The organism is Acidimangrovimonas pyrenivorans (genome assembly GCF_042643245.1).
Classification (GTDB): Bacteria; Pseudomonadota; Alphaproteobacteria; order Rhodobacterales; family Rhodobacteraceae; genus Acidimangrovimonas; species Acidimangrovimonas pyrenivorans.
Map to the genome: position 1 here is coordinate 113057 of NZ_JBHRSK010000014.1, position 54428 is coordinate 167484.

Consider the following 54428-nt stretch of genomic DNA (forward strand, 5'->3'; position numbering starts at 1 on the left):
ATCTACTCGCTCGAGAACCGGCAGAAGCTGGTCTACCTGGTCGAGGCCCGGCCGGATGCCGACGCGTCGCGGCTCAAGCCCGGCCAGATCGTCGATGTCGCCCTGCCGGGGGGCGGCAAATGAAGGTGCCCGCGCCCTCTGCCGACGCGGCCCCGGCGATCGACGTGCGCGGCCTGGTCAAGCGCTACGGCCGCAACACCGTGGTCGACAATGTCTCGATGCGGGTGCGCAAGGGCGAGATCTCGGGCTTTCTCGGCCCCAACGGTTCGGGCAAGACGACGACGATCCGGGTGATGTGCGGGCTGCTGACGCCGAATGCGGGCTCGGGCCAGGTGCTGGGCCACGACCTGCTGACCGACGCCCGCGCGATCCGCAACGAAGTGGGCTACATGACCCAGCGGTTCTCGTTCTACGAGGACCTGTCGATTGCCGAGAACCTCGCTTTCGTCGCCGGGCTCTACCACCTCAAGCCGGTCAGCAAATACGTCAACGACACGCTCGAAGACCTGGGCCTGTCGAGCCGCCGCCACCAGCTGGCCGGCAGCCTGTCGGGCGGCTGGAAGCAACGGCTGGCGCTGGCCGCCTGCACCATGCACCAGCCCAGGCTCCTGCTGCTGGACGAGCCGACCGCCGGCGTCGACCCCAAGGCGCGACGCGAGTTCTGGGACGAGATCCACCGCCTTGCCGCCACCGGCATCACCGTGCTGGTCTCGACCCATTACATGGACGAGGCCGAACGCTGCCACCGCATCAACTACATCGCCTATGGCAAGCTGGTGGCCTCGGGCTCGGTCGCGGACGTGATCAAGGATGCCGGGCTGACCACCTATGTCGTCGAGGGCGTCGACAGCACCCGGATGATGGAACTGGACGACCGGCTGAAATCGGCGCCCGGCGTCGATCAGGTGGCGCCCTTCGGCACCCAGCTCCACGTCGTCGGCCAGGATGCCGAGGCGCTGAAGGCCTCGGTGACGCGGATTGCCGAGGCGGCGGGAGCCCGCGCCACGCCGGCCCAGACCAGCCTCGAGGACGCCTTCATCCATTTCATGGGCGATGTGAAGGACAACATGGAATGACCGGGTATTTCTCGTTCCGCCGCCTGTGGGCGATGCTGGTCAAGGAAGTCATCCAGATGCGGCGCGACCGGGTGACCTTCGCCATGCTGCTGTTCATCCCGCTGATGCTGCTGGTGCTGTTCGGCTATGCGATCAACAACGATCCCAAGCACCTGCCCGCCGCGCTCGTCGCCCCGACCCAGGACCGCTATACCCGCGCCATCGTCTCGGCGCTCGAGCTGACCGGCTACTACAAGTTCGATTACCCCTATGTCTCCGCCGCCGAGGCCGAGACGCTGATCTCGCGCGGCGACGTTTCCTTTGTGGTTACAATCCCCTCCGATTTCGGCCGCCGGGTCGAACGCGGCGACAATCCGCAGATCCTGATCGAGGCCGACGCCACCGATCCGGCAGTGGCCTCGGGCGCGGTCTCGACCCTGGGCACCGTCGCCTCGAAGGCGCTGCTGCGCGAGCAGGGGGCCGAGGCGCAGGCGGCCGACGGCCTGCGCTCGCAGCTGCAGGTGGTGGTCCACAAGCGTTACAATCCCGAGGGCATCACCCAATACAACATCGTGCCCGGCCTGCTGGGCGTGATCCTGCAGATGACGATGGTGATGATGACCTCGATGGCGCTGACGCGCGAGACCGAGCGGGGGACGATGGAGAACCTGCTCGCCCTGCCGGTGACGCCGCTCGAGATCATGCTGGGCAAGGTGCTGCCGTTCTTCTTCGTCGGCGCGGTGCAGATGGTGGTGATCCTGTTCGCCGCCAAGGTGCTGTTCGACGTGCCCTTCGTCGGCGGGCTGGGGCTGCTGTTGCTGGGGGTGCTGATCTTCGTGCTGGCGCTGGTGCTGCTGGGCTACACGATCTCGACGCTGGCCCGGACCCAGATGCAGGCGATGCAGCTGACTTTCTTCTTCTTCCTGCCCTCGATCCTGCTGTCGGGCTTCATGTTCCCGTTCCGCGGCATGCCGGGCTGGGCGCAGGATCTGGGCGAGGCGCTGCCGCTGACCCATTTCCTGCGGCTGGTGCGGGCGGTGATGCTGAAAGGGGCGGATTTCTACGTCGTCCAGTCGCAGATCGCCGCGCTGGTCGCCTTCGTGCTGGTCTTCGCCCTGCTGGCGCTCAGCCGCTTCCGCCGGACGCTGGACTGAGCCGGGCCCTACATCGTGCACTGCTCCGCCCGGTGCGCGCGGGAACCGCGCAGGGCGAGCGCCGTTATGACGTCGACAATCCCCCCAGCGCCGAGAGCAGCGCGGCGACGTTGCTGGCGTTGTACTTGCGCAGGAGGCTGGCCCGGTGCAGCTCGACCGTGCGGTGCGAGATCTCCAGCTTGCGGGCGATCTCCTTCGAGGTGTCGCCCTCGCCCAGCATCATCACCACCTGGCGCTCGCGCGGGGTGAGCTCCTGGCAGGGGCGGATCTCGGACAGGTCGGCAAAGCTCCAGACCGCGCGCTGCAGCGGCGCGTCGGGGGTGAAGGTGCGGCCGCGCACCCGGCACCAGAACGGCTGGCCGTCCTTGCGCGCCATGATCCGCTCGTCCCAGTAGCGGTTCTTCTCGCGCAGGTCCTTGACGCCCTTGTCGCGGATCTGGACGAATTCCAGCTCGGACGGGTAGAGGATCGCGAAGGATTGATCGCGCAGCTCGTCGATCTCGTAGCCGAACATGGCGGCGAAGGCGCGGTTGCAGTCGCGGATCACCCGGTTTTCGGTGAACACCAGGCCGATCGGCGCTTCCATGAAACCAAGGGCCGCGAACTCGCCCGTGGCATAGGCCTCGGCGATAGGTATTTCCACGATCTTGTCCGACATGCGCTTCCGTGTGAGCCTTTTTGCGCGAAAGTTAGTCGATCGTCGGGGAGGGCACAATTGCCTTGCGGCGGTCGCCGAAGGGAGGACATCCGATGAAACTTGCAGCTCGCCTGATTGGCGGCGCGCTGGCCGCTGCCGTCATGGCCGCGCCGGCCTTCGCTGCCGATCCGATCAAGATCGCCCTGGTGCACGGCACCTCGGGCGCCAGTTTCGACGTCTACTCGAAGCAGTCCGAGACCGGCTTCGAGATGGGGCTCGAATATGCCACCAAGGGCACGATGGAGGTCAATGGCCACAAGATCGAACTGATCCACAAGGACACCCAGTTCAAGCCCGACGTCGCCCGCGCCGTGCTGGCCGAGGCCTATGGCGACGACGACGCGCTGATCGCGGTCGGCGGCACCTCGTCCGGGGTGACCAAGGGCATGTTGCCCATCGCCAAGGAATACAAGCGCATCCTGCTGGTCGAGCCGGCGGTGGCGGATTCGCTGACCGGGCCGGACAGCAACCGCTACGTCTTCAAGACCTCGCGCAACTCGTCGATGGACATGCAGGCCCAGGCGCTGGCGCTGAAGCCGGGCAAGGACCTGCACGTCGCGACCCTGGCGCAGGATTACGCCTTCGGCCGTGACGGCATCAAGGCGTTCAAGGCGGCGCTCAAGGGCACCGGCGCGACCGTGGTCGACGAGGAATACGCGCCGATCAAGACCACCGACTTCACCGCCGCGGCCGAGCGCATGTTCAACGCGCTCAAGGACAAGCCGGGCCGCAAGGTGATCCTGATCTACTGGGCCGGCGGCGGCGACCCGCTGGGCAAGATCGCGGCGATGGACCCGGGCCGCTACGGCATCAAGCTGTCGACCGGCGGCAACATCCTGCCGGCGCTGGCCGCCTACAAGGCGGTGCCGGGGATGGAGGGCGCGACCTACTACTACTACGAGGACGCCAAGAACCCGATCAACGACTGGCTGGTGAAAGAGCACGAGAAGCGTTTCGGCACCCCGCCGGACTTCTTCACCGCCGGCGGCATGGCGGCGGCGCTGGCCGTGGTCAAGGCGATCGAGACCGCCAAGACGCTCGACACCGAGGGCCTGATAAAGGCGATGGAAGGCATGAGCTGGGAGACGCCGAAGGGCAAGATGACGTTCCGCAAGGAAGATCACCAGGCGCTGCAGAGCATGTATGCCTTCAAGATCAAGGTCGACCCGAACGTCAAATGGGCGATCCCGGAACTGACCCGGGTGATCACGCCGGACGAGATGAACATCCCCATCGGCCGGCACGACCAATAACGCCGAGAAACCTCCGACGGGCCGCCCCGCAGCCTCGGGGCGGCCCCGACATGCCCGCAGACAATGGAAGTGAGCCTGCCCGTGACGCACGCAGCGCCGCAGACCCCTTCGCTCGAGACCCGCGACCTGACGATCCGCTTCGGTGGCCACGTCGCCGTCAACGCCGTCAGCTGCGCTTTCCGGCCGGGTGAACTGACCGTGATCGTCGGCCCCAACGGGGCCGGCAAGACGACCTATTTCAACCTGATCTCCGGCCAGCTGAAGCCGAGTGCCGGCCAGGTGCTCAAGGACGGCCGCGACATCACCCGGCTGGCGCCCTCGGGCCGGGCCCGCGCCGGCATCGGCCGCGCCTTCCAGCTCACCAACCTGTTTCCCCAGCTCTCGGTGCTCGAGAACATCCGCCTCGCCGTGCAGGCCCGCGCCGGCGTCGGCCGCCAGTTCCTGCGCCGCGCCGCCGCGCATACCGAGCTGACCCGCAAGGCCGAGGGCTACCTGGAAGCGACCCGCCTGACCGGCATCGCCCACCAGACCGCCGCCGCCCTGCCGCATGGCGACCAGCGCAAGCTCGAGGTGGCGCTGCTCTTGGCGATGGAGCCGGACGTCTTCATGTTCGACGAGCCCACGGCCGGCATGTCGCTCGACCACGCGCCCGACGTGCTCGAGCTGATCGCCGAGATCAAGAAGGACACGCGGCGGACGGTGCTGCTGGTCGAGCACAAGATGGACGTGGTCCGGGCGCTGGCCGACCGCATCATCGTGCTGCACAACGGCACCTTGCTGGCCGACGGCAAGCCCGACGAAATCATGAATTCCGACCTCGTGCGCGAGGTCTATCTCGGCAAGCGGGGGGCGGCATGAGCGCCTTGGTTCTAGACGGCGTCCAGACCAGGATCGGCCGCTATTCCGTCCTTCACGACGTCAGCTTCACCGTGCCCGAGGGCGGCGTCTTCGTCCTGCTGGGCCGAAACGGCGCCGGCAAGACCACGACCCTGCGCAGCATCATGGGGCTGTGGCAGCCCGAGGCCGGTTCGGTGAAGTTCGGCGCGACCGAGCTGCGCGGCATGCACACCTCGGCCATCGCCCGGCTGGGCATCGCCTTCGTGCCCGAGGACATGGGCATCTTCCGCGGCTTGACCGTGGCCGAGAACATGGTGCTGGCGACCGAGAGCGGCCGCTTCGACCAGAAACGGCTGGACTGGATTTACGATCTGTTCCCGGCGCTGAAGAAGTTCTGGCATTCGGCGGCCGGCGGGCTGTCGGGCGGGCAGAAGCAGATGCTGGCCGTCGCCCGGGCGATCATCGAGCCGCGCAAGCTGATCCTGATCGACGAGCCGACCAAGGGCCTCGCCCCGGCGATCGTCGATGCCATGGCCGAGGCGTTCCGCGAGATCTCGGAGCGCACGACGATCCTGCTGGTCGAGCAGAATTTCGAATTCGCCCGCTCGCTGGGGCGGGACATGGCGGTGATCGAGGACGGCCGCATCGTCCATCGCGGTTCCATGGACGCCTTCGCCGAGGATCGGGAATTGCAGACCCGGCTTCTGAGCCTGTCGGTCTGAGGGGGAGAAGACAATGTATGCTGAAACGACGCATTTCGTCCCGTTCTGCCCGGAGCGCGCAGCGGTCCGGGCCGCGCCCGGCCGCCGCCCCGGGTGGGCGCGATTTGCGCCCACCCGCGGCCGGTCTCGTCCCTCCGTCACCAAGAAGCCATTTGGAGAGGCCCCGGCATGAATACCCTTTCCAGGACCCTCGAACGTTTCGGCGGGGTCAACCTGCTGCCTGTCATCGTGGCGCTCGTTGCCCTGCTCCTCACCGGCTCGGCCTCGACCTGGGTCACGCTGACGGTCGCCGGGCTGGCGATGGGGATGATGATCTTCCTCATGGCCTCGGGCCTCAGCCTCGTCTTCGGGCTGATGGACGTGCTCAATTTCGGCCATTCCGCCTTCGCCTCGCTCGGTGCCTTCATCGCCGCCTCGGTGCTGGCCCATATGGGCGGCTGGCTCGGCGCCGACAGCTGGGTGCTCAACATCGCCGCCTTCCTCGTCGCCATCGGCGCGGCGGTGATCTTCGGCCTGATCGGCGGCTTCCTGTTCGAGACCATCATCATCCGCCCGGTCTATCGCGACCACCTGCGCCAGATCCTGATCACCATGGGCGCGCTGATCGTCGCCGAGCAGATCATCTTCGTCATCTGGGGCGGCTCGCCGATCAGCGTCGCCCGGCCCAAGGTGCTGGAAGGCTCGCTGATCTGGGGCGACATCTCGATCGGCAACTACCGGCTGTTCGCGGTCTTCCTCGGCGTGCTGGTCTACGGCGCGCTGCACCTGCTGCTCAACCGCAGCCGAGTCGGCCTCTTGATCCGCGCCGGGGTCGAGAACCGCGAGATGGTCGAGGCGCTGGGCTATCGCATCGGTCGGCTGTTCATCGGCGTCTTCATGCTGGGCTCGGCACTGGCGGCGATGGGCGGGGCGATGTGGGGCGGCTACCAGACCCTGATCTCGCCGACGCTGGGGGCGCAGATGATGATCGTGGTCTTCATCGTCGTCATCATCGGCGGGCTCGGCTCGATCCAGGGCACGCTGCTGGGGGCGCTGCTGGTCGGGCTGATCGACAACTATGTCGGCTTCCTGATGCCGAAGATGGCGCTGGCCTCGAACATGATCCTGATGATGGCAATCCTGCTGTGGCGCCCCAACGGGCTGCGCCCGGCGGTGAAGTGAGGGCGTGACCATGACCGATACCACGAGCACAGCCCGCACCTCCGCCGGCCGCACTTCCACCGGCCGCCACGTCGTCCGCCTGCTCGCCCTCGTCATCGGGCTGGCGCTGCTGTTCGCCCCGTTCCTGTTCCCCGGCGTCCGGGCGCTGGAGGTGGCGGCGCGGATCTGCGTCTTCGTCGTGCTGGTGGCCAGCTACGACCTGCTGATCGGCTATACCGGCATCGTCAGCTTCGCCCATACGATGTTCTTCGGCCTCGGCGCCTATGGCACCGCCATCGGCCTGCGCCGGATCGGCGAGGGCTGGGATGGGCTGATCCTGGGCGGCGCCGCCGGGGTGGCCGTGGCGCTGGTGCTGGCGATCCTGGTCGGGCTGTTGTCGCTGCGGGTGCGGGCGATCTTCTTCGCCATGGTGACACTCGCCGTCGCCTCGGTGATGCTGGTCCTGGCCTCGCAGCTCTCCGGCCTGACCGGCGGCGAGGATGGCATCACCTATTCCGTGCCGGACATCTTCAGCCCGGCCACGGCGCTGCTGCACGACGCCCATGGCAAGACGCTGCGGCTGATGGGCGTGCGGATGACCGGCAAGATCACCGCCTATTACTTCGTCTTCGCCGGCTCTCTGGCGCTGTTCCTGGTGTTGTTGCGCGTCACCGTCTCGCCGCTGGGCACCGTGCTCAAGGCGATCCGCGAGAACGAGGGGAGGGCCGAGGCGCTGGGCTACCGCGTCGTCACCTACCGCACCTTCGTCTTCGGCTTCTCGGCGGTGATCGCGGCGCTGGCCGGGGTGCTCTATGCCACCTGGCTCAAATATACCGGGCCGGACACGACCTTGGGATTCGACATCATGGTCGATATCCTTTTGATGGTGGTGATCGGCGGCATGGGCACGATGTGGGGCGCGGTGATCGGCGCGGCGCTGATGGTGCTGGCGCAATACTACCTGCGCGACCTGATGGAGGCCGGGGCTGCCGCCGTCGCCAACGTCCCGCTGCTGCCGGACATGCTCAATCCGGACCGCTGGTTGCTCTGGCTCGGCGTCGTGTTCATCCTGCTGGTCTATTTCTTCCCCGCCGGTATCGCCGGCACCCTGATGTCCCGTGAGGTGAGTAAATGACCGAGACCCCGCATTCGCGCTACCTGCGCCTTGGCGCACACGAGATGCATGTCACCGAATGGGGCCATCCCGAGCAGCCGCCGCTGGTGCTGTGGCACGGGCTGGCGCGGACCGGGCGCGATTTCGACGAACTGGCGCGCGGGCTGAGCCACCGCTGGCACGTGCTCTGCCCCGACACGATCGGGCGCGGCATGTCGTCCTGGTCGCGCGATCCCGACACCGACTACACCATTGCCACCTATGCCGCGCATGCGCTGGCGATGCTCGACGCCTACGGCATCGGCCGCTGCGCCTGGCTGGGCACCTCGATGGGCGGGCTGATCGGCATGGATATCGCCTCGGGCCCGGCCGCCGAGCGGCTGAGCGCGCTGATCGTCAACGACATAGGGCCCGAGCTGCCGCAGGCAGCGGTGGACCGCATCGTCGCCTATGCCGGCACGCTGCCCGATTTCGCCGGCATGGCCGAGGCCGAGGCCTGGCTGCGCCAGGTCTACGCCCCCTTCGGCCCGGCCGAGGACAGCTTCTGGCAGCGGATGGCGGAATGCTCGGTGCGGCGGCGCGACAACGGCGTGCTGACCCTGCATTACGACCCGGCCATCGTGCGCCAGTTCGAAGTCCATCCCGAGGATTTCTCGACTTGGGAGCGTTACGAGACCATCGCCACTCCGACCCAGCTGATCTGGGGCCGGCAGTCGGACCTGCTGACCGAGGAGATCATTAGCCGGATGCAGGCGAGCGGGCCCAGGCCCAAGGTGACGGTCTATGACAGCTGCGGCCACGCCCCCAGCCTGGTCAGCGCCGCCGCCATTGCCGATGTCTCGGAAACGCTCGACCGGCTGAGCGGCCGGACCGACTGACCGCGCTTGCGGCCGGCCCGTGGATCAACCGGGCCGGCCACCCTGGCCCCGCTTGGGGAAGCACCAGGTCCGGGCAGCCGGCCCGAAAGTCCCCTTCGGCGGACCTGTCGTGGGTGAGACGACGGGGGAGGTCCGCCCCGGTGGGGCTCCGGAACTCAGTCCTCTTCGAAATAGCCCTTGTCGCCCGAGAAGTGGCAGGCGGTGCAATTGGCAGAGGATTTCACCCGCTTCGACTGGAAATAGGTCGGGCTGATCTCGCTATGGACCCATTTCCACCACGGCATGTCGGTGATCTTCAAAGGCGTGTCCTGTGCCGTCAGCCCGCGCATGATGCCGCCATAGCCCTTGGCGTCGGCTGCATTGGCGACGAGGTAATCCTCGATCTTCTTCGTCGTCTCGGGGTCGAGGCTGGCATCCTCGCCGAAATGGTTCTCCAGGTTCGACATGATCGCCTTCCACGACCGGGCCGGCATCAGCCCGGGCGGATAGGCCATGTGGCAGGCCGAGCATTCGGTCTTGGCCGGTTCCTGGTTTACCGGCGGCACGGTGGCGCCCAGCACGGGCAGAGTGAGGGCGGGGAGGGTGAGGCCGGCCAGAACGGCGGCGGTGAGGGCGAGGCGGGTCATGGGCTCTCCTGGCTCAAAGGCTGGCGAAATAGGCGATGATGTCGGCCTTCTCGCCCGGGGTGCAGGCGCGGCCGAGCACGGTGTTACAGTTGCGGCGGAACCATTTCGCCACCTTCTTGGGATCGGTGAAGCGGTCAGGCGATTGCGATACCGCCATCGGCGCGATGGTCTTGCCGGCGCGGGTCTGGCCCTGGTTGCGCGGGTCCTTGGTGTGGCAGGTCGAGCAGGACGGCGTATCCGGGTGGCCGCCGGCGTGGCTCGCGAGGAAGAAGGCATGGCCGCGCTCGGCCGAGGCGGGCTGCCCGGCCAGCTCGGCGAACTGCTGGATCATCTGGGCCTGGCTCTCGGCCTTCGCCGCGCCCGCCATCCCCGCGGTCAGGGGCGGGCTCAGCGCCAGGGCCGCAGCGGCGGCGATCAGGATCGCTCGGGTCGTCAATTCTCTGCCTCCTCGGGAACGGATATGGATGCCGGCCGGAACAGCCCGGCGGCCGCATCGGCATGGCAGGCCGAGCAATGCCCGCGCGCGCCGACGGCGGCGGATTTGAAGGTCTCCTCGGGGATGCCGCCGTGCATCCATTTCCAGAACCGGGTCGCGGTGATCTGGTCGGGATGCTCGGCCGAGACCCGGCGCAGGACATGGGCGGCCAGGGTGTCGGCGCTCTCGGCGGCATGGGCCTGCAGCCAGGTGCTGATCTGCTGCGTCGTCGCCGGGTCGAGGCTGGCATCCTCGCCGAAATGATCGCCCAGCGTCGCCATTAGCTGCTTCCACGAGGCCGCCGGCAGCAGCGTCGGGTTGTAGGCCTCGTGGCAGTCGCTGCATTCGCTGGCATAGGCCGGGTCGAAATGCGCCGGGGTGACGGGCAGGTTCGGCACCGGCAGCGACGAGAAGCCGAAGCCGGCCGAGCCCGCCAGCACCGCCAGCGCCGCGCCGAGGATCAGCGCCGGGCGCGGCCGGGCGCGACGCTCGGGCAGCGCGACATCGTTCGGCCGCGCCGGCTTTTCGCCGTCGATCATCGCCGAAACCAGGCTTTCCTTCTCGCGCCGGCTTTCCAGGATCACACCGCCGAGATGCAGCGCGATCAGCACCAGCACGGCGATGGCGATGGCCTGGTGGACATGGCGATAGAAGAGGCCGGTGTCGAAGCTGGTGTCGAAGGCAAGCGGTCCGGCCTTGAGCATCCCGCCCCAGACCTCGAGCCCGGTCCAGCCGAGGGCGAGGATGGCGAGGATCAGGGTCACGACCATCAGCGCCCCCAGCGGGTTGTGGCCGAGATAGCGCCGCTCATGGGTGTTCTTCAGCACCGCACGCAGATGGGCCAGGACGGGGCCGGGGCCGCGGACGAAACTGGCAAAGCGGGCATGGGTCGGGCCGCAAAGACCCCAGAGAATGCGGGCGCCGACCAGCGCGAGGGCGAGCAGGCCGGCAATCAGGTGCAGCGGTGTCCAGCGCGGCCCGAGCAGGAAGCCGGTGGCGGCGGCCACGGTGACGCAGGCGACGAGGCACCAGTGAAAGACGCGGATGAACAGGTCCCAGACCCGGACCCGGGCCGCGCGCGTTGTCTCTGTCTGTCGTGCTGTCTGCACCCCGCGCCCTTCCGTCGCTTGCGGATCGCCTCTCGGGGCTAGTCTGTCACAGGCTGGCTGACAAGGTGCTGACACATTCGTGAACGGGTTCGGTCGGAGACGGGGGGCGCCTGAGCGCGGCGGGAACAGCGCGGCACCGTTTCTCCGCCCCGTCCGGAGAACCCGGAAGCCGCCCCGCGCAACGCCGGACGCTTCGCTTCCTAGACGCTCTCCGCGCCGGGCGCTTGCGGCAGCACCAGCCGGGCCTCCAGCCCGCGCGCCAGCGGTGCCAGCACCAGCCGGCCGCCGGCGGCCTCGGCGATCTCGGAGGCGATCGACAGGCCCAGCCCGCTGCCCGGCGCGCTGGTATCGAGCCGGGCGCCGCGCGCCATCAGCCCCTCGATCCGCTCGGGCGGGATGCCGGGACCGTCGTCGCGGATCGCCAGCGTCACCGTCTCGTCGGCCGCGGCCCGGGCGCTGATCCGCACCGTGCCCTCGGCATGGCGGGCGGCGTTCTCGATCAGCGCCCCCAGCGCCTCGGTCAGGTCGTCGGGGTCGAGCCGCACGGCGCAGCTCTCGGGCGCATCCGTGCTCCAGTCCAGCCGCGCCCCTTCGGGCGTGCGCCGGATCACCGAGACCACCCGTTCGATCACCGGCCCGACCGCGCAGCTGGCGGCGAAGCCGCGGGCGGCGATGCGGGCCCGGGCCAGCTCGCGGTCGACATGGCGATGCATCGCGTCGGCGATGCCCTCGACCGCCTGCGCCTCTTCCTCCTGCCCGGCCTCGCGCAGCCGCCCGGCCTCGCCGTAAAGCGCCTGCAACGGCGTCTTCAGGCCGTGGGCAAGGTCGGCGGCGCGGGCGCGGGCGCGGCGGATATCCTCCTCGCGCGCCTCGATCAGGGCGTCGACCTCGGCCGCCAGCGGCCGCACCTCGGTCGGGAACTCGGCCCCGAGCCGGGCGCTGCGGCCGGCGCGCACCGCCGCCACCCGGGCGCCCACGGTCTGCAGCGGCCGCAGGCCGACCGCGACCTGGGCCCAGCCGGCGACGATCAGCACCCCGCCCAGCAGCGCCAGGTAGGGCGCCATGTCGGCGACGAAGGCGCGGTCGGCGGCCTTCAGCTCGGCCTCGTCCATCGCCACCGCGACCCGCGCCGCGATGCCGCCCAGCCGCGCCGGCAGGGTGACCTGGCGTTCCAGCACCAACAGCTTCTGGTCGCCCGGCCCGGCGATGACATGGGTATGGGCGCTGCCATCCTCGGGCGGGGTCGGCAGGGTCAGCGCGCTGTCCCAGAGCGAGCGCGAGCGCAGCGTCCTGCCGGGCAGGTCGATCTGCCAGTAGAGCCCGCTGAGCGGCCGCGAGAAGCGCGGATCGGCCGGCGGTTGGGCCAGGGTGATGTCGGGGGTGCCCGGGGCCGTGCTTGGGCCGCGGTCGAGCCCGGCGACGACCTGGTCGAGCTCGACCGACAGTTCGGCCACCGCGCGCCGTTCGACATGGGCGTTGAACAGCTGCGACAGCCCGCCCGCCGCCAGTGCCAGCGCCGCCACCACCGCCACCGCGCCGGCGGCGAACAGCCGCAGGTGCAGCGACCAGCGCTTCAAGAGGCGCGGCCTTCGAGGAAATAGCCGAAGCCGCGCCGCGTGCCGATGACGCCGGGCCCGAGCTTGCGCCTGAGCCGCGCGATCAGCGCCTCGAGCGCGTTGGCCTCGCGCGAATCCTCGTCGCCGTAGAGATGTTCGAGGATCTCGGTCGGCGGCAGCACCCGGTCGCGGTTGAGCATCATGTAGGCCAGCAGCCGGTATTCCAGCGCCGAGACGCCGACGGGCTGGCCGTTCAGCGCCACCTCCATCTTGACCGCGTCCAGCTCCAGCCCGCCATGCGCCTGTTTCGGCGCCGCCTGTCCGGCCGCGCGCCGCACCAGCGCCCGGGCGCGGGCGACCAGTTCCTCCATCCGGAACGGCTTGGGCAGGTAGTCGTCGGCGCCGGCGTCGATGCCCTCGACCCGCTCGGTCCAGGCGCCACGCGCGGTCAGCACCAGCACCGGCATGGTGCGGCCGTTGGCGCGCCAGCGCTTGAGCACCGTCAGCCCGTCCAGCCCCGGCAGGCCGAGATCGAGCACGACGAGGTCGTATTCCTCGGTATCGCCGAGGAACCAGGCCTCCTCGCCATCGCCGCAGATCTCGACGACGAAGCCCGCCGCCCCCAGCGCCCGGCGCAGATCCTCGGCGATCCGCGTGTCGTCCTCGACCGCAAGCACCCGCATCAGTCACCCCCCGTTTCCGCGCCCACCACCTTGCCGGTGCGGGCGTCGACCGTCACTTCACTGACCTTGCCATGCGGGTCGATCAGCTCGAATTCGTAGCGGTAGCCGCCGTTGTGATCCTCGAATTCCACCTTGATGACGCGCGCCTTCAGCTTGGTCTCGACCGCCGTCATGATCTGCGCCAGCGGCATCACCTGATCCGACTTCAACGCGTCGCGCGCGCGGTCGTGATCGTCGTCATCGGCCCGGGCCGGGGCGGTGACGGCGGCGGCCGCGAGGGCGAGGGCAAGGCCAAGGGACAGGACGGGGCGCATCATCGCCGGCCACTCTTGCCCCGGGGCGCTGACGCCAGCCTGACGGGGCGCGCGCCTCTCGGGCGCGGGGCCGGTCGGCGTGAAAGGCGGCGGGTTCGAGGCGGTGTCATCGTCTGTCATCTGGCGGCTTCGCGGGCAGGGTAGACCGGAACGCGGGGCGGCTCCAGCCCCTGCCGGACAGGGCGGTTCCGTCGCCGGGATCACTCTTTTTCAAGAACCGGGGCGCGGCCGTGCAGAGCCGCGCCTTGACGCGAAATGCGCCTGCCATGTCGCCGGTGGGCGAGCCTTGGCGCCGTTTCGCCATGACCTTCGGCCCTGACGGCCGCGTTCGCCGGCCGGATGGAGACCCCGATGACACTGACTGAACCGACCTTCTCGCGCGCCGAATACGCGGCGCGGCTCGACAAGACCCGTGCCGCGATGGCGGCTGCCGGCGTCGATCTGCTGATCGTCACCGACCCGTCGAACATGAACTGGCTGACCGGCTATGACGGCTGGTCCTTCTATGTCCATCAATGCGTGATCGTGACGCCCACAGGCGAACCGCTGTGGTTCGGCCGGGCGATGGATGCCGAGGGCGCCAAGCTGACCGCCTGGCTGTCCGAGGCCAGCCTGATCGGCTATCCCGATCACTACGTGCAATCGACCGAGCGCCACCCGATGGACTACCTGTCGGCGCAGCTTTCCGACCGCGGCTTCGGCGCGGCGCGGATCGGGGTCGAGATGGACAATTACTGGTTCACCGCCGCCGCCTTCGCCAGCCTGGTCAAGCATTTGCCGGATGCGAAATTCTCGGATTGCACCGCGCTGGTGAACTGGCAGCGGGCGGTGAAGTCGGCGGCCGAGATCGGCTACATGCGCAAGGCGGCGCGGATCGTCGAGGCGATGCACCAGCGCATCTACGACAAGGCCGAGATCGGCATGCGCAAATGCGATCTGGTGGCCGAGATCTACGATGCCGGGCTGCGCGGGGTCGACGGCATCGGTGGCGACTATCCGGCGATCGTGCCGATGCTGCCCTCGGGCCGCGAGGCGACGGCGCCGCACCTGACCTGGGACGAGCGGCCGCTGAAGGCGGGCGAGGGCACCTTCTTCGAGGTCGCCGGCTGCTATCGCCGCTACCACTGCCCGCTGTCGCGCACCCTGTTCCTCGGCACCCCGACGCAAGCCTTCCTCGACGCCGAGACGGCGGTGCAGGAGGGCCTGGAAGCCGGGCTGGCGGCGGCCAGGCCGGGCAACCTGTGCGAGGACATCGCCGCCGCCTTCTTCGGCGTGCTGGCGAAACACGGGATCGAGAAGGACAGCCGCACCGGCTACCCGATCGGGCTGAGCTACCCGCCCGACTGGGGCGAGCGCACCATGAGCCTGCGCCGCGGTGACAAGACCGAGCTGCAGCCGGGGATGACCTTCCATTTCATGACCGGGCTGTGGCTTGAAGACATGGGGTTCGAGCTGACCGAGAGCATCCTGATCACCGAAACCGGGGTCGAATGCCTGGCCGACGTGCCGCGCAAGCTGTTCGTCAAGACCTGACCCTGCCTTCCTCTCAGTCCAAATATCCTCGCCGAAGGAATCCTGTCCCGGCCACAGGCGCCGGCGGTCGCGACAGGACGCTCCGCGGGGGATATTTCACCTGAGAGGAAGGCAGGGTCAGGTCTCCAGCCAGATCGTCACCGGCCCGTCATTGACCAGCGCCACCTTCATGTCGGCGCCGAACACGCCATTGGCGACCTCGATCCCCTGCGCCCGCATCCGCTCCGAGAGGTATTCGTAGAGCCGCCGGCCCTCGTCCGGCGCAGCCGCGGTGGAAAAGCCGGGGCGGTTGCCGCGCGCGGTGTCGGCGGCGAGGGTGAACTGGCTGACCACCAGCGCGGCGCCGCCGATATCGAGCAGCGAGCGGTTCATCTTGCCCGCCTCGTCGCTGAAGATGCGCAGCTTGGCGATCTTGGCCGCCAGCGCCTCGGCCTGGGCCTCGCTGTCGCCCTGCATGGCGCAGACCAGCACCAGCAGGCCGGGTCCGATCTGCCCGATCACCCGGCCGTCGACTGTCACCGAGGCCTCGCTCACCCGCTGCACCAGAGCCCGCATCCGCCTGTCTCCCATCGCTTTTCCGTCCTGATCCATAGGCGCCGCCGCCGCGACGCGCAACAATTGACGCAAATCATGGAGACTCGTCCGGGCGCCGGGCAGGATCGCGCCGTCAACAGTGCTGACAGGAGGATTACCATGGTCGAGAAATCCCATACCGGAGGGTTCTGGCCCTCGCTTTACGAACCGCTGCGCAACATGGGCACGCGGCTGGCCGAATGGGTCGCCCCACCGTCGGAAGCTTCGGCGACCGAGGCCGCCTACAACATCGCGCTGGAACTGCCCGGCGTGGCCGAGGACGACATCCACCTCACCGTCGAGGATGGCGTCGTCACCGTGACCGGCGAGAAGAAGACCAGCCGCGAGGAGGAGGGCGAGACCTGGTATTTCAGCGAACGCCAGTTCGGCGCCTTCAGCCGCAGCTTCCGCCTGCCGCCCGATGCCGACGAGGCCGCGGTCGGGGCGTCGCTCAAGGACGGCGTGCTGTCGATCTCGGTGCCCAAGAAGAAGGCCAAGGCCCCGGAAGGCGCCAAGCGGGTGCCGATCAATCGCGGCTGAGCCGGGGCGGGCGGGCCCCGCCGGTGGGAGACCTCTGGCGGGGATATTTACCGGCAGAAAGCGGCAAAGGGGGCTGCCCCCTCTGCCGAGGTGAAGAGGAAAGCCGCGCGCCCTATTTCGGGAAATAGGGCGCGAGGTTGGCGCGGATGCGGTCGAGCGGGGTGGCGCCGCTCTCGTCCGGCACGAAGGGTTTGCCGGTGATCGCCTCGTAGGCGCGGATATAGACCTTGCTGGTCTCCTCGATCATCTCGGCGGGGATTTCAGGGATCGCGTCGGTATAGGGATCGCAGCGTTCGGCCACCCACGCGCGGATGAAATCCTTGTCGAAGCTCGGCGGCCGGCTGCCGGCGGCGAAGGCGGCGTCGTAGCCGTCTGCCAGCCAGTAGCGGCTGCTGTCGGGGGTGTGGATCTCGTCGGCCAGCACGATGTTGCCATCCTCGTCGAGGCCGAACTCGTATTTGGTATCGACCAGGATCAGCCCGCGTTCCGCCGCCAGCGTCTGGCCGCGGGCGAAAAGGGCGAGGGCATAGGCCGAGACCGTGTCCCATTGTTCCTGGCTCAGCAGGCCCTGGGCGACGATCTCCTCCGCCGTCAGCGGTTCGTCATGGCCGCCGTCGAAGGCCTTTGAGGTGGGGGTGATGATCGGCGCCGGCAGCTTCTCGTTGTCGCGCAGCCCGTCGGGCAGGCTGTGGCCGTACATCTGCCGCTGACCCTTCTTGTAGAGCGTCAGCACCGAGGTGCCGGTGGTCCCGGCGAGGTAGCCGCGCACCACCATCTCGACCGGCAGGATCGTCAGCTTCCGGCCGACGACGACATTGGGGTCGGGATAGGCGAGGACGTGGTTGGGGCAGATGTCGGAGGTTTCCTCGAACCAGTAGCGCGCGCATTGGGTCAGCACCTGGCCCTTCCACGGCACGCAGGCGAGGATGCGGTCGAAGGCGCTGATCCGGTCGGACGAGATGATGATCCGGCGCGGACCGTGCGTCGCATCGGCCGGCAGGTCGTAATTGTCCCGCACCTTGCCGCGGTAGTAGTTCGGCAGTTCCGGGATGACGGCTTCGGAGAGGATGCGCATGGCGGCTCCGTTGGTTCTCGGGATCGCTGACCTATCGGCTGCGGGCGGGGCGGATGTCAAGGCGGCAGGCAATGCGCCACTCCCCGGCTCACGTTGAGAGCCGGGGAGTGGTCGCGATAGGACTTCGCCGGCAGTGCCGCCTTATCCCTCCGCCGCGATCCGCACCCTCCGTGCGGCGAGCGCCAGCGCGCCGAGGCAGAGCAGCCCGCCGGCCACATACCAGCCCAGGATCGTCTGGATCTCGGCGTAGGCCATCTGGCCGCTGCCCGAGGTGCCATGCGAGGCGAGCCACAGGGTGGCGGCGAAGAGCAGCCGGCCGACGAGGCTTTGCAGCGAGAAATAGGTCGCCCGGCCCTCGCTGCCCAGGAGCGGCTGGACCCGGGCGACGATGAAGGGGCGCGACAGGGCGTTCGGCACCATGCGCAGGAACAGCAGCGCGATCGCCGCCATGCCGTTGGTCAGCGCCAGCGTGGCGCAGAGGGCGATCTGCATCCCGAACGCCGTCAGCAGCATCGCCCCGAGCCCGATCCGCCGCCGCAGCCGCGGCGCCCAGGCCGAGGCGACCAGCGAGATCAGCATCATCACCGTCGTGACCGCGCCGCTGACCAGCGGTGCCTCGGCGCTCAGCCCCGACGACGTCAGCGCCTCGAGGATGAAGGGCTGGCCGAAGACGAAGGGAATATGGCTGAAACCATACATCAGCACCGACAGCGCGAAGATCCACAGCACCACCGGCTGGCGGAAGGCGGCGCGCAGCGATCCGAGGCGGAGCAGTTCCTCGCCCTCGGCGAAGTCTTCCCGGCCGCGCGGCGGCTCGGTGAAGCGCAGGGCGAGGATCACCGCTCCGGCCTGGGCCAGCGCGGCGGCAAGGAAGGGCAGGGCGCCGGCCCCCATCGCGCCGCCGGTGACGGCCGACAGGGCGAGGGCGGCGAAGGAGAAGCGCCAGGCCTTCAGCTCTTCGGCCTCGACGGCGTCCGCCCGGCCCTCGGCGGCGAGGGATTCGTAGAGCAGCGCGCTGTCGGTGCCCGAGGCGAAGGCGATGCCGGTGCCGATCAGGATCTGCCCCAGCGCGAAGGCCCAGAAGCCGCTGCCGAGCCCGATCAGCACCGCCCCGGCCAACCCGGCCAGCGCCGAGGCGACCAGCGTCACCCGCCGCCCCAGCCGGTCGGACATGTAGCCCGAGGGCACTTCGAGCAGCGTCGTCGCCACGTCGTAGGTGGCGTAGAGCAGCACCGCCTCGGCCGCCGACAGATGTGCCTGGAAGAACAGGAACCAGACCGCCTGCCAGAACAGCAGGTTCTGGAGCGCCTTGAACCACGGGTAGAGCGCGACGTTGCGGCTTGCCCCGGCGCCGGAGGGGGAGGCGGAAGTCACTGGTTCTGCTTGAGATAGACGACGACGCCGATGGCAACGGCGGCTACCAGCACCGCGCCGGCGATCTTCCACCACGACCACGGCCGCTCGCCGCGCACCTTGCCGGTCTGGCCGTTGACGACGAAGCGGTAGCTCTTGCCGCGATACTTGTAGGCCGCCATCCAGATCGGCAGCAGGACATGCTTGAAGGTCTCGTTGGTCGCCGTGGTGTCGATCGAATGGATCCGCTGCTCGTCGCCGCCGATGTCGCGGCGCACGTCCTGCTCGATCACCCGGTCCATCTTCACCCTTGCGATGGAGTGGCCCTCCTCGAGCCCGACCGAATAGCCCTCGGCCCGGAAGCCGGCGAGGTAGTCCGGGCGGTAGGCCTCGAGCCCGCTCAGGTCCCAGGGTTCGAGCGCGTCGACATAGCCGCGCGGCAGGCTGGTCGAGGCCAGGGCGAGGACGTCGTCGAAGCGCCGCGCCACGGTGCCCGCCGCCGGATACCAGCGGATCTTGCGCACCTGCTCCTGCCGGGTCTGGTTGCGGCCGTCGACCTGCACGGTGACGGTCCGGGTCTCGTAATAGGCGACGCCGCACTGGCCGGTATAGGTCGAGCGGGTGTCGGCGTCGAAGGTCCAGTAGGGGGTGTAGATGCCGGTCAGCGCCCGGCCCTTGCGGGCGTATTGCACCAAACCGTTGGGCGCGAACCAGAGCCGGCCGAGCCATTTCGTCATCGCCGCGCGGGCCTGCACCTCGGTCAGCTGGAACGGCACCAGCGCCTGCGGCTTGATCTGGCGGTGGGCTCCGGTGTCGGTGACGATCGGCGTGGCGCAGAACGGGCATTCGGCGGCGTGGACATGCGGGTCGAACTCGAAACTGGCGCCGCAGGAGGGGCAGGTGACGGTGCGGACCTCCTCCATCGCCGTCGGCGGCAGGGCATCGGCCAGCGCCGCCTGGTAGTCGTGCTCGGTCAGGTGCTTGTTGCGCGTCCGGGTCGAGGGGATGGCGGTCAGCGACTCGATTGTGTCGGCGCCCGTGCCGGCGCCCGCCGTGACCGGCTCCTCGTGGCCGCAATGCTCGCAGACCAGCTTGTCCGCCCCCGGGGCGAAGCGCATCTCGGCCCCGCATTGCGGGCACGGGTAACTGTGGTGCTCACTCGTCACGGCCGCGCCGCCTCACGAGGCCGGCGGCGGCGGGGGCGGCGGCGGAGCGATGGTGAAGAGCTGGGCCAGCTCGGCGATCTCGCCCGCCGGTTTCCAGCCGTCCTGGCCCGGGGTCCAGACCAGCGTCTCGCGGGTGAAGCTGCCCTCGGTGACCATGCGGCCGAGATGGCCGCGGCCATAAGGGCCCTGCGTCGCGCCGTTCTCGGCAATGTGCCAGACCTTCTCGACCGGCGGCGGAGGCGGGGGCGGCGGCGCATAGGCCGGCGCGGCTTGCGGTGCGCCGCCCCACGGCCCCTGCTGGGCCATCTGCGCCGCCATCCCCATGCCCATCCCGGCGCCCAGCCCGGCCGCCATCGACGAGCCCGGCGTGCCGGCGGCGGTGGTCATCGCCTCGGCGGCCGAGAACTGGGTGTAGCGGTTCAGGTCGCCGACGATCCCCATCGAGGTGCGCTTGTCCAGTGCCTTCTCGACCGCCTCGGGCAGCGAGATGTTCTCGATGTAGAACTCGGGCAGTTCGAGCCCGTAATTGGCGATGGTCGGGGCGATGGCATTGGCGACCAGCTTGCTCAGGTCGGCGGTGTTGGCCGCCATGTCCAGCACCGGCACGTTCGAGCCGGCGATGACGCGGCTGAATTCCTGCACGATGATGTTGCGGATCTGAAAGCTGATCTCGTCGGCGGTGAACTCGCCATCGGTGCCGACGATCTCGGTCATGAACTTGCCCGGATCGGTGACCCGCATCGAATAGGTGCCATAGGCGCGCAGCCGCACCGGCCCGAATTCGGCATCGCGGCACATGATCGGGTTCTTGGTGCCCCATTTGAGGTCGTTGAACCGGGTCGTGTTGACGAAATAGACCTCGGACTTGAACGGCGACTGGAAGCCGTGGTCCCAGTGCTGCAGCGTCGTCAGCACCGGCATGTTGTTGGTCTCGAGCATGTAGAGACCGGGGCTGAAGATATCCGCCAGCTGCCCTTCGTGGATGAACACCGCCGCCTGGCCCTCGCGCACGGTCAGCTTGGCGCCGTACTTGATGGCATGGCCCTCGCGCTCGAAGCGCCAGACCATGGTGTCGCGGGTGTCATCGACCCAGGAGATGACGTCGATGAACTCGCCCTTGAGGAAATCGAAGATCGACATGCTGTCCGCCTTTCCGTGTCGCTAGATGCCGCCGGCCTAACTCTGCCCGCCCATCAGTTCCCTTGCAATCACCCGCACGATCGGCCGGGCCTCGGCGGGCTTCATGCCCGGCTTCAGCCGCGGATCGTAGAGCATCTTGAGCATCAGCTCGTCCTGCGTCGTCAGCAGGGCGAACTCCTCGTCGTCGTTGAAGATCGACGGCCGCGCCGCCGGGCTGTCATTGGCCAGCCCCAGCCCCTGCGACAGTTCCTCGTGATAGCAGGACAGGCGCAGCAGGTCGGGATGTTCGCCCCTTATCACGGCGACGGCGCGGCTATAGGTGCTGGCATTGCCCTCGGAGAAGGCGAAGACCAGGCAATAGGTCGAGCGCGGCATGGTGGTGATCGTCCGCACCACGTTGTTGCCGATGCCGGGCACCAGCTTCCTGAGCTGCGGCCCGAAGGCGCGGCGGGCATCCTCGTTGAGCACGAAGATGTCGAAATTGGTCCGCCCGGACGAGACCAGCGAGACCGGGTGGCCCGAGACCCGGCCCAGCCGGGCGGCATAGGCGGCGACGGTCTTGCGGTCCTTGGCGCGCTCCTCGTCCGGGATCGTCGGGCCGAAGGTCAGGCTCATCCGCACCGGCTTGTTCCAGCGCCGCAGCCGGCTCGGGGTCTGTTTCGGCACCAGGCCGCTGCCGTCGGGGGCGTATTCGTCGTAAAGCGCGATGCGGATGAAATTCTCGGTCAGGTCGCGGGTGTTGAACGGCGTGTCCGGCCCGCCGCCATCGGTGCGCAGCAGCCCCTGTTCCAGCAGGTCCGACTGGACCTTGGCGTAATGGACCCGCGCCGCCTCGCTCGCCGCCGAGGGGGCGGGGCGCAGGCCGGCCGGGCGCGGCGGCGGCACCGGCACCGGCTTGACGAACAGGGCGTCGCAGCCGGCCAGCGCGGTCAGGGTCAGCAGGCCGAGGGCCGCGACGCGGCCGGGGAAGGGGCGATGGAGCGGCATTCAGGCCTTCGGGACGCTGGTGCCGGCATTGTCGCCGACACCGTCGGCCCGCGCCTTGGCGGCGGCCAGCGTGTCGCGCAGGTCATGCTCCATCCTGGTCAGCTCCTTCTCGGCCGCGGCGCGCTTGGCCTTGCCCTCGTCGGCGATCTGCAGGCTCTCGTTGATCGTCGCGATCAGCGTCTCGTTGGCCTTCTTCACCGCCTCGATGTCGAACACCCCGCGCTCCATCTCGGTGCGCACCTCGCGATTGGCCTGCTGCAGGTTCTCGGCATTCGAGGTCAGCAACTCGTTGGTCAGGTCGTTGGCCTCGCGCACCGCCGCCGCCGCCTCGCGCGAGCGCTGGATGGTCACCGCCTGGGCGAGCTGGGTTTCCCACAGCGGAACGGTGTTGACCAGAGTCGAGTTGATCTTGGTCACCAGGCTCTTGTCGTTCTCCTGCACCAGCCGGATCGAGGGCAGCGACTGCATCGTCACCTGCCGGGTCAGCTTGAGGTCATGGACCCGGCGTTCGAGATCGTCGCGCGCGCCGCGCAGGTCGCGCAGCTCCTGCGCCTTCATCACCTGCTGCTCCTCGGGCGCGGCCTCGACCTCGGCCTCCTTGGCCGGGATCGTGGTGGTGTCGAGCTCGGACAGCTTGGCCTCGCCGGCGGCGATGTAGAGCGCCAGTTCGTCATAGAAATCAAGCGTCTTGCCGTAGAGCACGTCGAGCGACTTGATGTCGATCAGCAGCTTGTGCTCGTGCTGGTCGAGCGATTCGGTGACGCGGTCGATCTGGCCCTGCACCTCCTCGTAGCGGGCGATGAACTGGGCGAAGGGCGCGGCGCGGCCGGTCAGCCGTTCCCACCAACTGCGCTTGCGGCGCACGTCCAGTTCCGAGACCGAGAAGCCGCGGATGGTGCTGACGATCTCGCGCAGGCTGTCGCCGGCCGGGCCGACATCCTTGTTGCGCACGCCGGTCAGCATCGACTGGCTGATGGTCTGCAGCTCGGCCTGGGCGCCCGAGCCGAAGGAGATGATCGACTGGGTGTTGGTCATGTCGATCTCGGCCATCCGCTTGCGGATTTCCTCGGCCACCGGGGCGGGGGCCTTGTCCAGCGGCACCACCGCTTCGGCCTGCACGGGTTCGGGCAGGACCACGGCGCTGACCTTCTCGATTTCGGCAAGGGCCTCGGCGGCCTTGGCGCGGACGGCTTCTGACATCTCTCAAATCCTTCCCTGAAACTGGCGCCCTAGCCCGGGCGCACCCCTTCGCGCTGCAACCGTTCGCGCAGCACGTCGATCTGGATGTCCAGATCGGTCTTGTCGTCCTGCAAGAGCGCGGTGGTCTGCGCGGTGAAATTGCTCTCCAGATCGTCGAGCAGCGCCTCGTAATCGGCACGCGCCTGGGCGTCGTGGCCGCGGGCGGCGATCTCGGCGAACTTGATCGTCGCGTCGCGCGCCCCGATCAGGTAGATGCCGAGATATTTCCGCGCCGCCGTCAGGTCGCGCGGGTCGTTCTCGACGGTGCGGAACATCTTGCGGGCGGTGCCGATGAAGCTCTCGACCCGCGCCACCAGCCGCCGGTCGCCGCTGCGCTTGATCGCGTCCTGGATCGCGCTCAGGTGCTTCTCTGCCTCCTCGACGGCGCGGGCGACGCGGTCGGTCTGGAAGGCGTCGACGCCCTCCATCCCCTTGTCCTTCAGCGGGTCCGGTCCGAAGGCACCGAAATGCAGCGCACCGCCGAGCACGGCGAAGATCGCCGGCGCGACCAGGCCGCCCTCCGGGACGAAGCCGCCGAGCGCCAGGCCGAGGCCGGTCAACACCGAGCCGAAGATCTTGCGCGGGATCGCCGGGCGGCGGGCGACCGTCCGCGCCTCGTAGGCCTCCTGCGCCCGCAGCCCGTCGCGCGTCAGCCAGGCGGCCAGGAGCAGCGTGGCGCAGGCGCCAAGGTCGAGCGCCAGCCCGACCGGCGGCTGCCAGAAGGCGGTGACGGCGAAGACCAGCGGCGCGATGAAGAGGAAATTGGCGCGGCCTCCGACCCGGGTCGGACGGCGGCCGTGGAACGGGTTGGGCGCGCCCGGCTGCGGAGCGCCGTCGCTGCCGGGGCTGTATTGGCCACCGAAGCGCTGCGCCATCACATGCCCCCCGCGACGGCGACGTAGAGGATCAATGCCAGCAGCAGGAAATATGAAAGCTTCTGAAACCCCGTGCCAGACATGCCGTCCCTCTGAGCACCCGAAAAATACCGGTGGAACACCCCGTTACTATAGGGGATCGCCCGGGGGCATACCAGCGTCAAGCCGCCGGAAAGACAGGATTCAGCTGCGGCCGGCGGGTTTACGCCGCGTCGCCCCGGCCTTGCCCGGCCCGGGCATCGGGCGCGGCTTGCGGGCCCCGCCGGGCCTGACCTCGGGCTTGGCTTCGGGCCTGGCCCCGGTCTTGGTGCCGGCCGCGGGCCCGGTCTTCCGGCCCGGCGCGCCCGGGCCGGCCTTCGGTCCCGGTTTCGGCCCCGGTTTCGCGCCCGGCTTGCCCTTGCGCCTGGCGGTGCCGGTCTTGGCTTCCTCGTCCGGATTTTCCAGCCCGAGCTGGTCGCGCAGCACCTTGGCCTTGACCTCCTGCACCGCGCCGGGCTGCATGTCGCCCAGCCGGAACGGGCCGTAGCTGATCCGGATCAGCCGGTTGACCACCAGCCCGATCTCGCCCATCGCGCGCCGGATTTCGCGGTTGCGGCCCTCGCGCAGCCCCACCGTCAGCCAGGCATTCGCGCCCTGCTGGCGGTCGAGCGTGACCTCCATCGGCTGGAACCGTTCGCCCTCGACGGTGATGCCCTTGCGCAGCGGCTCGAGCGCCGCATCGTCGGGCGTACCCTTGACCCGGACCCGGTACTTGCGCAGCCAGCCGGTCGAGGGCAGCTCCAACCGGCGCTTGATGGCGCCGTCATTGGTCAGCAGCAGCAGCCCCTCGGAATTGAGGTCGAGCCGGCCGACCGACATCACCCGCGGCAGCTCCTCGGGCAGGTTGTCGAAGACGGTCTCGCGTCCCTTCTCGTCGCTGGCCGAGGTCACCAGCCCCAGCGGCTTGTAATAGAGCCACAGCCGCGGCGGCTCGGGCTCGGCGACGGGCTTGCCGTCGACGGTGATCTTGTCGTGCGCGGTGACGTTCAGCGCCGGGCTGTCGATCGCCTTGCCGTTGACCGCGACGCGGCCGGCCTCGATCATCCGCTCGGCCTCGCGCCGCGAGGCGACGCCGGCACGGGCCAGGACCTTGGCGATGCGCTCGCCGGGGGGAGTTGTGTTGCTCATGGCCGCCTTCTAGCGCCAAAGCGCGGGCCGTGAAAGCGGCACTTGCGGGGAAGGCCACTTGCGGGCAGGAAGAGCCGATGAGCCCGTTTCGCAGCTACATGGACATCGCGCTGGAGGAAGCCCGCGCCGCCGCCGCCCGCGGCGAGGTGCCGGTGGGTGCCGTCATCGTCGCCCCCGACGGCACGGTGGTGGCCCGCGCCGGCAACCGCACCCGCGAGCTGGCCGACCCGACGGCGCATGCCGAGATCCTCGCCCTGCGCGCCGCCTGCGCCGCCGCCGGTTCGGAGCGGCTGCCGGGGCACGACCTCTATGTCACGCTCGAACCCTGCCCGATGTGCGCCTCGGCGATCTCGCAGGCGCGCATCGCCCGGCTCTACTACGGCGCCGCCGACCCGAAATCCGGCGGCGTCGCCCATGGCCCGCGCGTCTTCGCCCATCCGCAGAGCCACCATGTCCCCGAGGTCTATGACGGCATCGGCGCCGCGGCCGCGGCGGCGCTGCTCAAGGAATTCTTCGCCGGCAAGCGGGACGGCTAGGCCGGGGGTTTCACACCCCCGGACCCCCGTGGGATATTTTCGCTGAGAGGAAGGGAGGAAGGAAAGACCGCTCTGGCTCTTCCTCTCAGTCCAAATATCCCGGGGGTCCGGGGGCAGCGCCCCCGGCCCTGGCCTCACAGCTCGATCGGCTCCATCACCTGCGGTTCGATCACGTTCACTCCCGGCAGGCCGGCCTTCAGCACCTCGGCGTCCTGCTCGAGGATCGGGAAAGTGCGGTAGTGGCAGGGGATCACGATCTTGAAGTCGAAGAAGGTCTTGGCGGCATAGGCGGCGCGTTTCATGTCCATCGTGAAGTGACCGCCGGCGGACAGGATGCCGATGTCCGGCTGATGCAGGTCGTTGAACAGCTTCATGTCGGCCATCACGTCGGTGTCGCCCGAGACGTAGATGCCGTGGCCCTCGCCCTCGATGATGAAGCCCGCCTCGTGGCCGGCATAGACCGGCGCGCCGTCCGGCCCGGCGACCGAGGAGGAATGGCAGGCGTTGACCAGCGTCGCCTTGACGCCGCCGAGGTCGACGGTGCCGCCCTTGTTGAAGCCGATGCCCTCGATCCCCTCCTTGGCCTGCCACCACGAGATCAGGTCGTAGGTGCCGGCGACGGGGATGCCGAGCTCCTTCGCCACCGGGATGGCGTCGGTGGAATGGTCGCCATGGCCGTGGGTGAGCAGGATATGCGTCGCTCCCTGGATCGCCTCGTCGCGGCGGTCGGCGGGGAACATGGGGTTGCCGGTCATCCACGGGTCGATCAACAGTGTGAGGCCGGCGATCTCGAGACGGAAGCCGGAATGGCCGAGCCAGGTGAGTTTCATGGTCTCTCCTCCTTGACGGTTCGGCGCAGAGTGTAGGGCCTGTGGCGGAGAAGGAAATGGGCTGGACGGAAGCGGTCGACGGATATTGCGAAAGGCTGGACCCGGGGCTGTGGGCCGAGCCGGTCAATGCCCTCACCAATCTCGCCTTCCTGGTTGCGGCGGCGGTGATGTGGCGCCGGGTGCGCGGGCTGGCGCCGGCGCGGGCGCTGGCGGCGATCCTGGCCGCGATCGGGATCGGCTCGGGGCTGTTCCATACCGTCGCGCAACGCTGGGCCGGGCTGGCCGACGTGCTGCCGATCGCGCTGTTCATCCTGGTCTATCTCTACGAGGCCAACCGGCAGTTCTGGGGCCTGCGGCTCTGGCCGGCGCTGGGCCTCACCGCGCTGTTCTTTCCCTATGCCGCGCTCGCCACCCCGGGACTGCATTTCCTCGTGCCGGGGCTGGGCGGGTCGGCCGCCTATGCCACGGTGGCTTTGCTGATCGCGCTCTACGCCCTTGCGCTGGTCCGGCGGGCGCCGGATACGGCGCGCGGGCTGGGGATCGGGGCGGCGCTGCTGACCCTGTCGATCGCGGCGCGGGCGGCGGACACGCCGCTCTGCCCGGTCTGGCCGCTGGGCACCCATTTCCTCTGGCATCTGCTCAATGCCGTCATGCTGGGCTGGATGATCGAGGTTATGCGGCGCCACATGCTTGCAGCGCGCCGCGCCGGGAGCTAAACGAGGCCGGACCGTTCCACGGGGAGAGACCCATGTCGATTGATACCGATACCGCCCGCAAGGTGGCCCATCTGGCCCGCATCAAGGTGGAGGAAGACGACCTGCCGGCGCTGGCGGGCGAGCTTTCGGGCATCCTGACCTTCATGGAGCAGCTGGGCGAGGTCGATATCGAGGGCGTCGAGCCGATGACCAGCGTCACGCCGATGCGGCTCAAGCGGCGCGAGGACGTCGTCACCGACGGCAACATGCAGGACCGCATCCTCGCGAACGCGCCCGACGCGCGCGAGGGCTTCTTCGCCGTGCCGAAAGTGGTTGAGTGAGCGGCCGAGGTCGTGAACGGGCGGCCGTGAACGGGCGGCGCCCCGGCGCGGGTGCCAAGCAAGAGATGGAATGATCGGATGACGGACAAGCTCAACCAACTGACGATTGCCGATGCGCGCGACGCGCTGCGCAAGGGCGAGGTGACCTCGGTCGATCTGACCATGGCCTGCATGGCCGCGATCGACGGGGCGGCCGAGTTGAACGCCTTCGTCCACCACACGCCCGAGATCGCGCTCGAGCAGGCGCGGGCGGCGGATGAACGGATCAAGACCGGCGACGCGCCGGCGATGTGCGGCATCCCGCTGGGCATCAAGGACCTGTTCTGCACCAAGGGCGTGCCGAGCCAGGCGGCGAGCCGGATCCTCGAGGGCTTCCGGCCGGAATACGAATCGACCGTCACCCAGAACCTGTTCGATGCCGGCGCCGTCATGCTGGGCAAGCTGAACATGGACGAATTCGCCATGGGCAGCTCGAACGAGACCTCGACCTACGGCAATGCGGTCAACCCGTGGCGGCGCGGCAATGACGACATGCCTCTGACCCCGGGCGGCTCGTCCGGCGGTTCGGCCTCGGCCGTGGCGGCCGACCTGTGCCTGGCCGCGACCGGCACCGATACCGGCGGCTCGATCCGCCAGCCGGCGGCCTTCACCGGCATCACCGGTCTCAAGCCGACCTACGGCCGCTGCTCGCGCTGGGGCATCGTCGCCTTCGCCAGCTCGCTCGACCAGGCCGGGCCGATGACCAAGACGGTGCGCGACGCGGCGATCATGCTGGGGGCGATGGCGGGCGAGGACCCGAAGGATTCGACCAGCGCCCAGATCCCGGTGCCGGATTTCGAGGCCATGCTGACCGGCGACATCCGCGGCAAGACCATCGGTATCCCCAAGGAGTACCGGATGGACGGCATGCCGGACGAGATCGAGGCGCTGTGGCACCAGGGCGCCGAGATGCTCAAGGACGCCGGCGCCAAGATCGTCGATATCAGCCTGCCGCACACCAAGTATGCCCTGCCGGCCTATTACGTCATCGCCCCGGCCGAGGCGTCGTCGAACCTCGCCCGCTATGACGGCGTGCGCTACGGCCACCGCGCCAAGCTGGGCAAGGGCGACGGCATCACCGAGATGTACGAGAAGACCCGGGCCGAGGGCTTCGGCAAGGAGGTCCAGCGCCGGGTGATGATCGGCACCTACGTGCTCTCGGCCGGCTTCTACGACGCCTATTACAACCGCGCCCGCAAGGTCCGCGCCCTGATCAAGCGCGACTTCGAGGAGGTCTTCGCCCAAGGCATCGACGCGATCCTGACCCCGGCGACGCCGTCGGCCGCCTTCGGGCTAGGCGAGATGGCCAATGCCGACCCGGTGCAGATGTATCTCAACGACGTCTTCACCGTCACGGTCAACCTTGCCGGCCTGCCCGGCATCTCGGTGCCGGCCGGGCTCGACCGCCAGGGGCTGCCGCTGGGGCTGCAACTGATCGGCCGGCCGTGGGAAGAGGGCGATCTGCTGAATCACGCTCATGTCCTCGAACAGGCCGCCGGCTTTGTTTCCAAACCGGCGAAATGGTGGTAAACCTCTGGGCCGAGCAACTAGAGGCCCTTTGATGCGATACCTGCTTCCGGCGGCGCTGATCCTGTCCGCCGCCGCCTGCGCGCCGACCGCGCCGAACGATGCCGCCCCGTCGAAAGGGGCCGGCTTCGGCAGCTACACCGATTACCTCAAGCAACACGAGGGGCAATCCGGGGGCCAATCCGGGGCGACGACGCCTGTTGCGCCGGCCTCGGGCGCGACCGCGTCGGCCGGGGCGCCGCTGGTGGGCACCTCGGCGCTGGCCGACCCGTCCGACCCGACGGCGGGGCTGGCGGGCGACCGCCCGCGCGGCGGGGCGCCGGCGACGATCAAGGCCGATACCGGCGAGATGGCGGCGGTCAACGATCCCAAGATCTCGGACGAGCAGAGCTTTGCCGCCGTGAGCTCGCGCGAGACGATCGCCAGCGACAAGGAGCGGCTGGCGCGGCAACGGGCGCAGTACAAGGTGATCCCGCCGACCGCAGTGCCCAGCCGGCCGGTCGAGATCCCGCCCAATGTGGTGGAATACGCGGTGAAGTCGACCAATCCGATCGGCACCCAGATCTACCATCGCGGCAACCCGTTCCGGAACGCGATCAGCCGCCGTGCCTGTGCCAGGTTCCCTTCGGCCGACAAGGCGCAGGAGATGTTCCTGGCCAATGGCGGGCCGCAACGCGACCCGAAGAGCCTCGATCCCGACGGCGACGGCTATGCCTGCGGCTGGGACCCGGCGCCGTTCCGCGCGGCGATGGAGAAATAGGCCGGCCGATGCCGTATCGGGCGGCATGTCCTTCCCTGTTTCCGCCCGGCGCCTGCGCCGGACAGTGCCGGACCCGGCCCGCAGCGGCGGGCGCTCTCTCGCTTCCCCCTGCGACCTGCCTGCCGCTCCGGCGTCGGGGCAGGGCGTAGCGCGGTGCCGGCGCCGCTCTCTCCCAATTTCGGCCCCCGCCGCGACGGGCAGCGGCCGGAGCTGATCGTGCTCCACTACACCGCGATGGAAAGCTGCGCCGCCGCCCGCGACCGGCTCTGCGACCCGGCGGCCGAGGTCTCCGCCCATTACCTGATTTCCGAGATCGGCGCCGTCGAGGTGCTGGTGGCCGAGGAGATGCGCGCCTGGCATGCCGGAGCCGGCAGCTGGGGCGGGCGCGGCGACGTCAATTCGCGCTCGATCGGCGTCGAACTGGCCAATACCGGTGTCCACCCCTTCCCGGCGCCGCAGATGCGGGCGCTCGAGGCGCTGCTGGCCGGGGTGATGGAACGCTGGGCGATCCCGCCCGAGGGGGTCATCGCCCATTCCGACATGGCGCCTGGGCGCAAGGCCGATCCGGGGCCGCGATTCGACTGGCAGCGGCTGGCCCGCGCCGGCCTCTCGGTCTGGCCCGAACCGGGGCGGGGCGCGCCCGCTCGCTTCGCCGCCGACGCCCGTGCCTTCGGCTATCCCGACGCGCCCCTGGACACCCTGCTGACGGCGTTCCGGCTGCGCTTCCGTCCCTGGGCGGCGGGGCCGCTCGATGCGGTCGATGCCGGGCTGGCGGCCGACCTCGCCCGCCGCTTCGCCATTGACCGTGACGCCGACAGCCCCTAAGTGCGACACGCGCGGATGGCCGGACGGCCGCGGCCCCGAAAGGGGGCGAGGAAAGTCCGGACTCCATGAGGCGATGGTGCCGGGTAACGCCCGGCCGGGGAAACCCGAGGGAAAGCGCCACAGAGAACAGACCGCCCCCGCCGCGGCGGGGGTCAGGGTGAAACGGTGGGGTAAGAGCCCACCGCGGGCCTGGCAACAGGACCGGCACGGCAAGCCCCACCAGGAGCAATGCCGAATAGGGGCCCCACGCGGCATGATCCCTCCGGGGATATCTCCGCAGGGACGTCTCAGCCCGGGGCCCGGGTTGGCAGCTCGAGCGCGTCGGCAACGGCGGGCCTAGAGGAATGGTCGTCGACGGGGCTTCGGCCCCGGAACAGAATCCGGCTTACAGGCCGTCCGCGCCTTTGTTTTACGGTTGACTCCCGCCCGCGCCTCGGTAAAAGGCGGGCTTCAAGGAATTCACGGGCCGCGCCGCGGCGTTCGCCCGAGTGCAGGAGACAAGGCAATGGCGAAGCCGACGACGATCAAGATCCGTCTGAACTCGACGGCGGGCACCGGGCACTTCTACGTGACCAAGAAGAACGCCCGCACCATGACCGAGAAGATGACCGTCAACAAATATGACCCGGTCGCGCGCAAGCACGTCGAGTACAAGGAAGGCAAGATCAAGTAAGATCTGCCCCTTCCGGAAGGCATATTGGCCGCGCCTCGGGCGCGGCCTTTTGCGTTTCCGGCCCCGTCGTCGGCCCCGTTGTCGGCCCCGGCGCCGATCTCAGCCGCAGGCCCAGCCGATCAGCCGGCTGTTGCGGGCCAGGCCCCGCCCGGCCATCCAGCCGTCCAGCCCCAGGATATGCCCCGCGCTGCGGATATAGAGCAGCGCCAGAACCAGCGCGTAGACGATATGCTCGTCGATCAGGAAGTTGTTGTGGTTCGAGATGAAGGGGAAATCCATATGGGCCATCCAGTACAGGATCATCAGCCCGATCGCGGCGATGGAGCTGGCGCGAACGAACAGCCCGGCCAGCAGCGACAGCCCGATCAGCAGATGGCCGTATTCCACCAGGAAGGACACGACGGCGCCGATCCCCGGGCCGGTGAACAGGATGAACAGGGCGTGGAAGGTCTTGGTATGGGCCAGGAAGCCGGTGGCGCTCCAGCCCGGCACCAAGACCTGGTGCGAGGCGGCGTAGAGGAAGACCCAGGCCATCGCGAGGCGCAGCAGAACGATCAGGGCCCGGTCCGGCGCGGTGTTTTCGGCGGTCATTGAGACACTCCCTTCACTGTGACGGGGATGAGTGTAGGCTGGATTTCCTGTCCGAGAGGTTAATTCTTCGCGATCCGCCGGGCGGCGCGCCTGGCCGCGACCATGCGGCGCGGCGGCGTTGCCTTCCGCGCCGGCCTGCCTATCTGCCTGCCATGACGTCCGCGCCGCTGATCCGCATTGCCCGTGCTGCCGACCTTGCCGCGATCGACGCGCTGTTCGCCCGCAGCTACGGCCGGCTGCTGGCGGCCGACTACCCGCCCTCGATTCGCGTCACCGCGATCCCGCTTCTCAGCCGCGCCCAGCCCCGGCTGGTGACCTCGGGCCGCTACTACGTGGCTGTGGGGGCGGAGGGCACGATACTCGGCGCCGGCGGCTGGAGCCCGGCCGGGCCGGGGCAGGAGGCCGATCCGCTTCCCGAGGCGGCGGATGTCGGGCGTGCCCATGTCCGCCACCTCGTCACCGATGCCGGCCATACGCGGCGCGGCATCGGCCGGGCGCTGATGGGCCGGGTCTTCGCCGAGGCCCGCACCGCCGGGATCCACCGGCTCGACTGCCTTGCCACCCGCACCGCGGTGCCGTTCTACAGCGCGCTCGGCTTCGTCACCCTCGGCCCGGTCGAGGTGGCGCTGCGGCCGGGGATCGACTTTCCCGCCATCCGCATGCAGCGCCTGCTGGAGTGACGGCCCGCCGCCCCCTTCCCGCTTTCACCTGGACGAAAATATCCCGGGGGAGGCGCCCGCAGGGCGACGGGGGCAGCGCGCCCCTTCTTGCGCCCGAAGGGCGCGCCGCGGGAGTGCCCGGGCAAAGCAGAAGGGCCGGTGGTTTCCCACCGGCCCCGTGCAGGTCCGAACCTGTCTGTGGCCCGGTTCCGGGCTCAGTTCCGGTTGCCCATGAACTGCAACAGGAACATGAACAGGTTGATGAAGTCGAGATAGAGCTTCAGCGCGCCCATGATCGCCGACTTGCCGAGCCATTCCTGATCGCCGCTCTGGGCCATCTGGATGTACTGGGTCTTGATCGCCTGGGTATCGAAGGCGGTCAGGCCGGCGAAGATCAGCACGCCGAGGATCGAGACCGCGAATCCGACGGCCGGCGACTGCAGGAAGATGTTGACGATCATCGCCACGATGATGCCGACCAGGCCCATCATCAGGAAGGCGCCCATCGCGCTCAGGTCGCGCTTGGTGGTGTAGCCGTAAAGGCTCAGGCTGGCGAAGGCGATGGCGGTGACCAGGAAGGTCTGGGCGATCGACACGCCGGTGAAGACGATGAAGATCGAGCTGATCGACAGGCCCATCGCCGCGGCGAAGGCGTAGAAGAACAGCTGTGCGCCGCCATAGGAGAGGCGGTTGATCGCGGCGCCGAAGCCGAAGACCATGCCCAGCGGCAGCAGCATCACCACCCAGCGCAGCGGCGAGGTGTAGAGCGCGACGCCGAAGCTGGTCAGGTAGCTGTTGGCGCCGATCTGGGCGCCGGTCGGGGTGCCGGTGATCGCCAGACCCGCGACGGCCCAGGCGACAAGCCCGGTCATCAGCAGGCCGATGGACATCAGCCCGTAGACCTTGTTCATGTGGGCGCGAAGGCCCTCGTCGATCCGCACGCCCGCGCGCGCGCCGGCGCCCGTCGTCGTGCGGATCGTGTCATACTCTGCCATGGAAAGCCTCCATTCAAATCCCTGTCCGGCGGCTCCGTGTGCCGGAGCCGTCCTTATCAGGGAATATCGGGAAGCCGGGCCGGGTTTTCAAGCTTTTGCCGCCGGAAAACATGCTGTTGATCCGGCGCGATCCGCTCAGCCGCGCCAATAGGCGGGCACATCCCAGAGCGGGCGCTCGGCTTCGGCCCGGGCCTGATCGCGGCTGACGCCGATATCGCGCAGCGCGGCGTCGTCCAGTTCGGCCAGCCGGCGCCGCTCGCGCCGGACGGTCAGGCCGAGGCGCAGCCGCGCCAGCAGGGAGTGCGACCGGTGGCCGCCATGGGGCATCGTCGTCGAATGAGCCGTCATCGTCATTGTTTCGATCCTTCTCGAAGCCTGATCGAAGGTCAGGTGAGCATCAATTTTCTTGATCTTACTGTCACAATGGTGTCCATATGTAAAATGAATGGTTTTGACGTAAAGCATCAAAAGGTGTGATATGGCCCGCAATCTCGACCTGACCGCCCTGCGCTCCTTCGCCGCCGTCGCCGATGCCGGCGGGGTGACGCGGGCGGCGGGGTTCCTCAACCTGACGCAATCGGCGGTTTCGATGCAGATCAAGCGCCTGGAGGAGGCGCTGGACCTGCAACTGCTCGACCGTTCGGGCCGCACCGTCGGGCTGACGGCGGCCGGCGAGCAGATGCTGGGCTATGCCCGCCGGCTGCTGGCGCTGAACGACGAGGCGATCGCGCGGCTGACCCACAAGGCCTTCGAGGGCGAGATCGTGCTCGGCGTGCCGGCCGACATCGTCTACCCGGCGATCCCCAAGGTGCTGCAACGCATCCATGCCGATTATCCGCGGATGCGGGTGACGCTGGTCTCGTCCTACACGCGGCGGCTCAAGGCGCTGTTCGCGCGCGGCGACTGCGACGTCATCCTGACCACCGAGGACAGCTGCGGCCCGGAAGGCGAAACCCTGATCGACCTGCCGCTGGTCTGGGTCGGCGCGCCGGGCGGGCAGGCCTGGAAGCAGCGGCCGCTGCCGCTGGCCTTCGAGCATAACTGCATCTTCCGGGTCGGCGTGCAGGAGGCGCTCGACAGGGCCGGGATCGACTGGGTGATGGCGGTGGAATCCGATTCGACCCGCTCGATCGAGGCCTCGGTCAGCGCCGACCTCGCGGTTCACGCCCTGGTCGAGGGCGCCGAGCCGCGCTACATGGAGCCGATCCCGCATGGCGGCGCGCTGCCCGAACTGGCGCGGACCAAGATCAACCTCTACGTCGCCGATCCGTCGCCGTCGCCTGTCGTCGGCATCCTCGCCGACCTCGTGCGCAAGGCCTTCCGGGGGCGGTAGAGATGGCCCGGAACGGCGCCGGGCCCGGAAACAGGGGCCGCGCCCGGGGACCGGCGCGGCCCGATAGCCTCACGGGCGCGCCTTACGGCGTGATCACCACCTTGCCGGTCGACTTGCGCTCGCGCAGCAGCGCCAGACCGTCCTCGGTCTTGTCCAGCGGCAGGGTGTTGCTGACATGGGGGTGCAGCTTGCCCTCGCTGTACCAGGCGAAGAGCTGGGCCAGGCTGTCGGTCAGCACCTCGGGCCGGAAGGCCATGTAGCCGCCCCAGTAGAAGCCGATCACGGTCAGGTTCTTGACCAGCAGCAGGTTGGCCGGGATTTGCGGCGTCTCGCCGCTGGCGAAGCCGATGGTCAGCAGCCGGCCCTCGGGCCGGGTCGCCCGCAGCGCCGACATGAACTGGCCGCCGCCGACCGGGTCATAGACCACGTCGGCGCCGCCCAGGGCCTTGACCGCGTCGCGCAGGTCCTCGGAACTGCTGTCGATCAGGTGGTCGGCGCCGGCGGCCTCGGCCACCTTGAGCTTCTCGGCGCCGCGGGCGCAGGCGATGACCCGCGCGCCCATCAGCTTGCCGATCTCGACCGCGGTCAGGCCAACCCCGCCGGCCGCGCCCAGCACCAGGAGCGTCTCGCCCGGCTGCAGCCGGGCGCGGTGATGCAGCGCGACATGGCTGGTGCCATAGGCGACCTGGAAGGCGGCGGCCTCGGGGAAGCTCATCGCGTCGGGCAGGGCGACGCAGCGCGCGGCGGGCACGCAGGCCTGCTCGGCCAGCCCGCCGGAGCCGCCCATCGCCGCGACCCGGGTGCCCACGGCCGGGCCGGCGACATCCGCCCCCAGCGCCTCGACCGTGCCGGCCAGTTCCATTCCCAGCGTGAAGGGCAGCGGCGGGCGTTCCTGATACTGGCCCTTGAGCATCAGAAGATCCGCGAAATTGAGCCCGCAGGCGGCGACTTTCAGTCGCAGCTCGCCCGGCCCCGGTTCGGGCTGCGGCACGTCGCGCAGGACCGGCGGTTCCCCGTAAGTGTCGATCTGAAAAGCGCGCATCCTGTCCTCCCGCTTGCTGTTCTTTCAGTGATAGTCCCCGTTTGGGGGTATTTCCAGAGCCGGAAAGGACCACTTTTAACTGTAATTCGGGGCTCGGACCTCAGCCGGACGTTGCGCGCGCTGCCGCAAAATGCAAAGATCGCGCTGGGTGAGAGGGCGGAGACTGTTTCGCCGGAAAGGTGTATCTGGGCTGTCGCATTTCGCGACGGCCGGGGCCTGCGACGGTTGAGGCGGTTGCGACCGGTTCCCGAATGTGTGTTTCAGTATGTGCTCTTGTAGTCGGTGCCAGCTGAGTTGGAGTGGAAACAGCCAAACGATCCTGTGAGACGATCGGGGAGAAAGATAATGAAACATCCTGTCGACGCGCATGTGGGCAAGCGCATCCGCCACCGGCGCTGGATGGTGGGCATGACCCAGCAACAACTGGCCGATAAGGTCGGGATCAAGTTTCAGCAGATCCAGAAATACGAGACCGGCATGAACCGTGTCAGCGCGTCCCGCCTGTGGGATATCGCCGACGCGCTGAGCGTGCCAATCAGCTTCTTCTTCGAGGGCATCGACGAAAGCCGCGAAGCGCAGACCAAGGTCGAGGGCGACATCCTCGCCGACAAGGAAGCGCTGGAACTGGTGCGTTCCTACTACGCGATCCCCGAGAACCAGCGCCGCCGGCTGTTCGATCTGGCCCGGGTGCTCAGCGACGACGTCGCCTGATCGCGCGCCGCCCGCCGGCTTGACGCCGCCGGCTTGACCCCGTCGGCTTGACCCTGCGCCACGGCCCGGCTACGGCCGGGTTGTGAAGGCGCGGAGGGCTGACGATGGCAGGGCTGAGCGAGGATGAGCGGGGGGCGCTGCTGGCGCTGGCCGAGGAACTGGCGGAGGCGGCGCGGGCCGAGACTCTGGCCCATTTCCGCAGCCCCGCCCTGGATGCCGAGACCAAGGAAACCGACCATTTCGATCCGGTGACGGTGGCCGACCGGGCCGCCGAGGCCCGGATGCGCGAGATCCTCGCCGCGCGGCGGCCGCAGGACGCCATCCTGGGCGAGGAGATGGGCCGGAAAGAGGGCAGCAGCGGCTTGACCTGGGTCCTGGACCCGATCGACGGCACCCGGGGCTACCTGTCCGGCACCCCGACCTGGGGCGTGCTGATCGCGCTTTCCGACGCCACCGGCCCGCTGCTCGGCATCATCGACCAACCCTATATCGGCGAACGCTTCGTCGGCGGCCTCGGCACCGCGCGCGTGACCGGCCCGCAGGGCACCGCCGCGCTCAGGACCCGGTCGCCGCGCGGGCTGGACGAGGCCATCCTCTTCACCACCTTCCCCGAGGTCGGCACCGCCGAGGAGGGCGCCGCCTTCCGCCGGGTGGCCGACAAGGCCCGGCTGACCCGCTACGGCATGGATTGCTACGCCTATGCCCTGGTCGCGGCGGGTCAGATCGACCTGGTGATCGAGGCCGGGCTGAACGCCTATGACATCCAGGCGCCGATCGCGGTGATCGAAGCCGCCGGCGGCATCGTCACCGACTGGGAGGGCGGCCCGGTGCACGAGGGCGGCCGGGCGGTGGCCGCCGCCAACCGCGAAATCCACGCCGAGGCGCTGAAACTACTGGCCGGCTGACAGCGGCCTTGGGCCGGGGGGAGCGGGGCCGGGGCTTGCCAGCCCGGGGGGAGCGGGGCCGGGCGCTTGCCAGCCCGGTGTCGCGGCTGCTAAATGAGGGCGCGCCGAGTAGTTGAGCCCCTTTCCGTCGGCGCGTGCTCACACAGGACGAAGGGGGTGCAGCCTGTGTGAGGACCCGATGGCCGAAATCCTGATCCGCAATGCCCGCACCCTTCTGACCATGTCCGAGGCGGGAGAGCTCTCCGGCGCCGACATCCTGATCCGCGATGGCGTGATCGCGGCGGTCGGGCCGGGACTGACCACGACCGGCGCCGTGGTCGAGGCGCGCGGTTGCGTCGTCACCCCGGGTCTCGTCAACACCCACCACCACCTCTACCAGAGCCTGACCCGCGCCGTGCCCGGCGGCCAGGACGCGCTGCTCTTCGGCTGGCTCAAGACGCTCTACCCGATCTGGGCCAGCTTCGGCCCCGAGGAGATGCGGGTCTCGGCCCTGACCGGGTTGGCCGAGCTGGCGCTGTCGGGCTGCACCCTGACCTCGGACCACCTTTACCTGTTCCCGAACGGATCGCGGCTCGACGACACCATCGCGGCGGCGGGCGAGATCGGGCTGCGTTTCCACCCGACCCGCGGCGCGATGTCGATCGGCGAAAGCGCCGGCGGGTTGCCGCCCGACAGCCTGGTCGAGGCGGAGGCGGCGATCCTCGAAGATTCGATCCGCGTCGTCGACAGCTTCCACGATCCGAAGCCCGGGGCGATGGTCCGCATCGGCCTTGCCCCCTGTTCGCCCTTCTCGGTCAGCCGCGAGCTGATGCGCGACGCGGCGCTGCTGGCGCGCGACAAGGGGGTGATGCTGCACACCCACCTGGCCGAGAACGACGAGGACATCGCCTATTCGCTGGCCAATTTCGGCTGCCGGCCGGGGCAATATGCCGAGGAGCTGGGCTGGACCGGCGCCGATGTCTGGCACGCCCATTGTGTCAAGCTCGATGGTTCGGAAATTGATCTTTTCGCCCGGTCCCGTACCGGGGTCGCCCATTGCCCCTGTTCGAATTGTAGACTCGGCTCCGGCATCGCCCCGGTGCGGCAGATGCGCGATGCCGGCGTTCCTGTCGGGCTCGGGGTCGACGGATCGGCCTCGAACGACGCCGGCAACCTGATCGGAGAGGCGCGGCAGGCGATGCTGCTGCAGCGGGTGGCCAACGGCGCCGACGCGATGAGCGCGCGCGAGGCCTTGTGGATCGCGACCCGCGGCGGGGCCGAGGTGCTGGGCCGCGACGATTGCGGCCAGCTGGCGCCGGGGATGCGGGCCGACATCGCGGTCTGGGACGTCTCGGGCATCGAGAGCGCCGGGTCGTGGGACCCGGCGGCGCTGCTGCTGGCCGGGCCGACGCGGGTGCGCGACCTGTTCGTCGAGGGCCGGCAGGTGGTGCGCGACGGGCAGGTGACAACGATCGACCTGCCACGCGTGATCGAGCGCCAGAACGCCCTGGCGCGGCGGCTGATGGACTGACCGCCACGCCCTTGGCACGGCGGCGGCGCAGGTGGCGGATGCCGCCTGCCTCCGGCGGGGATGTTTTCGCTGAGAGCAAGGCTCAGGCCGGTCTTTCGAAGGCGAGGCGGGTCCAGTGGATGCCGGCGAGCCAGTTGGCGCGCTGCTTCGAGGCCTCGTCGAGATGGCGGAGCAGGCGCAGGCCGGCCGCTGCCGCCTGGTCGATGGTCTCCCGCGGGTCGACCGTGAACATGCGCCGGCCCTCGGGCACCGGGCCGTGGCGGATCGACAGGATCAGCCGGCCGCCGGGGGCGAGGAGCTGCGCCAGCCGGGGCAGGGCGGCGGCGCGTTCCGGGCCGTCGAGATGCATCCAGACGGCGGTGAGCAGGACCAGGTCGAAGGGGGCGGTCAGGCCGGGCAGAGCGGGCAGGGCGGCATCGCGCCAGTCGATGCGGGCCTCGGGATGCAGGCGCCGGGCGGCGGCGCGCATTTCGGGGCTCGGTTCCGTGGCGGTGACGGCATGGCCGAGGTCGGCCAGATGCGCCGCATCCCGGCCGCTGCCGGCGCCGATATCGAGCACGTGGGCCGGCGGCGGCGGAAACAGGTCGAGCACGCTGGCATGGACGGCCGCGAAGGCGAGGCTTTCGTAGCGTGCGGCCAGCAGCTCGGCCTGCGCGCCGTAGCCCTGCATGCCCGGCGCCCGCGCCATCAGCGCAGCGGCTGGCCGTTCACCCAGACCGCCTGCACGGCCCGGTCGTCGCCCATCATGATGGTCGGGAAGATCGCCTCCCAGATGTCATTCGCCCGTGCCGCGCGCTGGGCGATGGCCGGCGTCGAGGCGAGATCGAGGATCACCAGATCAGCCTCCATGCCGGGGGCGAGGTTGCCGATCTTGTCGTCCAGCCGCAGCGCCCGGGCGCTGCCTTGCGTCGCCAGCCACCACAGCTCGGCCGGGTGCAGGGCGCGGTGGCGCAGCTGGCCGACCTCGTAGGCCGCCGCCATCGTCCGCAGCATCGAGAAGGACGAGCCGCCGCCGGTATCGGTGGCCAGCCCGACGCGCTGGCCCTCGGCGGTCAGCCCGCCCATGTCGAACAGGCCCGAGCCGATGAAGGTGTTCGAGGTCGGGCAATGGATCAGCGCGGCATCGACCTCGCGCAGCCGGTCGCGCTCGCGCGGTTCGAGGTGGATGGCATGGCCGTAGAGCCCGCCGGGGCCGAGCAGCCCGTGCGCCTCGTAGGTGTCGAGATAGTCGCGCGCCTGCGGGTAGAGCGACTTGACCCAGGCGATCTCGTCGGTCTGCTCGCTCAGATGGGTCTGCATCAGGCAGTCGGGATGCTCGGCCCAGAGCGCGCCGAGGGCCGAGAGCTGCTCCGGCGTCGAAGTCGGCGAGAACCGCGGGGTGATGACGTAGGACAGCCGGTCGCTGCCGTGCCATTTCTCCAAGAGCGCCTTGCTGTCGTCATAGGCAGACCGGGCGGTGTCGCGCAGCCCCTCCGGCGCGGTGTCGCGGTCCATGCAGGTCTTGCCCGCCAGCGCCCGCAGCCCGCGCCGCCGGGCCTCGGCGAAATAGGCCTCGACGCTTTCGGGATGGATGGTGCAATAGCTGACCGTGGTTGTGGAGCCGTTGGAAAGAGTCAGGTCGAAATAGCGTTTCGCCACGTCCTCGGCGTAGGAAATGTTCGAAAACTGCATCTCCTCGGGGAAGGTGTAGCTGTTCAGCCAGTCGATCAGCCGCTTGCCCCAGCTGGCGATGATGGCGGTCTGGGGGTAATGTGCATGGGCGTCGATGAAGCCGGCCGAGATCAGCGCCTCGCCGTAATCCGTCACCCGCGCCCGGGGATGGGCCGCGCGCAGCGCGTCGGCCGGCCCGACGGCGGCGATCCGGCCATCTTCGACCAGCACGGCGCCGCGCCATTCGTGCCGCGCCGCGCCCGGCCCCTCGACAAAGGGATCGGCGGCGAAGGCCAGGGTCTGGCCCAGGATCAGCTCTGCCATCTGCGGTCCTTTCGGTGATCTCCGCCGGCCAGAGTAAAGGGCTTTCGCGGCCCGGTAAATTTGCCTATTGCCTCTGTTTCGTTGAAACAGTTTCGGCTAGGGTCGCGCCAATCGCGGGGGCAGGCGCGGCCCGGCGCGGGACCAGCGCGACGAGGGCGGGATGAACGACGAGGCGATCATCGAAGAGCCGCGGGAGGACGAGGTGCGGGGCCTCGACCGCGACCGTGTCGAGGCGATCCGCGACGCCGTCGAGGCGCGCGATCCGGAGCGGCTCAACGACCTGATCGAGCCCCTGCACCCGGCCGACATCGCCGACCTTCTGGAACAGATCGGCGGCCAGGAGCGGGCCGAACTGCTCAGCCTGTGGTCGCGCGAGATCGACGGCGACATCCTGTCGGAACTCGACGAATCGATCCGCGAGGAAGTGATCGCCGCACTGCCGCCCGAGGTGCTGTCGGAAGCGGTGCGCGAGCTCGAGTCCGACGACGTCGTCGACATTCTCGAGGACCTCGAGGAGCCGCAGCAGGAGATCATCCTCGACGCGCTGGAAGATGCCGACCGGGTCGCCGTCGAACAGGCGATGTCCTATCCGGAATACTCGGCCGGCCGCCTGATGCAGCGCGAGACGGTGGTGGCGCCCGAGCACTGGACGGTGGGCGACGCGATCGACTTCCTGCGCAGCGAGGACTGGCTGCCCGACCAGTTCTACCACGTCATCCTGGTCGATCCGCGGATGAAGCCGGTGGGCAACGTGACGCTGGGCCGGCTGCTGTCGTCGAAGCGCGAGGTCAAGCTCAGGGACATCGCCGAAGAGAGCTTCCGCACCATCCGCGCGACCGAGGACGAGGCCGATGTCGCCTACCTGTTCAACCAGTACCACCTGATCTCGGCCCCGGTGGTGGACGGGGACGACCGGCTGGTCGGTGTCATCACCATCGACGACGCCATGAACGTGCTGGACGAGGAGCACGAGGAGGACATCCTGCGCCTGGCCGGTGTCGGCGAGGGCAGCCTGTCGGACAACTGGTTCGAGACCACCAAGCAGCGGTTCCCCTGGCTCTTCGTCAACCTGCTGACGGCGATCCTCGCCTCGCTGGTGATCGGGCTGTTCGAGGGCTCGATCTCGCGCATCGTGGCGCTGGCGGTGCTGATGCCGATCGTCGCCTCGCAGGGCGGCAATGCCGGCACCCAGGGGCTGACGGTGGCGGTGCGGGCGCTGGCGACCCGCAGCCTGACCTATTCCAATGTCGGCCGCGTCATCGGCCGCGAGATCGCCCAGGGCGTGGCCAACGGTGTGTTCTTCGGCCTGATCATGGGGGCGATCAGCTATATCTGGTTCGGCCAGCCGATGCTGGGCGTGGTGATCGGGCTGGCGATGATCATCAACCTCTTCGCCGCCGCGCTGGCCGGCATCCTGATCCCGGTCGGACTGGAAAAGCTGGGCTTCGACCCGGCGCTGTCCTCGGGCGCCTTCGTCACCACGGTCACCGACGTGGTCGGCTTCTTCGCCTTCCTCTGGCTGGCCACCCTGATCCTGTTGTGAGGTTTCCATGGCCGACATCGCCGATCTGAGCGCCGCCAAGGCCGCCGCCCGCAAGGCCGCCTTCGCCCGCCGCAAGGCCGCCTTCGCCGCCGGTCAGGGCGCGGCAACTGAGCACCTTTCCGCGCTTCTGGCGCCCCATGCCGGCAAGGTGCTGGCCGGCTACATGCCGATGCGGACCGAGATCGACCCGCTGCCGGCGATGGCGGCCCATGCCGGCCCGGTCTGCGTGCCGGTGATCATCGGGCCCGGCCAGCCGCTGCGCTTCCGCCGCTGGACGCCGGAGGCGACGATGGTCGCGGGCGCGTTCGGCGCCCTGATCCCGGAACAGGGCGACTGGCTCGAGCCCGAAGTGCTGATCGTGCCGCTGGTCGCCTATGACCGGCGCGGCTACCGGCTGGGCTATGGCGGCGGCTTCTACGACCGCACGCTGGAGGGGCTGCGGGCACGGCACGAGGTGCTGGCGATCGGCTTCGCCTTCGCCGCCCAGGCCGCCGAAGAACTGCCTCTGGAGCCGACCGACCAGCCGCTGGACATGATCGTCACCGAGGACGGGGCGGTGACGCTGGCGCGCTGAGGTGAGGCCGGGGCAGAGAAGGCCGGGGGGCCAGCCCCCCGGCCCCCCGGGATATTTTCGTGAAGATGAAAGCAGGCGGGAAGGCCGGCGGCGCTTCTGCCCCCGGCTACTGATGCGGCTGTCGCGAGGGGCGCCCTTGGAAGAGGGGGCAGCGCCCTCTCAGAGCGCGCGCCAGCCGATGTCGCGGCGGCAGAAGCCTTCGGGCCAGTCGATCCTGTCGACCATCTCGTAGGCGCGGCTCTGCGCCTCGGCCAGCGTCGCACCGCGGGCGGTGACGTTGAGGACGCGACCGCCGGTGGCGGTGATCTTGCCGTCGCGCTCGGTGGTGCCGGCGTGGAAGGTCATGCGGAAGCTGTCCTCGGGCAGGTTCTCCAGCCCCTCGATGACGCTGCCCTTCTCGTAGGCGCCGGGATAGCCCCTGGCCGCCATCACCACGGTCAGGGCGTGGTCGTCGGCCCAGTTCGCCTGCGCGGTGTCGAGCCGGCCCTCGGCGCAGGCGAGCAGCAGGTCGAGCACCTGGGCGCCGAGCCGCATCATCAGCACCTGGCATTCGGGATCGCCGAAGCGGACATTGTATTCGACCAGCCGGGCGCGGCCGTCCTGAATCATCAGCCCGGCATAGAGCACGCCCTTGAACGGCGTGCCGCGCCGCGCCATCTCGGCCACGGTCGGGCGGATGATCTCGGCCAGCACCTGCTCGGCGATGGCGTCGGTCAGGACCGGGGCCGGGGAATAGGCGCCCATGCCGCCGGTATTGGGGCCGGTATCGCCCTCGCCGACGCGCTTGTGGTCCTGGGCGGTGCCGATGGGCAGCACGTTCTCGCCGTCGCAGAGGACGAAGAAGCTGGCCTCTTCGCCGGCCATGAATTCCTCGATCACCACTTCGGCGCCCGCGTCGCCGAAGGCGCCGGCGAACATCTCGTCGACGGCGTCCTGCGCCTGGCTGACGGTCTCGGCCACGATCACGCCCTTGCCGGCGGCCAGCCCGTCGGCCTTGACCACGATCGGCGCGCCCTGCTGCCGGATGTAGTCCTTGGCCGGCGCGGCGGCGTCGAACCGGGCCCAAGCGGCGGTCGGCGCGGCGCAGGCGTCGCAGACCTCCTTGGTGAAGCGTTTCGAGGCTTCCAGCTGCGCCGCCGCCGCCGAGGGGCCGAAGCACAGGATGCCGGCGCCGGTCAGCGCGTCGGCGACGCCGGCGGCCAAGGGCGCCTCGGGGCCGATGACGACGAAATCGACCGCGTTCTCCTCGGCGAAGGCGACCACCGCCGCGCCGTCGAGGATGTTCAGGTCGGCGCATTCGGCCAGTTCGGCGATGCCGGCATTGCCCGGCGCCACGATCAGCCGGTCGCATTTCGGGTTCTGCTTGATCGCCCAGGCAAGCGCATGTTCGCGCCCGCCGCCGCCCAGCACCAGAATGTTCATCGCCCTCTCCCGGCTTTCCCTCGCTCGGCCCGCGTTCTAAGGTGCGCCGAGACGGATCACAAGCGAGCTCAGATGTCCGACCTCTTCGAAGACGAAGGTCCTGCCAAGGGCGGCGGCAATATCCACGAATTCACGGTGGCCGAGCTTTCGGGCGCGGTGAAGCGCGTCGTCGAGGGCGAGTTCGGCCATGTCCGGGTGCGGGGCGAGATCGGGCGGGTGTCGATGCCGCGCTCGGGCCATGTCTATTTCGACCTCAAGGACGAGCGCGCGGTGCTGGCGGCGGTGAGCTGGAAGGGCCAGGCGGCGCGGCTGACGGTGCGGCCGGAGGAGGGCATGGAGGTGATCGCCACCGGTCGGATGACCACCTTTCCGGGCCAGTCGAAATACCAGCTGATCGTCGAGGACCTGGTGCCGGCCGGCGCCGGGGCCCTGATGGCGATGCTGGAGAAGCGCAAGAAGGCGCTGGCGGCCGAGGGGCTGTTCGCGCCCGAGCGCAAGCAGCCTCTGCCCTACCTGCCCAGGGTGATCGGCGTCGTCACCTCGCCTTCGGGCGCGGTGATCCGCGATATCCTGCACCGGCTGCGCGACCGTTTCCCGCGCCATGTGCTGATCTGGCCGGTCGCCGTGCAGGGCGAGCGTTGCGCGCCCGAGGTGGCGGCGGCGATCCGCGGCTTCAACGCCATCGCGCCGGGCGGGCCGGTGCCGCGACCCGACGTGCTGATCGTCGCCCGGGGCGGTGGCTCGGTCGAGGACCTGTGGGGCTTCAACGAGGAGATCGTGGTCCGGGCGGCGGCGGAATCGCGGATTCCGCTGATCTCGGCGGTCGGGCACGAGACCGACACGACGTTGATCGACTATGCCTCGGACCGGCGGGCGCCGACGCCGACGGCGGCGGCCGAGATCGCGGTGCCGGTGCGGCTGGAACTTCTGGCGCAGCAGGACGCGCTGGGGGCGCGGCTGAGCCGGGCCCTGAGCCAGGGGGTGATGCTGCGCGGCCAGCGGCTGCGCGACCTCTCCCGCGCCCTGCCGCGGCCCGAGACGCTGGTCGAGCAGGCGGGGCAGCGGCTCGACCTCTGGGCCGAGCGGCTGCCGAACGCGCTGCGCGGCGCGACCGGGCAGAAGCGGGCGCGGTTCAACTCGGTCGCGGCCCATGTCCGGCCGCGCATCCTCAGCGAGCTGGCGGCGCGCGGGCGCGAGCGGCTGGCGGCGCGGGCCGACCGGCTGGCCCCGGCGCTGGCACGGCAGGCGGGGCAGGGCCGGCGCGACCTTTCCCGGCTGGCGGCGCGGCTGCAGCCCAAGACGCTGGAGCGCGACGCGCAGCGCCGGCGCGAGGCGCTCGACCGGCTGTCGCAGCGGCTTGGCATCGCCGCCGGGGCGCAGACCGAGACCTGGCGGGCGCGGCTCGACGGGCTGGAGCGGATGCGGCTGACGCTCGGCTATGCCGAGACGCTGAAGCGCGGCTTCGCCGTGGTGCGCGGCGACGGCGCGGTGGTCACGACCAGGGCGGCGGCCGAACGGGCGGCGGCGCTGGAGATCGAGTTCCACGACGGCCGGCTGGCGGTCGGGGAGGGGGCGCCGGGCGGTGGTCCCGCCGGCGGGGCCGCGAAACCGGCACCGCGCAAGGGCAAGCCGAAGCCGCCGGAGCAGGGCAGCCTGTTCTGAGGGCAGGCTGGTCGTTGGCGCGAAGCCAGACTTCATGACATGCGCCCCTCCGCCGGTGCGCGCGGGCACCGCGCAGGGCGAGCGCCTGCCCGTCAGCGCCTGCCCGTCCCGCCGCACCGGAGGTGCGCCGCGCACCGCCGGCACGCCTTTGGCGTGACGGGCTGGCGCTTTCGCCACCCGTGGGCGACGCTCAGATCTGGGAGGGGCTTGGCTGCCATGAAGCGCGGCGTTCGACGGTCGGGAGCGCCCCCCCGCGGGGAGGCGCTCGCCCCGCTCATGTCGTGCCATCAGGGGCGGCCGAAATCGGCCTTTAGCCGATCAACGGGGGTTCGCGAACCCGGCAAATGACAAGGCCGCGCCCACCCCTCGGCGGACGCGGCCCCGATCCCTGTTCCGCCGCGCCTCAGCCCAGCCGCTGCCCGCTCTCGGCGTCGAAGGCGTGGATCGTGCCCTCTTCCGGCTTGAGCCAGATCGTCTCGCCCAGTTCGCAATCGACCGGCAGCAGCGCGACCAGGGTCTGGCCGGCGACGGTGCCGTGGACCAGCCGGTGGGCGCCCAGTTCCTCGACATAGGCGACCTTCTGGGTCAGCGCGCCCTCGGTCCCCTCCGGCACCTGACGCAGGTCCTCGGGCCGCAGCCCGACGGTCACCTTGCCATGGCCGGCGCCGCCCTCGGGCAGGTCGACATGGATGCCGTCCAGCACCGCGGTCGCGCCGTGGCGCCCGGCCTCCATCAGGTTCATCGCCGGCGAACCGATGAAGGCGGCGACGAAGGCCGAGGCCGGCTTGCGATAGACCTCCAGCGGCGTGCCGACCTGCTCGATCCTGCCGCCGTTCAGCACCACCAGACGGTGGGCCAGCGTCATCGCCTCGAGCTGGTCATGGGTGACGTAGATCGAGGTCGTGCCCAGCCGCTGCTGCAGCTGCTTGATCTCGCCGCGCATCTGCACCCGCAGCTTGGCGTCGAGGTTCGACAGCGGCTCGTCGAACAGGAAGGCCGCCGGCTCGCGGACGATGGCGCGGCCCATGGCGACGCGCTGGCGCTGGCCGCCCGAAAGCGCCCGCGGCTTGCGGTCGAGGAAGGCGCCGATCTCGAGGATCTCGGCCGCCTCGGCGACCCGCCGGTCGATCTCCTGCTTCGGCGTCTTGCGGTTCTTCAGCCCGTAGGCGAGGTTCTGGCGCACCGACATATGCGGGTAGAGCGCGTAGTTCTGGAACACCATGGCGATGTCGCGGTCGGCCGGTTCGACATTGTTGACGACCCGGTCGCCGATCCTCACCTCGCCGCTCGTGATCGTCTCGAGCCCGGCGATCATCCGCAGCAGGGTCGACTTGCCGCAGCCCGAGGGGCCGACCAGAACCAGGAACTCGCCATCGGCAATTTGCAGGTCGATGGAATGCACCGCCTGCACCCCGCCCGCATAGGTCTTGCCCACCTTGTCCAGCGTGATCGCGGCCATGTCTTACTTCTCCGTCTCGACGAGGCCCTTGACGAAGAGCCTTTGCATGAAGATCACCACCAGGACCGGCGGCAGCATCGCCAGCACAGCGGTGGTCATGATGTAGTTCCATTGCGGTTCGGCATCGGCCACGTCGGCCATGCGCTTGATGCCGGCGACCACGGTGTAATAGTCCGGCTTCGTGGTCACGATCAGCGGCCAGAGATACTGGTTCCAGCCGTAGATGAAGAGGATGACGAACAGCGCCGCCATGTTGGTGCGGCTGAGCGGGATCAGGATGTCCTTGAAGAACTTCATCGGCCCGGCGCCGTCGATCCGCGCCGCCTCCATCAGCTCGTCCGGGATGGTCAGGAAGACCTGGCGGAACAGGAAGGTCGCGGTGGCCGAGGCGATCAGCGGGATCGACAGGCCGGCATAGCTGTCGAGCATGCCCAGGTCGGCGACGACCTTGAAGGTCGGCACGATCCGCACCTCGACCGGCAGCATCAGGGTGATGAAGATCGCCCAGAAGGCCAGCGACCGGCCGGGGAAGCGGAAATAGACGATGGCGAAGGCCGAGATGATCGAGATCGCGATCTTGCCGAGCGCGATCGACAGCGCCATGACGAGGCTGTTGAACATCATCGTCTCGAGCGGCGGCGCGCCCGAGGTCGACATGCCGGCGCTCAACATCGTCGAGTAGTTGTGCACGGCCTGGTCGCCGGGCAGCAGCGGGATGATGCCCTGCATGAAATCGTAGGGCCCGTGGGTCGAGGCGATCAGCGCGATATAGACCGGGAAGGCCACCAGCGCGACGCCGACGATCAGCACGAAATGGGCGAGGACGTTCAGAAAGGGGCGGTTTTCGACCATTGTTCCGGTCCTCCTAGTATTCGACGCGGCGTTCGACCCAGCGGAACTGGATCACCGTCAGCGCAATGACGATCAGCATCAGGATCACCGACTGGGCCGAGGACGAGCCGAGCCGCAGCCCGATGAAACCGTCGTCGAACACCTTGTAGACCATGATGTTGGTGGCCTGGGCCGGGCCGCCCTGGGTGGTGGCGTGGATCACCGCGAAGGTCTCGAACATCGAATAGACGACGTTGACGACCATCAGGAAGAAGGTGGTCGGCGACAAGAGCGGGAAGGTGATCGACCAGAACCGCTTGAACGGGCCGGCGCCGTCGATCGCCGCGGCCTCGCGCATCGAGTTCGGGATCGCCTGCAGCCCGGCGACGAAGAACAGGAAGTTGTAGCTGATCTGCTTCCAGGCCGAGGCGATGACGACCAGGATCATGGCGTCGCCCGGCTTGAGCGAATGGTCCCAGTGATAGCCCAGCATGGCCAGGATGTAGGGAAAGATGCCGATGGTCGGGTTGAACATGAACCACCACATGATCCCGGCGATGGCCGGGGCGACGGCATAGGGCCAGACCAGCAGCGTGGTGTAGAACCGGGTCGAGCGGATCATCCGGTCGACCGCCAGCGCCAGCAAGAGCGCCACGCTAAGCGACATCACCGTCACCGAGATGGCGAAGACGACGGTGACGTGGAGCGAGTTGATATAGTCGGGATTGCTGAACAGGTCGGCATAGTTGCGCAGGCCCACATAGGTGGTTTTCAGCCCGAAGGCGTCCTCGCGCAGGAACGACTGCTTGACGGCCTGGCCGGCGGGCCAGAGGAAGAAGATGGCGGTCACGGCCAGCTGCGGCGCGAGCAGCAGGTAAGGCAGGAACCGGTGCCGGAAGATCGTGCGCTTGGTTTTCATCCACGGGGACCCTGTTCAATGGAAGAAAGCCCGCGCCGGGATGCGCGGGCTTTCCGGTCGGCCGGGGCCGATTACTTGTTGGCGGCTTCGAAGTCGCGGATCAGCTTGTTGCCGCGGGCATCGACGTTGTCCAGCGCCTGCTGGGCGTTTTCCTTGCCGGCCAGCATCTTCTGGAACTCCTCGTCGATGATGGTCCGGATCTGGACGTAGTTGCCGAAGCGCAGGCCCTTCGAGTTCGGGGTCGGCGGGTTCAGGGTGATTTCCTTGATGCCCACGTCCGAACCCGGGTTCTTGGCGTAGAAGCCCTGCTTCTGGCCCAGCTCATAGGCGGCCTTGGTGATCGGCAGGTAGCCCGAGAACTGGCTCCACTCGGCCTGGACCTCCGGCGAGGACAGGTAGTGGAAGAAATCCGCCACGCCCTTGTATTCCTCTTTCGAATGGCCCTGCAGCACCCACAGGGTGGCGCCGCCGATGATGGTGTTCTGCGGCGCGCCCTTGACGTCGGCATAGTAGGGCAGCATGCCGTAGCCGACTTCGAACGAGTCCTTGACGTTGGCCAGCACGCCGGACCGCGAGGCCGACGAGTTCATGTACATGGCACATTCCTGGCTGTAGAACTTCGGCGGGGCGTCGTTGCCGCCGACCGGGCCGCCATACTGGAAGATGCCCTCGTCCTGCCATTTCTTCAGGTTGGCCCAGTGGCGCACCTGAACCGGACCGTTATAGGTCAGCTCGGTGTCGAGACCGCCGAAGCCGTTCTCCTTGGTGCCGATCTGCTGGTTGTGCCAGGCCGAGAAGTTCTCGAGCTGCACCCAGGACACCCAGCCCGAGGTGAAGCCGCACTTGGCCGCGCCCGAGTCCATGATCTGCTTGGAGTCCTTGACCAGTTCGCCCCAGGTCTTCGGCGGCTGGTTGGGGTCGAGACCGGCCTTCTTGAAGACGTCCTTGTTGTAGTAGAGGATCGGGGTCGAAGAGTTGAACGGCATCGACAGCATGTTGCCGTCGGTATCGGTGTAGTAGCCGACGACGGCGGGCAGGAAGCCTTTCGGATCGAAGGCCTGGCCGGCATCCTTCATCAGCTTGTAGACCGGGTAGATGGCGCCCTTGGCGGCCATCATGGTGCCGGTGCCCACTTCGAACACCTGGACGATGTCGGGCTGCTGATGGGCGCGGAAGGCGGCGATCGCCGCGGTCATGGTCTCGGTGTAGCTGCCCTTGAAGGTCGGCACCACCGTGTATTTGTCCTGGCTCTTGTTGTAGTTGGCGACAATCTCTTCGAGCTTGGCGCCCAGGGTGCCGCCCATGGCGTGCCACCAGGTGATCTCGGTCCGCGCGTGAGCGGCCGACATCGAAGCAGCCAGTGCCAGGCTGCTGATGAGAACTTTGCGGATCATCAGGAATATCCCCCCAATTGTGATCTCGTGGAACTGGGCCACGGTTAGTGATCGGACGTGACAGGTTTGTGTTCGTTCCGTGTAGTTTTTGCAACGCATTATTATACATTCCTGCCCGAAAACAGAGCAAATCGCCGAATTCGCGCGCAAAGCCGGGCGGCGTGGCTTTCGCGCCAACCCTGCGCGCGTTCCCGCCGCGCCCGTGCCGCGCCGGTGCCGCGCCCGTGCCGCGCGGAATGCCTTGCCCTTGCGCCGCCCGGCGCGCCCTTGACGCATATCAACGCGCGCACCCGCGCGGCATGCCACAGCAAAGGCAGGCGATACGGGGAAGCAGATGGCGAATTTCGGCAATCGGAACCGGCAATCCGACGATTCGCGACGCGGAGGCGGCTCCGGCGACGACCCCGGCGACGGGCAGGGCGGCGGGCTGTCGCTGCTGTTGTGGATCTTCGCGCTGGGCATCTTCGCGGCGCTGATGCTGATCCCGCAGGAGGCGGCGCTCGACACCGTGCCCTACAGCCAGGTCAAGCAGATGATCCGCGACGGCAAGGTCGCCGAGGCGACGCTGGAAGACCATGCCATCACCGTGACCGAGAAGGAGCCGACGGCGGGCAGCCCGGCGCAGTACCGGGCGGTGACGCCGGCCCAGGGCGATCCCGAGCTGCTGCCGCTGCTGGAAAAGCAGAAGGTGACGATCACCGCGCGGGCGCCGGCGCAGGGCTCGTGGCTGGTCTACATGCTGCCCTGGCTGCTGATCCTCGGCGTCTACATCTGGTTCCAGCGCCGGATGCTGGGCCAGATCGGCGGCGGCGGCATGGGGCCGGGCGGCATCGGCGAGCTGTTCCGCGGTCGCTTCTCGAAACCGACCGAGCAGAAATCGCGCGTCACCTTCGCCGATGTCGCAGGCCAGGACCAGGCCAAGAAGGAGGTCGAGGAACTGGTCGAGTTCCTGCGCGAGCCCGACCGCTTTCAGTCGGTCGGCGCCGAGGTGCCGCATGGCGTGCTGCTGATGGGCCCGCCCGGCACCGGCAAGACGCTCCTGGCCAAGGCGCTGGCGGGCGAGGCCGACGTGCCGTTCTTCTCGACCTCGGGCTCGGAATTCATCGAGGTCTTCGTCGGCGTCGGCGCCGGCCGCGTCCGGCGCATGTTCGAGGCCGCGCGCAAGGCGGCGCCGGCGGTGATCTTCATCGACGAGCTCGACAGCATCGGCCGCACCCGCGGCACCGGGCTCGGCGGCGGCCATGACGAACGCGAGCAGACCCTGAACCAGATCCTGGCCGAGCTCGACGGCTTCGACGAGAAACAGGCCGTGGTCGTGCTGGCGGCGACCAACCGCCCCGATGTGCTCGACCCGGCGCTGCTGCGGCCGGGCCGCTTCGACCGCCATGTCACCCTCAACCTGCCCGACAAGACCGCGCGCCGGGCGATCCTCGACATCCACGCCCGCGACCTGCCGCTGGCCGACGGTCCGGCGCTGGACGATGTCGCCGCCGGCACGCCGGGCTTCTCGGGCGCGGACCTGAAGAACCTGCTCAACGAGGCGGCGATCGGCGCCGCCCGTCGCCATGCCAAGGCGATCACCGCCGCCGACCTCGAGGAGGCGCGCGACAAGGTGATGATGGGCACGGTGCGGACCCTGGCGATCCAGCCCGACGAGAAGCACCGGCTGGCGGTGCACGAGGCCGGCCATACCGCCGCCGCCTATTTCACCCCCGGCGCCGACCCGCTCTACAAGGTCACGATCATCCCGCGCGGCCGGGCGCTGGGCGGCACCCACATGCTCGAGAAGGTCGAGCGTCACACCCTGTCCGAGGACTACCTGCGCAGCCAGCTGGTCATCCTGCTGGCCGGCCGCGCGGCCGAGAAGGCGCTGGTCGGCTCGGTCAGCTCGGGTGCCGACGACGACATCAAGCGGGCGACGGCGCTGGCGCGCTCGATGGTGGCGCGCTGGGGGATGGATGCCGATCTGGGCCCGGTCGACCTGCGCCAGAGCGAGGATCACCCCTTCCTCGGCCAGACCATCGCCCAGCCGCACGAACATGCCGACGCCACCGCCGCCCGGGTCGATGCCGCGGTGATCGCGCTGCTCAAGGAGGCCGAGGCGGCGGCGACCCGGATCGTCACCGAACACGCTCGGGAAATGGAGCTGCTGGTGCACGAGCTGGAGGCCCGCGAGGTGCTGGACGCCGAGCAGATCGAGGCCTGCCTCGCCGCCGGCGGCAAGGTCAGCCCGCTCAAGCGCAAGCGCCCTCCGGGCGGCGACACCGACGGCGCGTGACGGCCAGGGCATCGCCCGCGCGGCATCAAGCCGGGGCTGTCCCGATAGCTGTGTGAAAGGTGGCGGTGCTGTCAGACCAATGCGAACCGGTCTCCGCAAGGTCAGGATGGCTGCCGCTTATTCCGCACAAAGGCCGCGCCACTCGGCGAGAGCGGCGGCACGGTTCCGTTTGAAATTGGCTCGTGAGTATAGGCTGCGTTCCGTGTTGAAGAGGTTGAAGACCGAGGCGTGGACGGTGGCGAACTTCTGGAGTGTTCGCATCCGCCGGAAGCGGAGCATCGCTCACTCCTGTCTTTGAAATGGCCGGTGGGAATTCTCCGCACGATTGTTCTTCCACCGGCCGGTTTGCTGGCGATCACGGACGCCGCGCGCACCCAGGGCGGCGCCATAGGAGCGCAGACGGTCGGTGACGAATTTGTCCCCCGTCAGCGCCCCTGGGACATCTGAGTTGATTTTGTAACGGAGGGTTTCTGGCTCATCGTAACCACCAAGGAGTGGAGATGAGACAGAAACCCGGAACAGCGAAGCCGACGGCGGAGTCGATGGTGAAGGACATCCGCCGGCGCACGCGGAAGCACCATTCCGCCGAAGAGAAGATCCGCATCGTCCTGGAAGGGCTGCGCGGCGAGGAGAGCATTGCCGAGCTCTGCCGGCGTGAGGGGATCGCCAGCAGCCTCTATTACAGCTGGTCAAAAGAATTCCTCGAGGCCGGCAAGAAGCGGCTCGCTGGCGACACGGCCCGACAGGCCACCAGCCCCGAGGTCAAGGAATTGCGGCACGAGGCCGCCGCTTTGAGGGAGGCGGTGGCCGATCTCACCCTGGAGAACCGCTTGCTCAAAAAATGCATGCTCGGGGATGGGGGAGACGAGGAATGAGATATCCCGCCTCTGAGAAGCTCGAGATCATCCGGCAGGTGGAGCAATCGCACCTGTCGGCGAAGCAGACCCTCGACATGATCGGCGTGCCGCGCACGACCTTCTACCGCTGGTATGACCGCTATTTGTCGCTTGGTGCCGCCGGGCTCGAGGACCGGCCCTCGCGCCCGGATCGGGTCTGGAACCGGATCCCTGACAAGGTGCGCAAGCAGGTCGTCGATCTGGCCCTCGAGCAGCCCGAGCTGTCACCCCGGGAGCTCGCCG

At 69.0% G+C, this 54428-nt stretch carries 55 protein-coding genes, 1 other RNA gene and 2 pseudogenes (1 of these 58 cut by a window edge); 29 read left to right on the forward strand and 29 right to left on the reverse strand.

Features of this window, described 5'->3' with window-relative positions; genetic code table 11:
- The 3 genes in view from ACFOES_RS16240 to ACFOES_RS16250 are tightly spaced (each overlapping or abutting the next) and all read left to right on the forward strand, a layout consistent with a single transcriptional unit that may run on beyond the window.
- On the forward strand, positions 1–123 hold the final stretch of the coding sequence (locus ACFOES_RS16240) for an HlyD family secretion protein (protein ID WP_377834417.1). It extends 834 nt beyond the left edge of the window; 123 of the gene's 957 nt are visible here — the last part of the coding sequence; the start codon falls outside the window, past its left edge; it ends in the stop codon at positions 121–123.
- Entirely contained in the window at positions 120–1076 is a 957-nt protein-coding gene (locus ACFOES_RS16245; protein ID WP_377834418.1) for an ABC transporter ATP-binding protein, read from the forward strand. Before ACFOES_RS16240 ends, ACFOES_RS16245 begins: the two co-directional genes overlap by 4 nt.
- Positions 1073–2209, forward strand: a complete 1137-nt coding sequence (locus ACFOES_RS16250; protein WP_377834419.1) for an ABC transporter permease — start codon at positions 1073–1075, stop codon at positions 2207–2209. Before ACFOES_RS16245 ends, ACFOES_RS16250 begins: the two co-directional genes overlap by 4 nt.
- Before the next feature lie 64 nt (positions 2210–2273).
- Here the strand turns inward: ACFOES_RS16250 and ACFOES_RS16255 are convergent, their stop codons facing one another.
- Entirely contained in the window at positions 2274–2867 is a 594-nt protein-coding gene (locus ACFOES_RS16255; protein WP_377834420.1) for a LuxR C-terminal-related transcriptional regulator, read from the reverse strand.
- Between the two features lie 92 nt (positions 2868–2959).
- On the opposite strand from ACFOES_RS16255, the gene ACFOES_RS16260 reads away from it, so the two are divergent.
- The 6 genes from ACFOES_RS16260 to ACFOES_RS16285 all read left to right on the forward strand — a co-directional run bounded on the left by ACFOES_RS16260 (position 2960) and on the right by ACFOES_RS16285 (position 8850).
- The gene (locus tag ACFOES_RS16260; RefSeq protein WP_377834421.1) at positions 2960–4159 is read left to right on the forward strand and encodes a substrate-binding domain-containing protein; all 1200 of its coding nucleotides are present in this window, start codon (positions 2960–2962) and stop codon (positions 4157–4159) included.
- Positions 4160–4240: 81 nt separating this feature from the next.
- Positions 4241–5017, forward strand: coding sequence for an ABC transporter ATP-binding protein (locus ACFOES_RS16265; RefSeq protein ID WP_377834422.1), 777 nt, complete (start codon positions 4241–4243; stop codon positions 5015–5017).
- Positions 5014–5718 (forward strand): ABC transporter ATP-binding protein, encoded by a 705-nt coding sequence (locus ACFOES_RS16270; protein ID WP_377834423.1) that lies wholly within the window; start codon positions 5014–5016, stop codon positions 5716–5718. The genes ACFOES_RS16265 and ACFOES_RS16270 overlap by 4 nt, the downstream gene beginning before the upstream one ends.
- A gap of 168 nt (positions 5719–5886) precedes the next feature.
- Positions 5887–6879 carry a branched-chain amino acid ABC transporter permease gene (locus ACFOES_RS16275; RefSeq protein ID WP_377834424.1) on the forward strand — a complete coding sequence of 331 codons (993 nt, stop codon included), beginning with the start codon at positions 5887–5889 and terminating at the stop codon, positions 6877–6879.
- A gap of 10 nt (positions 6880–6889) precedes the next feature.
- On the forward strand, positions 6890–7993 hold the full coding sequence (locus tag ACFOES_RS16280; RefSeq protein ID WP_377834425.1) for a branched-chain amino acid ABC transporter permease: 1104 nt from the start codon (positions 6890–6892) through the stop codon (positions 7991–7993).
- The gene (locus ACFOES_RS16285) at positions 7990–8850 is read left to right on the forward strand and encodes an alpha/beta fold hydrolase (protein ID WP_377834426.1); all 861 of its coding nucleotides are present in this window, start codon (positions 7990–7992) and stop codon (positions 8848–8850) included. The genes ACFOES_RS16280 and ACFOES_RS16285 overlap by 4 nt, the downstream gene beginning before the upstream one ends.
- A gap of 155 nt (positions 8851–9005) precedes the next feature.
- Here ACFOES_RS16285 and ACFOES_RS16290 read toward each other — a convergent pair whose 3' ends face one another.
- The 6 genes from ACFOES_RS16290 to ACFOES_RS16315 all read right to left on the reverse strand — a co-directional run bounded on the left by ACFOES_RS16290 (position 9006) and on the right by ACFOES_RS16315 (position 13616).
- Positions 9006–9476, reverse strand: a complete 471-nt coding sequence (locus ACFOES_RS16290; RefSeq protein WP_377834427.1) for a diheme cytochrome c — start codon at positions 9474–9476, stop codon at positions 9006–9008.
- A 13-nt stretch (positions 9477–9489) separates the two neighbouring features.
- Positions 9490–9912, reverse strand: coding sequence for a DUF1924 domain-containing protein (locus tag ACFOES_RS16295; RefSeq protein ID WP_377834428.1), 423 nt, complete (start codon positions 9910–9912; stop codon positions 9490–9492).
- Entirely contained in the window at positions 9909–11060 is a 1152-nt protein-coding gene (locus tag ACFOES_RS16300) for a cytochrome b/b6 domain-containing protein (protein ID WP_377834429.1), read from the reverse strand. Before ACFOES_RS16300 ends, ACFOES_RS16295 begins: the two co-directional genes overlap by 4 nt.
- A 200-nt stretch (positions 11061–11260) precedes the next feature.
- Entirely contained in the window at positions 11261–12637 is a 1377-nt protein-coding gene (locus tag ACFOES_RS16305; RefSeq protein WP_377834430.1) for a sensor histidine kinase, read from the reverse strand.
- On the reverse strand, positions 12634–13299 hold the full coding sequence (locus tag ACFOES_RS16310; protein WP_377834431.1) for a response regulator transcription factor: 666 nt from the start codon (positions 13297–13299) through the stop codon (positions 12634–12636). The genes ACFOES_RS16305 and ACFOES_RS16310 overlap by 4 nt, the downstream gene beginning before the upstream one ends.
- On the reverse strand, positions 13299–13616 hold the full coding sequence (locus tag ACFOES_RS16315; RefSeq protein WP_377834432.1) for a PepSY domain-containing protein: 318 nt from the start codon (positions 13614–13616) through the stop codon (positions 13299–13301). The genes ACFOES_RS16310 and ACFOES_RS16315 overlap by 1 nt, the downstream gene beginning before the upstream one ends.
- Positions 13617–13964: 348 nt before the next feature.
- On the opposite strand from ACFOES_RS16315, the gene doeA reads away from it, so the two are divergent.
- The gene (doeA, locus tag ACFOES_RS16320; protein ID WP_377834433.1) at positions 13965–15146 is read left to right on the forward strand and encodes an ectoine hydrolase DoeA; all 1182 of its coding nucleotides are present in this window, start codon (positions 13965–13967) and stop codon (positions 15144–15146) included.
- Positions 15147–15263: 117 nt separating this feature from the next.
- Here the strand turns inward: doeA and dtd are convergent, their stop codons facing one another.
- A complete protein-coding gene (dtd, locus tag ACFOES_RS16325; RefSeq protein ID WP_377834434.1) occupies positions 15264–15701 on the reverse strand; it encodes a D-aminoacyl-tRNA deacylase in 438 nt (145 codons plus the stop codon).
- Positions 15702–15839: 138 nt separating this feature from the next.
- On the opposite strand from dtd, the gene ACFOES_RS16330 reads away from it, so the two are divergent.
- A complete protein-coding gene (locus tag ACFOES_RS16330) occupies positions 15840–16259 on the forward strand; it encodes an Hsp20/alpha crystallin family protein (protein WP_377834435.1) in 420 nt (139 codons plus the stop codon).
- Positions 16260–16371: 112 nt separating this feature from the next.
- On the opposite strand, the gene ACFOES_RS16335 is transcribed toward ACFOES_RS16330, so the two are convergent.
- The 8 genes from ACFOES_RS16335 to ACFOES_RS16370 all read right to left on the reverse strand — a co-directional run bounded on the left by ACFOES_RS16335 (position 16372) and on the right by ACFOES_RS16370 (position 25261).
- Positions 16372–17334: a phosphoribosylaminoimidazolesuccinocarboxamide synthase gene (locus ACFOES_RS16335; RefSeq protein ID WP_377834436.1), complete on the reverse strand. Its 963-nt coding sequence runs from the start codon at positions 17332–17334 to the stop codon at positions 16372–16374.
- Between the two features lie 141 nt (positions 17335–17475).
- Complete coding sequence (locus ACFOES_RS16340; protein ID WP_377834437.1) at positions 17476–18708, reverse strand: MFS transporter; 1233 nt, start codon at positions 18706–18708, stop codon at positions 17476–17478.
- Positions 18705–19805 carry a primosomal protein N' (replication factor Y) - superfamily II helicase gene (locus tag ACFOES_RS16345; protein WP_377834438.1) on the reverse strand — a complete coding sequence of 367 codons (1101 nt, stop codon included), beginning with the start codon at positions 19803–19805 and terminating at the stop codon, positions 18705–18707. Before ACFOES_RS16345 ends, ACFOES_RS16340 begins: the two co-directional genes overlap by 4 nt.
- 60 nt (positions 19806–19865) lie before the next feature.
- On the reverse strand, positions 19866–20993 hold the full coding sequence (locus ACFOES_RS16350; protein WP_377834439.1) for an SPFH domain-containing protein: 1128 nt from the start codon (positions 20991–20993) through the stop codon (positions 19866–19868).
- Between the two features lie 36 nt (positions 20994–21029).
- Positions 21030–21980: a DUF2927 domain-containing protein gene (locus ACFOES_RS16355; protein ID WP_377834440.1), complete on the reverse strand. Its 951-nt coding sequence runs from the start codon at positions 21978–21980 to the stop codon at positions 21030–21032.
- The gene (locus ACFOES_RS16360) at positions 21981–23180 is read right to left on the reverse strand and encodes a toxic anion resistance protein (protein WP_377834441.1); all 1200 of its coding nucleotides are present in this window, start codon (positions 23178–23180) and stop codon (positions 21981–21983) included.
- A gap of 29 nt (positions 23181–23209) precedes the next feature.
- Positions 23210–24094 carry a 5-bromo-4-chloroindolyl phosphate hydrolysis family protein gene (locus ACFOES_RS16365; protein WP_377834442.1) on the reverse strand — a complete coding sequence of 295 codons (885 nt, stop codon included), beginning with the start codon at positions 24092–24094 and terminating at the stop codon, positions 23210–23212.
- 183 nt (positions 24095–24277) lie between these two features.
- Entirely contained in the window at positions 24278–25261 is a 984-nt protein-coding gene (locus ACFOES_RS16370; protein WP_377834443.1) for a pseudouridine synthase, read from the reverse strand.
- 77 nt (positions 25262–25338) lie between these two features.
- Between ACFOES_RS16370 and ACFOES_RS16375 the strand changes: the two genes are divergently transcribed.
- Positions 25339–25797 (forward strand): nucleoside deaminase, encoded by a 459-nt coding sequence (locus tag ACFOES_RS16375; RefSeq protein ID WP_377834444.1) that lies wholly within the window; start codon positions 25339–25341, stop codon positions 25795–25797.
- Between the two features lie 134 nt (positions 25798–25931).
- Here ACFOES_RS16375 and ACFOES_RS16380 read toward each other — a convergent pair whose 3' ends face one another.
- Entirely contained in the window at positions 25932–26627 is a 696-nt protein-coding gene (locus ACFOES_RS16380; RefSeq protein ID WP_377834445.1) for a metal-dependent hydrolase, read from the reverse strand.
- 56 nt (positions 26628–26683) lie between these two features.
- On the opposite strand from ACFOES_RS16380, the gene ACFOES_RS16385 reads away from it, so the two are divergent.
- The 7 genes from ACFOES_RS16385 (at position 26684) to rpmG (ending at position 31487) form a co-directional block, all read left to right on the forward strand.
- Positions 26684–27343: a ceramidase domain-containing protein gene (locus ACFOES_RS16385; protein WP_377834446.1), complete on the forward strand. Its 660-nt coding sequence runs from the start codon at positions 26684–26686 to the stop codon at positions 27341–27343.
- 32 nt (positions 27344–27375) lie between these two features.
- Positions 27376–27663, forward strand: a complete 288-nt coding sequence (gene gatC, locus ACFOES_RS16390) for an Asp-tRNA(Asn)/Glu-tRNA(Gln) amidotransferase subunit GatC (protein WP_377834447.1) — start codon at positions 27376–27378, stop codon at positions 27661–27663.
- Positions 27664–27741: 78 nt separating this feature from the next.
- Positions 27742–29232: an Asp-tRNA(Asn)/Glu-tRNA(Gln) amidotransferase subunit GatA gene (gatA, locus tag ACFOES_RS16395; protein WP_377834448.1), complete on the forward strand. Its 1491-nt coding sequence runs from the start codon at positions 27742–27744 to the stop codon at positions 29230–29232.
- 31 nt (positions 29233–29263) lie between these two features.
- On the forward strand, positions 29264–29989 hold the full coding sequence (locus ACFOES_RS16400; RefSeq protein ID WP_377834449.1) for a hypothetical protein: 726 nt from the start codon (positions 29264–29266) through the stop codon (positions 29987–29989).
- A 153-nt stretch (positions 29990–30142) separates the two neighbouring features.
- Complete coding sequence (locus ACFOES_RS16405) at positions 30143–30814, forward strand: N-acetylmuramoyl-L-alanine amidase (RefSeq protein WP_377834450.1); 672 nt, start codon at positions 30143–30145, stop codon at positions 30812–30814.
- Positions 30815–30825: 11 nt separating this feature from the next.
- Positions 30826–31218, forward strand: an RNA gene (gene rnpB / locus ACFOES_RS16410) — RNase P RNA component class A.
- A gap of 101 nt (positions 31219–31319) precedes the next feature.
- Positions 31320–31487: a 50S ribosomal protein L33 gene (rpmG, locus tag ACFOES_RS16415; RefSeq protein WP_036638206.1), complete on the forward strand. Its 168-nt coding sequence runs from the start codon at positions 31320–31322 to the stop codon at positions 31485–31487.
- 99 nt (positions 31488–31586) lie between these two features.
- On the opposite strand, the gene ACFOES_RS16420 is transcribed toward rpmG, so the two are convergent.
- Positions 31587–32078, reverse strand: coding sequence for a hypothetical protein (locus ACFOES_RS16420; RefSeq protein WP_377834451.1), 492 nt, complete (start codon positions 32076–32078; stop codon positions 31587–31589).
- Positions 32079–32230: 152 nt separating this feature from the next.
- Here ACFOES_RS16420 and ACFOES_RS16425 point away from each other — a divergent pair, with 152 nt between their 5' ends.
- The gene (locus ACFOES_RS16425) at positions 32231–32758 is read left to right on the forward strand and encodes a GNAT family N-acetyltransferase (protein ID WP_377834452.1); all 528 of its coding nucleotides are present in this window, start codon (positions 32231–32233) and stop codon (positions 32756–32758) included.
- Between the two features lie 194 nt (positions 32759–32952).
- Here ACFOES_RS16425 and ACFOES_RS16430 read toward each other — a convergent pair whose 3' ends face one another.
- Positions 32953–33732 carry a Bax inhibitor-1/YccA family protein gene (locus tag ACFOES_RS16430; protein ID WP_377834453.1) on the reverse strand — a complete coding sequence of 260 codons (780 nt, stop codon included), beginning with the start codon at positions 33730–33732 and terminating at the stop codon, positions 32953–32955.
- Positions 33733–33867: 135 nt separating this feature from the next.
- Positions 33868–34086, reverse strand: a complete 219-nt coding sequence (locus tag ACFOES_RS16435) for a DUF1127 domain-containing protein (protein ID WP_377834454.1) — start codon at positions 34084–34086, stop codon at positions 33868–33870.
- A 124-nt stretch (positions 34087–34210) separates the two neighbouring features.
- Between ACFOES_RS16435 and ACFOES_RS16440 the strand changes: the two genes are divergently transcribed.
- Positions 34211–35065 carry a LysR family transcriptional regulator gene (locus tag ACFOES_RS16440; protein ID WP_377834455.1) on the forward strand — a complete coding sequence of 285 codons (855 nt, stop codon included), beginning with the start codon at positions 34211–34213 and terminating at the stop codon, positions 35063–35065.
- An 82-nt stretch (positions 35066–35147) separates the two neighbouring features.
- Here the strand turns inward: ACFOES_RS16440 and ACFOES_RS16445 are convergent, their stop codons facing one another.
- Positions 35148–36107, reverse strand: a complete 960-nt coding sequence (locus ACFOES_RS16445; protein WP_377834456.1) for an NADPH:quinone oxidoreductase family protein — start codon at positions 36105–36107, stop codon at positions 35148–35150.
- A gap of 345 nt (positions 36108–36452) precedes the next feature.
- Here ACFOES_RS16445 and ACFOES_RS16450 point away from each other — a divergent pair, with 345 nt between their 5' ends.
- The 3 genes from ACFOES_RS16450 (at position 36453) to ACFOES_RS16460 (ending at position 39233) form a co-directional block, all read left to right on the forward strand.
- Positions 36453–36818, forward strand: a complete 366-nt coding sequence (locus ACFOES_RS16450; RefSeq protein WP_377834457.1) for a helix-turn-helix domain-containing protein — start codon at positions 36453–36455, stop codon at positions 36816–36818.
- A 104-nt stretch (positions 36819–36922) separates the two neighbouring features.
- Positions 36923–37723, forward strand: a complete 801-nt coding sequence (hisN, locus tag ACFOES_RS16455; RefSeq protein ID WP_377834458.1) for a histidinol-phosphatase — start codon at positions 36923–36925, stop codon at positions 37721–37723.
- 178 nt (positions 37724–37901) lie between these two features.
- Positions 37902–39233 carry an 8-oxoguanine deaminase gene (locus ACFOES_RS16460; RefSeq protein WP_377834459.1) on the forward strand — a complete coding sequence of 444 codons (1332 nt, stop codon included), beginning with the start codon at positions 37902–37904 and terminating at the stop codon, positions 39231–39233.
- 82 nt (positions 39234–39315) lie between these two features.
- Here ACFOES_RS16460 and ACFOES_RS16465 read toward each other — a convergent pair whose 3' ends face one another.
- The gene (locus ACFOES_RS16465) at positions 39316–39903 is read right to left on the reverse strand and encodes a class I SAM-dependent methyltransferase (protein ID WP_377834460.1); all 588 of its coding nucleotides are present in this window, start codon (positions 39901–39903) and stop codon (positions 39316–39318) included.
- Positions 39904–39920: 17 nt separating this feature from the next.
- Complete coding sequence (gene guaD, locus ACFOES_RS16470; protein WP_377834461.1) at positions 39921–41207, reverse strand: guanine deaminase; 1287 nt, start codon at positions 41205–41207, stop codon at positions 39921–39923.
- A 160-nt stretch (positions 41208–41367) separates the two neighbouring features.
- Here guaD and mgtE point away from each other — a divergent pair, with 160 nt between their 5' ends.
- Positions 41368–42750, forward strand: a complete 1383-nt coding sequence (gene mgtE / locus ACFOES_RS16475) for a magnesium transporter (RefSeq protein WP_377834462.1) — start codon at positions 41368–41370, stop codon at positions 42748–42750.
- A gap of 7 nt (positions 42751–42757) precedes the next feature.
- Positions 42758–43324: a 5-formyltetrahydrofolate cyclo-ligase gene (locus tag ACFOES_RS16480; RefSeq protein ID WP_377834463.1), complete on the forward strand. Its 567-nt coding sequence runs from the start codon at positions 42758–42760 to the stop codon at positions 43322–43324.
- Between the two features lie 159 nt (positions 43325–43483).
- Here the strand turns inward: ACFOES_RS16480 and purD are convergent, their stop codons facing one another.
- On the reverse strand, positions 43484–44746 hold the full coding sequence (gene purD / locus ACFOES_RS16485; protein WP_377834464.1) for a phosphoribosylamine--glycine ligase: 1263 nt from the start codon (positions 44744–44746) through the stop codon (positions 43484–43486).
- A gap of 72 nt (positions 44747–44818) precedes the next feature.
- On the opposite strand from purD, the gene xseA reads away from it, so the two are divergent.
- Complete coding sequence (gene xseA, locus ACFOES_RS16490; protein WP_377834465.1) at positions 44819–46408, forward strand: exodeoxyribonuclease VII large subunit; 1590 nt, start codon at positions 44819–44821, stop codon at positions 46406–46408.
- Positions 46409–46811: 403 nt separating this feature from the next.
- On the opposite strand, the gene ACFOES_RS16495 is transcribed toward xseA, so the two are convergent.
- From ACFOES_RS16495 to ugpB, 4 genes are all read right to left on the reverse strand, one after another.
- A complete protein-coding gene (locus ACFOES_RS16495) occupies positions 46812–47867 on the reverse strand; it encodes a sn-glycerol-3-phosphate import ATP-binding protein UgpC (protein ID WP_377834466.1) in 1056 nt (351 codons plus the stop codon).
- Positions 47868–47870: 3 nt separating this feature from the next.
- Positions 47871–48719, reverse strand: a complete 849-nt coding sequence (gene ugpE / locus ACFOES_RS16500; RefSeq protein WP_377834467.1) for a sn-glycerol-3-phosphate ABC transporter permease UgpE — start codon at positions 48717–48719, stop codon at positions 47871–47873.
- A gap of 13 nt (positions 48720–48732) precedes the next feature.
- Complete coding sequence (gene ugpA / locus ACFOES_RS16505) at positions 48733–49617, reverse strand: sn-glycerol-3-phosphate ABC transporter permease UgpA (protein WP_377834468.1); 885 nt, start codon at positions 49615–49617, stop codon at positions 48733–48735.
- Between the two features lie 71 nt (positions 49618–49688).
- Complete coding sequence (gene ugpB, locus ACFOES_RS16510; RefSeq protein WP_377834469.1) at positions 49689–51011, reverse strand: sn-glycerol-3-phosphate ABC transporter substrate-binding protein UgpB; 1323 nt, start codon at positions 51009–51011, stop codon at positions 49689–49691.
- Positions 51012–51345: 334 nt separating this feature from the next.
- Here ugpB and ftsH point away from each other — a divergent pair, with 334 nt between their 5' ends.
- Complete coding sequence (gene ftsH, locus ACFOES_RS16515; RefSeq protein WP_377834470.1) at positions 51346–53289, forward strand: ATP-dependent zinc metalloprotease FtsH; 1944 nt, start codon at positions 51346–51348, stop codon at positions 53287–53289.
- Positions 53290–53406: 117 nt separating this feature from the next.
- Here the strand turns inward: ftsH and ACFOES_RS16520 are convergent.
- Positions 53407–53700: pseudogene (locus tag ACFOES_RS16520) on the reverse strand (DDE-type integrase/transposase/recombinase); the annotation flags it as partial.
- A gap of 89 nt (positions 53701–53789) precedes the next feature.
- Between ACFOES_RS16520 and ACFOES_RS16525 the strand changes: the two are divergent.
- Positions 53790–54428: pseudogene (locus ACFOES_RS16525) on the forward strand (helix-turn-helix domain-containing protein); the annotation flags it as partial.

Coding starts and splice junctions, on each gene's coding strand:
- ACFOES_RS16245 (WP_377834418.1), top strand. CDS start 120: ATGAAGGTGCCCGCGCCCTCTGCCGACGCGGCCCCGGCGATCGACGTG.
- ACFOES_RS16250 (WP_377834419.1), top strand. CDS start 1,073: ATGACCGGGTATTTCTCGTTCCGCCGCCTGTGGGCGATGCTGGTCAAG.
- ACFOES_RS16255 (WP_377834420.1), bottom strand. CDS start 2,867: ATGTCGGACAAGATCGTGGAAATACCTATCGCCGAGGCCTATGCCACG.
- ACFOES_RS16260 (WP_377834421.1), top strand. CDS start 2,960: ATGAAACTTGCAGCTCGCCTGATTGGCGGCGCGCTGGCCGCTGCCGTC.
- ACFOES_RS16270 (WP_377834423.1), top strand. CDS start 5,014: ATGAGCGCCTTGGTTCTAGACGGCGTCCAGACCAGGATCGGCCGCTAT.
- ACFOES_RS16275 (WP_377834424.1), top strand. CDS start 5,887: ATGAATACCCTTTCCAGGACCCTCGAACGTTTCGGCGGGGTCAACCTG.
- ACFOES_RS16280 (WP_377834425.1), top strand. CDS start 6,890: ATGACCGATACCACGAGCACAGCCCGCACCTCCGCCGGCCGCACTTCC.
- ACFOES_RS16285 (WP_377834426.1), top strand. CDS start 7,990: ATGACCGAGACCCCGCATTCGCGCTACCTGCGCCTTGGCGCACACGAG.
- ACFOES_RS16290 (WP_377834427.1), bottom strand. CDS start 9,476: ATGACCCGCCTCGCCCTCACCGCCGCCGTTCTGGCCGGCCTCACCCTC.
- ACFOES_RS16310 (WP_377834431.1), bottom strand. CDS start 13,299: ATGCGGGTGCTTGCGGTCGAGGACGACACGCGGATCGCCGAGGATCTG.
- ACFOES_RS16315 (WP_377834432.1), bottom strand. CDS start 13,616: ATGATGCGCCCCGTCCTGTCCCTTGGCCTTGCCCTCGCCCTCGCGGCC.
- doeA (WP_377834433.1), top strand. CDS start 13,965: ATGACACTGACTGAACCGACCTTCTCGCGCGCCGAATACGCGGCGCGG.
- dtd (WP_377834434.1), bottom strand. CDS start 15,701: ATGCGGGCTCTGGTGCAGCGGGTGAGCGAGGCCTCGGTGACAGTCGAC.
- ACFOES_RS16330 (WP_377834435.1), top strand. CDS start 15,840: ATGGTCGAGAAATCCCATACCGGAGGGTTCTGGCCCTCGCTTTACGAA.
- ACFOES_RS16335 (WP_377834436.1), bottom strand. CDS start 17,334: ATGCGCATCCTCTCCGAAGCCGTCATCCCGGAACTGCCGAACTACTAC.
- ACFOES_RS16345 (WP_377834438.1), bottom strand. CDS start 19,805: ATGCGCTTCGCCCCGGGGGCGGACAAGCTGGTCTGCGAGCATTGCGGC.
- ACFOES_RS16350 (WP_377834439.1), bottom strand. CDS start 20,993: ATGTCGATCTTCGATTTCCTCAAGGGCGAGTTCATCGACGTCATCTCC.
- ACFOES_RS16355 (WP_377834440.1), bottom strand. CDS start 21,980: ATGCCGCTCCATCGCCCCTTCCCCGGCCGCGTCGCGGCCCTCGGCCTG.
- ACFOES_RS16360 (WP_377834441.1), bottom strand. CDS start 23,180: ATGTCAGAAGCCGTCCGCGCCAAGGCCGCCGAGGCCCTTGCCGAAATC.
- ACFOES_RS16365 (WP_377834442.1), bottom strand. CDS start 24,094: ATGGCGCAGCGCTTCGGTGGCCAATACAGCCCCGGCAGCGACGGCGCT.
- ACFOES_RS16370 (WP_377834443.1), bottom strand. CDS start 25,261: ATGAGCAACACAACTCCCCCCGGCGAGCGCATCGCCAAGGTCCTGGCC.
- ACFOES_RS16375 (WP_377834444.1), top strand. CDS start 25,339: ATGAGCCCGTTTCGCAGCTACATGGACATCGCGCTGGAGGAAGCCCGC.
- ACFOES_RS16380 (WP_377834445.1), bottom strand. CDS start 26,627: ATGAAACTCACCTGGCTCGGCCATTCCGGCTTCCGTCTCGAGATCGCC.
- ACFOES_RS16385 (WP_377834446.1), top strand. CDS start 26,684: ATGGGCTGGACGGAAGCGGTCGACGGATATTGCGAAAGGCTGGACCCG.
- gatC (WP_377834447.1), top strand. CDS start 27,376: ATGTCGATTGATACCGATACCGCCCGCAAGGTGGCCCATCTGGCCCGC.
- gatA (WP_377834448.1), top strand. CDS start 27,742: ATGACGGACAAGCTCAACCAACTGACGATTGCCGATGCGCGCGACGCG.
- ACFOES_RS16400 (WP_377834449.1), top strand. CDS start 29,264: ATGCGATACCTGCTTCCGGCGGCGCTGATCCTGTCCGCCGCCGCCTGC.
- rpmG (WP_036638206.1), top strand. CDS start 31,320: ATGGCGAAGCCGACGACGATCAAGATCCGTCTGAACTCGACGGCGGGC.
- ACFOES_RS16420 (WP_377834451.1), bottom strand. CDS start 32,078: ATGACCGCCGAAAACACCGCGCCGGACCGGGCCCTGATCGTTCTGCTG.
- ACFOES_RS16425 (WP_377834452.1), top strand. CDS start 32,231: ATGACGTCCGCGCCGCTGATCCGCATTGCCCGTGCTGCCGACCTTGCC.
- ACFOES_RS16430 (WP_377834453.1), bottom strand. CDS start 33,732: ATGGCAGAGTATGACACGATCCGCACGACGACGGGCGCCGGCGCGCGC.
- ACFOES_RS16435 (WP_377834454.1), bottom strand. CDS start 34,086: ATGACGATGACGGCTCATTCGACGACGATGCCCCATGGCGGCCACCGG.
- ACFOES_RS16440 (WP_377834455.1), top strand. CDS start 34,211: ATGGCCCGCAATCTCGACCTGACCGCCCTGCGCTCCTTCGCCGCCGTC.
- ACFOES_RS16445 (WP_377834456.1), bottom strand. CDS start 36,107: ATGCGCGCTTTTCAGATCGACACTTACGGGGAACCGCCGGTCCTGCGC.
- ACFOES_RS16450 (WP_377834457.1), top strand. CDS start 36,453: ATGAAACATCCTGTCGACGCGCATGTGGGCAAGCGCATCCGCCACCGG.
- hisN (WP_377834458.1), top strand. CDS start 36,923: ATGGCAGGGCTGAGCGAGGATGAGCGGGGGGCGCTGCTGGCGCTGGCC.
- ACFOES_RS16460 (WP_377834459.1), top strand. CDS start 37,902: ATGGCCGAAATCCTGATCCGCAATGCCCGCACCCTTCTGACCATGTCC.
- ACFOES_RS16465 (WP_377834460.1), bottom strand. CDS start 39,903: ATGCAGGGCTACGGCGCGCAGGCCGAGCTGCTGGCCGCACGCTACGAA.
- guaD (WP_377834461.1), bottom strand. CDS start 41,207: ATGGCAGAGCTGATCCTGGGCCAGACCCTGGCCTTCGCCGCCGATCCC.
- mgtE (WP_377834462.1), top strand. CDS start 41,368: ATGAACGACGAGGCGATCATCGAAGAGCCGCGGGAGGACGAGGTGCGG.
- ACFOES_RS16480 (WP_377834463.1), top strand. CDS start 42,758: ATGGCCGACATCGCCGATCTGAGCGCCGCCAAGGCCGCCGCCCGCAAG.
- purD (WP_377834464.1), bottom strand. CDS start 44,746: ATGAACATTCTGGTGCTGGGCGGCGGCGGGCGCGAACATGCGCTTGCC.
- xseA (WP_377834465.1), top strand. CDS start 44,819: ATGTCCGACCTCTTCGAAGACGAAGGTCCTGCCAAGGGCGGCGGCAAT.
- ACFOES_RS16495 (WP_377834466.1), bottom strand. CDS start 47,867: ATGGCCGCGATCACGCTGGACAAGGTGGGCAAGACCTATGCGGGCGGG.
- ugpE (WP_377834467.1), bottom strand. CDS start 48,719: ATGGTCGAAAACCGCCCCTTTCTGAACGTCCTCGCCCATTTCGTGCTG.
- ugpA (WP_377834468.1), bottom strand. CDS start 49,617: ATGAAAACCAAGCGCACGATCTTCCGGCACCGGTTCCTGCCTTACCTG.
- ugpB (WP_377834469.1), bottom strand. CDS start 51,011: ATGATCCGCAAAGTTCTCATCAGCAGCCTGGCACTGGCTGCTTCGATG.
- ftsH (WP_377834470.1), top strand. CDS start 51,346: ATGGCGAATTTCGGCAATCGGAACCGGCAATCCGACGATTCGCGACGC.